46 protein-coding genes, 2 tRNA genes and 1 pseudogene are annotated in these 43,140 nt (G+C 57.8%); 33 read left to right on the forward strand and 16 right to left on the reverse strand.

Translation table 11 applies throughout. The annotated features are described in order from the left end of the window. The first annotated feature begins 15 nt into the window (after window positions 1-15). Together VZP09_RS22935 and VZP09_RS22940 are read left to right on the forward strand one after the other, a co-directional pair. Window positions 16-91: transfer RNA gene (locus VZP09_RS22935), tRNA-Gly, on the forward strand. A 72-nt stretch (window positions 92-163) separates the two neighbouring features. Continuing rightward, window positions 164-239 (forward strand) — tRNA-Gly (locus VZP09_RS22940). A gap of 270 nt (window positions 240-509) precedes the next feature. Here the strand turns inward: VZP09_RS22940 and queG are convergent. Beyond that, window positions 510-1,649, reverse strand: a complete 1,140-nt coding sequence (gene queG, locus VZP09_RS22945) for a tRNA epoxyqueuosine(34) reductase QueG (protein ID WP_019725224.1) — start codon at window positions 1,647-1,649, stop codon at window positions 510-512. Between the two features lie 13 nt (window positions 1,650-1,662). Here queG and nnr point away from each other — a divergent pair, with 13 nt between their 5' ends. The 9 genes from nnr to hflC all read left to right on the forward strand — a co-directional run bounded on the left by nnr (window position 1,663) and on the right by hflC (window position 11,893). Next, complete coding sequence (gene nnr / locus VZP09_RS22950; protein WP_073901689.1) at window positions 1,663-3,174, forward strand: bifunctional ADP-dependent NAD(P)H-hydrate dehydratase/NAD(P)H-hydrate epimerase; 1,512 nt, start codon at window positions 1,663-1,665, stop codon at window positions 3,172-3,174. Next, window positions 3,167-3,628 (forward strand): tRNA (adenosine(37)-N6)-threonylcarbamoyltransferase complex ATPase subunit type 1 TsaE, encoded by a 462-nt coding sequence (gene tsaE / locus VZP09_RS22955; RefSeq protein ID WP_002885589.1) that lies wholly within the window; start codon window positions 3,167-3,169, stop codon window positions 3,626-3,628. The genes nnr and tsaE overlap by 8 nt, the downstream gene beginning before the upstream one ends. 16 nt (window positions 3,629-3,644) lie before the next feature. After that, on the forward strand, window positions 3,645-4,988 hold the full coding sequence (amiB, locus tag VZP09_RS22960) for an N-acetylmuramoyl-L-alanine amidase AmiB (protein ID WP_048988096.1): 1,344 nt from the start codon (window positions 3,645-3,647) through the stop codon (window positions 4,986-4,988). A 10-nt stretch (window positions 4,989-4,998) separates the two neighbouring features. Further along, on the forward strand, window positions 4,999-6,858 hold the full coding sequence (gene mutL / locus VZP09_RS22965; protein ID WP_004152020.1) for a DNA mismatch repair endonuclease MutL: 1,860 nt from the start codon (window positions 4,999-5,001) through the stop codon (window positions 6,856-6,858). Continuing rightward, on the forward strand, window positions 6,851-7,801 hold the full coding sequence (miaA, locus tag VZP09_RS22970) for a tRNA (adenosine(37)-N6)-dimethylallyltransferase MiaA (protein ID WP_002885652.1): 951 nt from the start codon (window positions 6,851-6,853) through the stop codon (window positions 7,799-7,801). The genes mutL and miaA overlap by 8 nt, the downstream gene beginning before the upstream one ends. Window positions 7,802-7,893: 92 nt before the next feature. Beyond that, entirely contained in the window at window positions 7,894-8,202 is a 309-nt protein-coding gene (hfq, locus tag VZP09_RS22975) for an RNA chaperone Hfq (RefSeq protein ID WP_002885659.1), read from the forward strand. A gap of 75 nt (window positions 8,203-8,277) precedes the next feature. After that, the gene (gene hflX, locus VZP09_RS22980) at window positions 8,278-9,558 is read left to right on the forward strand and encodes a ribosome rescue GTPase HflX (RefSeq protein WP_004146725.1); all 1,281 of its coding nucleotides are present in this window, start codon (window positions 8,278-8,280) and stop codon (window positions 9,556-9,558) included. 65 nt (window positions 9,559-9,623) lie between these two features. Further along, window positions 9,624-10,886 carry an FtsH protease activity modulator HflK gene (hflK, locus tag VZP09_RS22985; protein ID WP_004146726.1) on the forward strand — a complete coding sequence of 421 codons (1,263 nt, stop codon included), beginning with the start codon at window positions 9,624-9,626 and terminating at the stop codon, window positions 10,884-10,886. A 2-nt stretch (window positions 10,887-10,888) separates the two neighbouring features. Beyond that, window positions 10,889-11,893, forward strand: a complete 1,005-nt coding sequence (gene hflC, locus VZP09_RS22990; RefSeq protein WP_002885662.1) for a protease modulator HflC — start codon at window positions 10,889-10,891, stop codon at window positions 11,891-11,893. Window positions 11,894-11,975: 82 nt separating this feature from the next. Here hflC and VZP09_RS22995 read toward each other — a convergent pair whose 3' ends face one another. After that, window positions 11,976-12,266 (reverse strand): hypothetical protein, encoded by a 291-nt coding sequence (locus VZP09_RS22995; protein ID WP_002885663.1) that lies wholly within the window; start codon window positions 12,264-12,266, stop codon window positions 11,976-11,978. A gap of 222 nt (window positions 12,267-12,488) precedes the next feature. Here VZP09_RS22995 and VZP09_RS23000 point away from each other — a divergent pair, with 222 nt between their 5' ends. The 6 genes from VZP09_RS23000 (at window position 12,489) to VZP09_RS23025 (ending at window position 19,708) form a co-directional block, all read left to right on the forward strand. After that, window positions 12,489-12,686, forward strand: a complete 198-nt coding sequence (locus VZP09_RS23000; RefSeq protein WP_002885664.1) for a DUF2065 domain-containing protein — start codon at window positions 12,489-12,491, stop codon at window positions 12,684-12,686. A 102-nt stretch (window positions 12,687-12,788) separates the two neighbouring features. Next, window positions 12,789-14,087 (forward strand): adenylosuccinate synthase, encoded by a 1,299-nt coding sequence (locus VZP09_RS23005; protein WP_002885665.1) that lies wholly within the window; start codon window positions 12,789-12,791, stop codon window positions 14,085-14,087. A gap of 150 nt (window positions 14,088-14,237) precedes the next feature. Further along, a complete protein-coding gene (gene nsrR, locus VZP09_RS23010; protein ID WP_002885667.1) occupies window positions 14,238-14,663 on the forward strand; it encodes a nitric oxide-sensing transcriptional repressor NsrR in 426 nt (141 codons plus the stop codon). A 36-nt stretch (window positions 14,664-14,699) separates the two neighbouring features. Then, window positions 14,700-17,132 (forward strand): ribonuclease R, encoded by a 2,433-nt coding sequence (rnr, locus tag VZP09_RS23015; protein ID WP_023283148.1) that lies wholly within the window; start codon window positions 14,700-14,702, stop codon window positions 17,130-17,132. An 81-nt stretch (window positions 17,133-17,213) separates the two neighbouring features. Continuing rightward, a complete protein-coding gene (gene rlmB / locus VZP09_RS23020) occupies window positions 17,214-17,945 on the forward strand; it encodes a 23S rRNA (guanosine(2251)-2'-O)-methyltransferase RlmB (RefSeq protein WP_002885669.1) in 732 nt (243 codons plus the stop codon). A 125-nt stretch (window positions 17,946-18,070) separates the two neighbouring features. After that, window positions 18,071-19,708: an isovaleryl-CoA dehydrogenase gene (locus VZP09_RS23025; RefSeq protein WP_021441063.1), complete on the forward strand. Its 1,638-nt coding sequence runs from the start codon at window positions 18,071-18,073 to the stop codon at window positions 19,706-19,708. Here VZP09_RS23025 and yjfN read toward each other — a convergent pair. After that, the gene (gene yjfN, locus VZP09_RS23030; RefSeq protein WP_002885673.1) at window positions 19,699-19,974 is read right to left on the reverse strand and encodes a DUF1471 family protease activator YjfN; all 276 of its coding nucleotides are present in this window, start codon (window positions 19,972-19,974) and stop codon (window positions 19,699-19,701) included. The two genes, VZP09_RS23025 and yjfN, sit on opposite strands and share 10 nt — an antisense overlap. Window positions 19,975-20,111: 137 nt before the next feature. Beyond that, window positions 20,112-20,420 carry a biofilm peroxide resistance protein BsmA gene (gene bsmA / locus VZP09_RS23035; protein ID WP_002885674.1) on the reverse strand — a complete coding sequence of 103 codons (309 nt, stop codon included), beginning with the start codon at window positions 20,418-20,420 and terminating at the stop codon, window positions 20,112-20,114. A 209-nt stretch (window positions 20,421-20,629) separates the two neighbouring features. Here bsmA and yjfP point away from each other — a divergent pair, with 209 nt between their 5' ends. After that, a complete protein-coding gene (gene yjfP / locus VZP09_RS23040) occupies window positions 20,630-21,346 on the forward strand; it encodes an esterase (protein ID WP_048299754.1) in 717 nt (238 codons plus the stop codon). Here yjfP and ulaR read toward each other — a convergent pair. After that, complete coding sequence (gene ulaR / locus VZP09_RS23045) at window positions 21,343-22,098, reverse strand: HTH-type transcriptional regulator UlaR (protein ID WP_004177697.1); 756 nt, start codon at window positions 22,096-22,098, stop codon at window positions 21,343-21,345. The two genes, yjfP and ulaR, sit on opposite strands and share 4 nt — an antisense overlap. A 107-nt stretch (window positions 22,099-22,205) precedes the next feature. Beyond that, complete coding sequence (gene ulaG, locus VZP09_RS23050; protein WP_004194176.1) at window positions 22,206-23,270, reverse strand: L-ascorbate 6-phosphate lactonase; 1,065 nt, start codon at window positions 23,268-23,270, stop codon at window positions 22,206-22,208. A gap of 362 nt (window positions 23,271-23,632) precedes the next feature. Here ulaG and ulaA point away from each other — a divergent pair, with 362 nt between their 5' ends. The 6 genes from ulaA (at window position 23,633) to VZP09_RS23080 (ending at window position 28,042) form a co-directional block, all read left to right on the forward strand. Then, window positions 23,633-25,033 carry a PTS ascorbate transporter subunit IIC gene (gene ulaA / locus VZP09_RS23055; RefSeq protein ID WP_002885681.1) on the forward strand — a complete coding sequence of 467 codons (1,401 nt, stop codon included), beginning with the start codon at window positions 23,633-23,635 and terminating at the stop codon, window positions 25,031-25,033. A gap of 12 nt (window positions 25,034-25,045) precedes the next feature. Next, window positions 25,046-25,351, forward strand: a complete 306-nt coding sequence (ulaB, locus tag VZP09_RS23060; RefSeq protein ID WP_002885682.1) for a PTS ascorbate transporter subunit IIB — start codon at window positions 25,046-25,048, stop codon at window positions 25,349-25,351. A gap of 9 nt (window positions 25,352-25,360) precedes the next feature. Further along, window positions 25,361-25,828 carry a PTS ascorbate transporter subunit IIA gene (gene ulaC / locus VZP09_RS23065; protein WP_002885683.1) on the forward strand — a complete coding sequence of 156 codons (468 nt, stop codon included), beginning with the start codon at window positions 25,361-25,363 and terminating at the stop codon, window positions 25,826-25,828. Window positions 25,829-25,841: 13 nt separating this feature from the next. Continuing rightward, window positions 25,842-26,492: a 3-keto-L-gulonate-6-phosphate decarboxylase UlaD gene (gene ulaD / locus VZP09_RS23070; protein WP_328795428.1), complete on the forward strand. Its 651-nt coding sequence runs from the start codon at window positions 25,842-25,844 to the stop codon at window positions 26,490-26,492. A gap of 9 nt (window positions 26,493-26,501) precedes the next feature. Next, window positions 26,502-27,356: an L-ribulose-5-phosphate 3-epimerase gene (locus VZP09_RS23075; protein WP_004210671.1), complete on the forward strand. Its 855-nt coding sequence runs from the start codon at window positions 26,502-26,504 to the stop codon at window positions 27,354-27,356. Beyond that, window positions 27,356-28,042, forward strand: a complete 687-nt coding sequence (locus VZP09_RS23080; protein WP_002885687.1) for an L-ribulose-5-phosphate 4-epimerase — start codon at window positions 27,356-27,358, stop codon at window positions 28,040-28,042. The genes VZP09_RS23075 and VZP09_RS23080 overlap by 1 nt, the downstream gene beginning before the upstream one ends. Before the next feature lie 63 nt (window positions 28,043-28,105). Here the strand turns inward: VZP09_RS23080 and VZP09_RS23085 are convergent, their stop codons facing one another. Continuing rightward, window positions 28,106-29,299 (reverse strand): MFS transporter, encoded by a 1,194-nt coding sequence (locus VZP09_RS23085; protein ID WP_328795429.1) that lies wholly within the window; start codon window positions 29,297-29,299, stop codon window positions 28,106-28,108. A 149-nt stretch (window positions 29,300-29,448) separates the two neighbouring features. Beyond that, window positions 29,449-29,724, reverse strand: a complete 276-nt coding sequence (locus tag VZP09_RS23090) for a DUF1471 domain-containing protein (protein WP_002885689.1) — start codon at window positions 29,722-29,724, stop codon at window positions 29,449-29,451. A 340-nt stretch (window positions 29,725-30,064) separates the two neighbouring features. Here VZP09_RS23090 and rpsF point away from each other — a divergent pair, with 340 nt between their 5' ends. The 4 genes from rpsF to rplI are packed head-to-tail and all read left to right on the forward strand — an operon-like array spanning window position 30,065 to window position 31,503. After that, window positions 30,065-30,460: a 30S ribosomal protein S6 gene (rpsF, locus tag VZP09_RS23095; protein ID WP_002885691.1), complete on the forward strand. Its 396-nt coding sequence runs from the start codon at window positions 30,065-30,067 to the stop codon at window positions 30,458-30,460. 5 nt (window positions 30,461-30,465) lie between these two features. Continuing rightward, complete coding sequence (gene priB / locus VZP09_RS23100) at window positions 30,466-30,780, forward strand: primosomal replication protein N (protein WP_002885722.1); 315 nt, start codon at window positions 30,466-30,468, stop codon at window positions 30,778-30,780. 4 nt (window positions 30,781-30,784) lie between these two features. Next, window positions 30,785-31,012 carry a 30S ribosomal protein S18 gene (rpsR, locus tag VZP09_RS23105; protein ID WP_000135199.1) on the forward strand — a complete coding sequence of 76 codons (228 nt, stop codon included), beginning with the start codon at window positions 30,785-30,787 and terminating at the stop codon, window positions 31,010-31,012. Between the two features lie 41 nt (window positions 31,013-31,053). After that, window positions 31,054-31,503 carry a 50S ribosomal protein L9 gene (gene rplI, locus VZP09_RS23110; RefSeq protein ID WP_002886682.1) on the forward strand — a complete coding sequence of 150 codons (450 nt, stop codon included), beginning with the start codon at window positions 31,054-31,056 and terminating at the stop codon, window positions 31,501-31,503. A gap of 108 nt (window positions 31,504-31,611) precedes the next feature. Here the strand turns inward: rplI and VZP09_RS23115 are convergent. Then, window positions 31,612-32,285, reverse strand: a pseudogene (locus VZP09_RS23115) (LysM-like peptidoglycan-binding domain-containing protein). 218 nt (window positions 32,286-32,503) lie between these two features. Here VZP09_RS23115 and fklB point away from each other — a divergent pair. Both fklB and cycA read left to right on the forward strand, forming a co-directional pair. Beyond that, a complete protein-coding gene (gene fklB, locus VZP09_RS23120; protein WP_002886687.1) occupies window positions 32,504-33,124 on the forward strand; it encodes an FKBP-type peptidyl-prolyl cis-trans isomerase in 621 nt (206 codons plus the stop codon). 304 nt (window positions 33,125-33,428) lie between these two features. After that, window positions 33,429-34,832, forward strand: coding sequence for a D-serine/D-alanine/glycine transporter (cycA, locus tag VZP09_RS23125; protein WP_002886688.1), 1,404 nt, complete (start codon window positions 33,429-33,431; stop codon window positions 34,830-34,832). Window positions 34,833-34,936: 104 nt separating this feature from the next. Here the strand turns inward: cycA and ytfE are convergent, their stop codons facing one another. From ytfE to VZP09_RS23145, 4 genes are all read right to left on the reverse strand, one after another. Then, window positions 34,937-35,599 carry an iron-sulfur cluster repair protein YtfE gene (gene ytfE / locus VZP09_RS23130; RefSeq protein WP_004152016.1) on the reverse strand — a complete coding sequence of 221 codons (663 nt, stop codon included), beginning with the start codon at window positions 35,597-35,599 and terminating at the stop codon, window positions 34,937-34,939. A gap of 82 nt (window positions 35,600-35,681) precedes the next feature. Then, window positions 35,682-36,653 (reverse strand): DMT family transporter, encoded by a 972-nt coding sequence (locus VZP09_RS23135; RefSeq protein ID WP_032439129.1) that lies wholly within the window; start codon window positions 36,651-36,653, stop codon window positions 35,682-35,684. A 75-nt stretch (window positions 36,654-36,728) separates the two neighbouring features. After that, entirely contained in the window at window positions 36,729-37,553 is an 825-nt protein-coding gene (locus VZP09_RS23140; protein ID WP_002886699.1) for an AraC family transcriptional regulator, read from the reverse strand. 77 nt (window positions 37,554-37,630) lie between these two features. Beyond that, window positions 37,631-38,479: an SDR family oxidoreductase gene (locus VZP09_RS23145; RefSeq protein WP_032439130.1), complete on the reverse strand. Its 849-nt coding sequence runs from the start codon at window positions 38,477-38,479 to the stop codon at window positions 37,631-37,633. 89 nt (window positions 38,480-38,568) lie between these two features. Between VZP09_RS23145 and VZP09_RS23150 the strand changes: the two genes are divergently transcribed. Continuing rightward, complete coding sequence (locus tag VZP09_RS23150) at window positions 38,569-38,940, forward strand: winged helix-turn-helix transcriptional regulator (protein ID WP_004152015.1); 372 nt, start codon at window positions 38,569-38,571, stop codon at window positions 38,938-38,940. Between the two features lie 54 nt (window positions 38,941-38,994). Here the strand turns inward: VZP09_RS23150 and cpdB are convergent, their stop codons facing one another. Next, on the reverse strand, window positions 38,995-40,938 hold the full coding sequence (cpdB, locus tag VZP09_RS23155; protein WP_004177678.1) for a 2',3'-cyclic-nucleotide 2'-phosphodiesterase: 1,944 nt from the start codon (window positions 40,936-40,938) through the stop codon (window positions 38,995-38,997). A 191-nt stretch (window positions 40,939-41,129) separates the two neighbouring features. Between cpdB and cysQ the strand changes: the two genes are divergently transcribed. Continuing rightward, entirely contained in the window at window positions 41,130-41,873 is a 744-nt protein-coding gene (cysQ, locus tag VZP09_RS23160) for a 3'(2'),5'-bisphosphate nucleotidase CysQ (RefSeq protein ID WP_002886705.1), read from the forward strand. Here cysQ and VZP09_RS23165 read toward each other — a convergent pair. After that, complete coding sequence (locus tag VZP09_RS23165; RefSeq protein ID WP_002886706.1) at window positions 41,863-42,420, reverse strand: YtfJ family protein; 558 nt, start codon at window positions 42,418-42,420, stop codon at window positions 41,863-41,865. The two genes, cysQ and VZP09_RS23165, sit on opposite strands and share 11 nt — an antisense overlap. A gap of 323 nt (window positions 42,421-42,743) precedes the next feature. Between VZP09_RS23165 and VZP09_RS23170 the strand changes: the two genes are divergently transcribed. Beyond that, window positions 42,744-42,950, forward strand: coding sequence for a DUF1107 domain-containing protein (locus VZP09_RS23170; RefSeq protein ID WP_002886707.1), 207 nt, complete (start codon window positions 42,744-42,746; stop codon window positions 42,948-42,950). 61 nt (window positions 42,951-43,011) lie between these two features. Here the strand turns inward: VZP09_RS23170 and VZP09_RS23175 are convergent. Continuing rightward, window positions 43,012-43,140: helix-turn-helix domain-containing protein (locus VZP09_RS23175; RefSeq protein WP_191820549.1), on the reverse strand; the 129-nt coding region annotated here is incomplete at its 5' end.

A 43,140-nucleotide genomic window follows, 5' to 3' on the forward strand; every position in this document is an offset into this window, starting at 1 on the left:
AAAGCCGAAGATTAAGCGGGAATAGCTCAGTTGGTAGAGCACGACCTTGCCAAGGTCGGGGTCGCGAGTTCGAGTCTCGTTTCCCGCTCCAAAATTTGAAAGACACACCACACCAGTCGCAGTTTTCAGGTTGCTAGACGGTAGCTTGAATGACGATGATTAAGCGGGAATAGCTCAGTTGGTAGAGCACGACCTTGCCAAGGTCGGGGTCGCGAGTTCGAGTCTCGTTTCCCGCTCCAAATTTTCTTCCATCTCTTATTTATCCACAGTGCAATCCAGCGCCGGGGATGATTTTCGTTTGGTCCTCAGAAATACTGTGAACAGAGTTATCCACAGGTTATCGTTCCGTCACTGGCGGCGCAAATGCTTCGCTTTGTAAATAGTATCTTTGTATGTGATTGAAATTTAACAAATAAATTTCATTTCAAAATGTTAATCCGATCACTTGACCTTGGTCTGCGCCTTGAAACGCAATGTGTTTTAGATTTTATTCACAGCCTGTGAATGAATCAGGCGTCGCGCGGCAAGCCTTTCTCTACCACTCTGACCAGACGTAATTTTTTCGGCAGCTGTACTTCAACGGCGTCGGCGTTCCGCTTTTTCAGTTGCTGGGCAATCGCCCACTCAATGTGTTCGTCGAGAAGCGGGTGCTCGCCCCGGCGGCTCTCCAGGGCGCGAAGATGGGCTTCATCCCAGGGCGCATTGCCCAACGCGACGGCGATATTGCGCAGCCAGCGCAGGTGGCCAATGCGACGAATCGCCGACCCTTCGGTCACCTTCAGAAACCACGCTTCGCTCCAGGCGAACAGCTCCACCAGCGGCGGGGCATGCAGCGCTTTGCGTGGGCTGAAATCCTCTTCATCGGTGAGCTGTGAGAAACGGTTCCACGGGCAGATCAGCTGACAATCATCACAACCGTAAATACGGTTGCCGATAAGTGGACGGAACTCCTCGGGGATTGCACCTTCCAGTTCAATGGTGAGATAGGAGATGCAGCGCCGGGCGTCGACGGTATAGGGCTCAACGATGGCCCCGGTGGGACAGATGGTCATGCAGGCGACGCAGCGCCCACACTCCTCCGCAACCGGGCTGTCGACCGGCAGGGGCAGATCAATCAGCAGTTCGCCGAGGAAAAAGAACGATCCGGCGTCGCGGCTTAAGATTAGTGAGTGCTTACCTGTCCAGCCAAGGCCCGCTTTTTCTGCGATTGGCCGTTCCAGGATAGGCGCGGAATCGACAAAAGGTCTAAAATTGAGCGAAGCACACTGTTCCTGAATCTTCTCCCCCAGCTTTTTCAGGCGATTACGTAGCAGCTTATGATAATCACGCCCGAGGGCATAACGGCTGACGTAACCCAGCGCGGGATCTTTCAGGGTGCGGGCAAAGGCGGCGTTAGCGGGCAGATAGTTCATCCGCACGCTGATGACGCGTAACGTACCGGGCAGCAGTTCGTGGGGACGGGCGCGCATCATACCGTGACGGGCCATCCATTCCATTTCGCCGTGGTATTGTTTATCCAGCCATGCCTGCAGTTTGGGTTCACTGGCGCTGAGGTCGGTATCGGCGATCCCCACCTGCTGGAACCCAAGCTCTGTGCCCCATTGTTTGATTTGTTGCGCTAACTGAACGAGATCGAGGGGCTGTGACATGATGGACCATACAATGACGAAAAACCCTGACAGTATACCATACAACATTTGGCCTGCGGAGGCGCTGCGCCTGGCCGAACGAGAGGCGGCGGACAGCCTGGGGCTGACGCTGTTCGAACTCATGCAGCGCGCGGGCGAGGCGGCGTTCCAGCTGGCCAGCTGTGCTTATCCTGCCAGCGCGCACTGGCTGATCCTCTGCGGACATGGCAACAACGGCGGCGACGGATATGTCGTTGCGCGTCTGGCACAGGCCGCGGGGCGGCGGGTGACGCTGCTGGCGGTGGAGAGTGACAGCCCGCTGCCGGAAGAGGCGCAGGCGGCGCGGGAGGCATGGCTTAACGCCGGCGGCGTGATCCATGCGGCGACTATCTCATGGCCCGACGATATCTCACTGATTATTGATGGCCTGCTCGGCACCGGTCTGCGCAGTGCGCCGCGCGATCCCGTTGCGGCGCTCATCCACCAGGCGAACCACCACCCGGCGCCGGTGGTGGCGCTGGATATCCCTTCCGGCCTGAATGCGCAGACGGGCGCGACGCCAGGTGCAGTGGTACAGGCCGACCATACGCTGACCTTTATCGCCCTCAAGCCGGGGCTGCTGACCGGCAAGGCGCGGGATGTCGTCGGGCAACTCCACCATCATGCGCTGGGGCTCGAACGCTGGCTCGCCGGACAAAGCTCTCCTCTGACGCGGTTTTGCGCCGCCCACCTCGCCGACTGGCTGCCGCCGCGGCGGGCCACCTCCCATAAAGGCGATCACGGTAAACTGGTGATTGTCGGCGGCGATCGCGGCACGGCAGGCGCTATCCGTATGTGCGGTGAAGCGGCCCTACGCAGCGGCGCGGGACTGGTGCGAGTGCTTACTCACCCGGAGAACGTGGCGCCCATTGTCACCGTGCGGCCGGAATTAATGGTAGATGAGCTGACGCCGCAGACTCTGAAAGCCGCGCTGGAGTGGGCTGATGTGGTGGCGATTGGCCCCGGGCTGGGGCAGCGCGAATGGGGGCGCAGCGCCCTGCGCACGGTGGAAAGTTTTAACAAACCGATGGTCTGGGACGCCGACGCGCTGAACCTGCTGGCATTCAATCCCGATAAACGTCACAATCGCGTGCTAACGCCGCACCCCGGCGAAGCGGCCCGTCTGCTGAACGTCAGCGTGGCAGAAATTGAAAGCGATCGCTTACTTTCTGCGCAGCGTCTGGTAAAACGGTATGGCGGCGTGGTTGTGCTGAAAGGCGCGGGCACGGTGGTGGCCAGTGAAAGCGGGGCGATGGGCATTATCGATGCCGGCAATGCCGGGATGGCCAGCGGCGGGATGGGCGATGTGCTCACCGGCATCATCGCCGCGTTGTTAGGACAGCACCTGACGCCGTATGATGCTGCCTGTGCCGGGTGCGTCGCTCATGGCGATGCCGCCGACCGACTGGCCGCCCGCGAGGGCACCCGCGGCATGCTGGCGACCGATCTCTTTTCCACGCTCAGGCGTGTTGTTAACCCGGATGTGATTGACGTAGACCATGATTAACCGAGTGATTCCTTTACCCGATGAGCAGGCCACGCTGGCCCTTGGCGACCGCATCGCGCAGGCCTGTACCGGCGCCACCGTGATTTATCTGTATGGTGATTTAGGCGCGGGGAAAACGACCTTCAGCCGCGGCTTTTTGCAGGCGCTCGGTCACCGCGGCAATGTCAAAAGCCCAACTTATACCCTGGTGGAGCCCTATACCCTCGAGAACCTGATGGTGTATCACTTCGATCTCTACCGTCTGGCGGATCCTGAGGAACTCGAATTTATGGGGATCCGTGATTATTTTGCCGACGATGCCATCTGCCTGGTGGAATGGCCGCAGCAAGGCGCAGGTGTCCTGCCTGACCCGGATGTTGAAATTCACCTTGATTACCAGGCACAAGGGCGTGAGGCGCGTATTACCGCGATCTCCTCACGGGGTGAATCTTTACTGGCGCGTTTAGCCTTTTAGCCTGAAGGATGACGGGATGAAGTATCGCATAACCACCTGGCTTGCCGCTGCGCTGATGCTGTCGAGTCTTCACGCCACTGCGGCGAGTTTATCCGATATCCAGGTCTCTAACGGAGACCAGCAGGCCCGTATTACCCTAAGCTTTGTCGGTGAGCCGGAGTACTCCTTTACCCCACAGGGTAAACGTCTGGTGGCGCTGGATATCAAGCAGACCGGCGTATTGCAGGGACTACCGCTGCAGTTTAGCGGCAGCAACCTGGTGAAGAGTATTCGCGCCGGCACGCCGCAGGATACGCAGACGCTGCGTCTGCTGGTGGATCTGACGGAAGATGGCAAAACCCGGGCGGTGAAGCAACAGAACGGGGCGAATTACACGGTGGTCTTTACCATCAACGCCGACGCGCCTCCGCCGCCCGTGGTGGTGAAACGGGCCGACCCGCCGCCGGTGATGCCTTCCCGGACGACGACGTCAGGGCGTAACCCGTTCAGCTCGTCGGGTCATGAACGGCAGACGGTGATGACCTCCTCTCAGCCGGCGATGACCAACAATCAGACCGTGACTCGCCCGGCGGCCCGCACGGTGTCGGCGGATGATAAAGTCATTATCGCCATTGATGCCGGGCACGGCGGCCAGGATCCTGGCGCGATTGGCCCGAACGGCACCAAAGAGAAAAACGTGACTATCGCTATCGCGCGCAAGCTGCGGGCGTTACTGAACGCCGATCCGCAGTTTAAGCCGGTGCTGACCCGCGACGGGGATTACTTTATTTCGGTGATGGGCCGCTCTGACGTGGCGCGTAAGCAAAACGCCAATTTCCTCGTCTCTATCCATGCTGACGCCGCGCCAAACCGCGATGCCACTGGCGCCTCGGTGTGGGTGCTCTCGAACCGTCGCGCCAACAGCGAAATGGCCGGTTGGCTCGAGCAGCATGAGAAGCAGTCTGAACTGCTCGGCGGTGCGGGCGATGTGCTGGCAAACAGCCAGGCCGACCCCTACCTGAGCCAGGCGGTGCTGGATCTGCAGTTTGGTCATTCCCAGCGCGTCGGCTACGATGTGGCGACCAACGTGCTGAGCCAGCTGCAGCGTATTGGCAACCTGCACAAACGCCGCCCGGAGCATGCCAGCCTTGGCGTGCTGCGCTCGCCGGACATCCCGTCGATCCTCGTGGAAACGGGCTTTATCAGTAACAACGGCGAAGAGCGGCTGCTGGGTAGCGATGATTACCAGGAGCAGATTGCGGAGGCGATTTATAACGGCTTACGCAACTACTTTATGCAGCATCCGCTGCAGTCGGCGCCTCGCGGCGAGGCGGCGCAGACCGCCAGCGCCGCGGCGCCGGGCGGGATGTTGATTAACTAAGGAGCAGGGGATGCCGATTCAGGTTCTGCCGCCGCAGCTCGCCAACCAGATTGCCGCCGGCGAGGTGGTGGAGCGGCCCGCGTCGGTGGTGAAAGAGCTGGTTGAGAACAGTCTTGATGCGGGCGCTACGCGGATTGACATTGATATCGAACGCGGCGGCGCGAAGCTCATTCGCATCCGCGATAACGGCAGCGGCATCAAAAAAGACGAGCTGGCGCTGGCCCTGGCTCGTCATGCGACCAGCAAGATCGCCTCGCTTGACGATCTGGAGGCCATTATTAGCCTCGGCTTTCGCGGCGAAGCGCTGGCCAGTATCAGTTCGGTAGCGCGCTTAACGCTGACTTCGCGCACGGCGGAGCAGCAGGAAGCCTGGCAGGCGTATGCTGAAGGCCGCGATCAGGCGGTGACGGTGAAGCCGGCGGCGCACCCGGTCGGTACCACTCTGGAAGTCCTCGATCTGTTCTATAACACCCCGGCGCGGCGCAAATTTATGCGCACCGAAAAGACCGAGTTCGGCCACATTGACGAGGTGGTGCGCCGCATTGCGCTGGCGCGCTTCGACGTCACTATCAACCTCAGCCATAACGGCAAGGTGATGCGCCAGTATCGGGCCGTCGCTCAGGATGGCCAGCGCGAGCGCCGGCTGGGGACAATTTGCGGCGCCGCTTTTCTCGAACATGCGCTGGCGATCGAGTGGCAGCATGGCGATCTGACCCTGCGCGGCTGGGTCGCCGATCCGCTGCATACCACCCCGGCGCTGGCGGAAATTCAGTATTGCTACGTTAACGGGCGGATGATGCGCGATCGGCTGATCAACCATGCTATCCGCCAGGCCTGTGAAGACAAGCTAGGGGCCGATCAGCAACCGGCGTTTGTGCTGTATCTGGAGATCGATCCCCATCAGGTGGATGTAAACGTCCACCCGGCCAAGCATGAGGTGCGTTTCCATCAGTCGCGCCTGGTGCACGACTTTATCTACCAGGGCGTACTGAGCGTACTGCAGCAGCAGCTTGACGCGCCGCTGGCGGAAAAAGACGACCCGCCGGCGCCGCGCCCGATGCCGGAGAACCGCATCGCCGCGGGAGGCAACCAGTTTGCGCGGCCAGCGGAAGCGCGGGAGCCTGCGACCCGCTTCAGCATCACGCCATCGCGTGAGCCTGCGGCCTCCAGCGGCAAACCGGGCGGCGCGAGCTGGCCGCATGCGCAGCCGGGTTACCAGAAGCAGCAGGGAGCGCTTTATCGTCAACTGCTCGACACGCCAACGGCGCCAAAGCCAGCGTTGCAGCCTCCGGCGGCGGCAGAGTTGGCCGGTCACAGTCAGAGCTTTGGCAGAGTGTTGACGATTGTTGGCGGCGACTGCGCGCTGCTGGAGCGCGAGGGCGGTCTGGCGCTGCTGTCGTTGACCGTTGCCGAGCGCTGGCTGCGCCAGGCGCAGTTGACCCCGGGAGCGGAGGCGGTATGTGCTCAGCCGCTGCTGATCCCGCTGCGGTTAAAAGTTACGGAAGGGGAAAAACAGGCGCTGGCCGCCGCTCAGCCGGCGCTGGCGCAGCTAGGGATCGATGTGCATACCGATGCCCTGCACGTGACGGTGCGCGCGGTCCCTTTACCCTTAAGACAACAAAATTTACAAATCTTGATTCCTGAACTGATAGGCTACCTGGCGCAGCAAAACGCATTCGACGTCGGCAATATCGCCCAATGGATGGCGCGTAATCTGACGAGCGAACAGACGTCATGGAATATGGCGCAGGCGATTGCGCTGCTGGCGGACGTTGAGCGTCTTTGCCCGCAGCTGGTGAGAACGCCGCCGGGTGGCCTGTTACAACCTGTAGATCTCCATTCGGCGATGAATGCCCTGAAAGATGAATGATGTAACCGAGGCGAGCCTGCCCAAGGCAATTTTTTTAATGGGCCCGACGGCCTCCGGCAAAACCGCGCTGGCGATAGCCTTACGTAAAGTTTTGCCAGTAGAGTTGATTAGCGTTGATTCCGCCCTCATTTATCGGGGAATGGATATTGGCACCGCCAAACCGGATGCTGCGGAGCTTAGCGCTGCGCCGCATCGGCTGCTGGATATTTTGGATCCTGCGGAGGCCTATTCCGCGGCGGATTTTCGCCGCGATGCGCTGGCGGCGATGGCGGATATTGTCGCCGCCGGGCGAATTCCGCTGTTAGTCGGCGGAACGATGTTGTATTTCAAAGCGTTGCTGGAAGGATTGTCGCCCTTACCGTCGGCTGACCCAGAGGTCAGAGCGCGGATTGAGCAGCAGGCCGCAGAGCAGGGGTGGAATGCGTTACATCAGCAATTACAGGAGATCGATCCCGTGGCTGCTGCGCGTATTCATCCAAATGATCCGCAAAGGCTTTCCCGGGCACTGGAAGTTTTTTTCATTTCGGGTAAAACTTTAACGGAACTGACGCAAACGTCAGGAGACGCTCTGCCATATCAGGTGCATCAGTTCGCCATCGCCCCGGCGAGCCGTGAACTGCTCCATCAACGCATAGAACAGCGTTTTCATCAGATGTTAGCTTCAGGTTTTGAAGCAGAAGTACGGGCGCTTTTTGCCCGCGGAGATTTGCATACGGACATGCCTTCCATCCGTTGTGTCGGATACCGCCAGATGTGGTCATATCTCAATGGCGAGATCCCGTATGATGAGATGGTTTATCGAGGTGTTTGCGCCACGAGACAGTTAGCCAAACGTCAGGTCACCTGGCTGCGCGGTTGGGAAGGTGTGCACTGGTTAGACAGTGAACAACCTGAACAAGCGCTCAACAAAGTATTACAGGTTGTTGGTGCGAGCCAGAACTGAACGTGTACAATTAAACGGTATCGTGCGTAATTTTTTTTGAGAATCGTAAGGTTCTGAGTACAAAACAAGCATACATATAAGGAAAAGAGAGAATGGCTAAGGGGCAATCTTTACAAGATCCGTTCCTGAACGCTTTGCGTCGGGAACGCGTTCCGGTTTCTATTTATTTGGTGAATGGTATCAAGCTGCAAGGGCAAATTGAGTCTTTCGATCAGTTCGTGATCCTGTTGAAGAACACGGTCAGCCAGATGGTCTATAAGCACGCAATTTCTACTGTTGTCCCGTCTCGCCCGGTGTCTCACCACAGCAACAATGCTGGCGGCGGTTCCAGTAACTATCACCACGGTGGTAGCGCGCAGGGTTCTTCTGCGCCGCAACAAGACAGCGACGACGCCGAATAAGGCCAGTGCTGTTTTTCCACGCCGGGGAGCCAGGTTTTCTGCGTTCCCCGCTGGTATTTTATAAGGGGTTTACGCTTGTTTGACCGTTATGACGCCGGTGAGCAGGCGGTACTGGTACACATCTATTTTTCGCAAGACAAAGATATGGAAGATCTCCAGGAGTTTGAAACTCTGGCCTCTTCCGCCGGTGTCGAAGCAATGCAGGTGATTACCGGTAGCCGTAAAGCACCGCACCCGAAGTATTTTGTTGGTGAAGGTAAGGCAGTCGAAATTGCGGAAGCCGTTAAAGCGACCGGCGCTTCGGTCGTGCTCTTCGATCATGCCCTGAGTCCGGCGCAAGAACGTAACCTGGAACGCCTGTGCGAATGCCGGGTTATCGATCGCACCGGTCTTATTTTAGATATTTTCGCCCAGCGCGCGCGCACCCATGAAGGGAAATTGCAGGTCGAGCTGGCGCAGCTGCGCCATATGGCGACTCGCCTTGTCCGCGGTTGGACCCACCTTGAAAGACAGAAGGGCGGGATTGGTTTGCGTGGCCCGGGTGAAACCCAGCTCGAAACCGACCGTCGTTTATTGCGTAACCGTATCATGCAGATCCTGTCGCGGCTGGAAAAAGTCGAGAAACAGCGCGAGCAGGGGCGGCGGTCGCGTGCGAAAGCCGATATTCCTACCGTGTCGCTGGTGGGCTATACCAACGCCGGAAAATCAACGCTCTTTAACCAGATCACTGCCGCCGAGGTCTATGCCGCGAACCAGCTGTTCGCCACCCTGGACCCGACGCTGCGCCGCATTGACGTCCCTGACGTCGGCGAAACGGTGCTGGCCGATACCGTCGGCTTTATTCGCCACCTGCCGCACGATCTGGTAGCCGCGTTTAAAGCGACGTTGCAGGAGACGCGTCAGGCGACGCTGCTGCTGCATGTGATTGATGCGGCGGATGTCCGCGTGCAGGAAAACATTGATGCGGTAAATACGGTTCTCGCTGAAATTGAGGCCGATGAGATCCCGGCGCTGCTGGTGATGAACAAAATCGACATGCTTGACGATTTTGAACCGCGCATCGATCGCGACGATGAAAATAAACCGATTCGGGTCTGGCTTTCAGCCCAGACCGGGGTTGGCGTACCACTGCTTTTTCAGGCATTAACGGAGCGTCTTTCCGGTGAAGTGGCCCAGCATACGCTGCGCTTACCGCCGAAAGAAGGGCGACTGAGAAGCCGTTTCTATCAGCTTCAGGCGATAGAAAAAGAGTGGATGGAGGATGACGGCAGCGTGAGTCTGCAGGTGCGCATGCCGATCGTTGACTGGCGGCGCCTCTGTAAGCAAGAGCCAACGCTTGTTGACTATGTGGTTTAACCTTGCAGCTTGCCTGAAGATATTGACCCCTGTGGGGATATCAAAAACAAATATGGAGCATATACATGGCGTGGAATCAGCCCGGTAATAACGGACAGGACCGCGACCCGTGGGGGAGCAGCAAACCTGGCGGCAACTCTGAGGGAAATGGCAATAAAGGCGGTCGCGAGCAGGGGCCGCCGGATCTGGATGATATCTTCCGCAAGTTAAGTAAAAAACTTGGCGGGCTCGGCGGCGGCAAGGGCGGACTGGGCGGCGGCAATAGCGCGCAGGGGCCTCGCGGACCGATGGGCGGGCGTATTGTCGGCATCGTTGCCGCGGCGGCAGTGATTATCTGGGCGGCCAGCGGTTTCTATACCATTAAAGAGGCCGAGCGCGGCGTGGTCACCCGTTTTGGTAAGTTCAGCCATCTGGTTGAGCCTGGCCTGAACTGGAAACCGACCTTTATCGATAACGTTCAGGCGGTGAACGTGGAGTCGGTGCGCGAACTTGCGGCTTCCGGCGTCATGCTGACCTCTGACGAAAACGTGGTGCGCGTTGAGATGAACGTGCAGTACCGCGTCACCGATCCGGAGCGCTATCTGTTTAGCGTGACCAGCGCGGACGACAGTCTGCGTCAGGCCACCGACAGCGCGCTGCGCGGCGTGATCGGCAAATACACCATGGATCGCATTCTGACCGAAGGTCGTACCGTGATCCGTAGCGATACCCAGCGTGAGCTGGAAGAGACGATTCGCCCGTACAACATGGGTATCACTCTGCTGGACGTCAACTTCCAGACGGCGCGTCCGCCGGAAGAGGTGAAGGCCGCGTTTGACGATGCCATTGCCGCGCGTGAGAACGAGCAGCAGTACATTCGTGAAGCGGAAGCGTATACCAACGAAGTCCAGCCGCGGGCGAATGGTCAGGCGCAGCGTATCCTCGAAGAGGCACGCGCCTATAAGACCCAGACCGTTCTGGAAGCCCAGGGTGAAGTGGCTCGCTTTGCGAAGATCCTGCCGGAATACAAAGCCGCGCCGGAAATTACCCGCGAGCGTCTGTATATCGAAACCATGGAAAAAGTGCTGAGCCACACCCGTAAAGTGCTGGTCAATGACAGCAAAAACGGCAATCTGATGGTTCTGCCGCTGGATCAGATGCTGAAAGGCGCCGCTGCGCCGGCAGCAAAGAGCGATAGTAGTGACGCCAGCGATCTGCTGCGCCTGCCGCCAGCATCCAGCTCAAGCAGCGCCAGCACCTCATCAACCTCGAGCTCAACCGGGGGTAGCATTATGGACCAACGCCGCGCTAACGCGCAGCGTAACGACTACCAGCGTCAGGGGGAATAACGATGCGTAAATCTGTTATCGCGATCATTGTCATCGTGCTGGTAGTGCTCTACATGTCTGTCTTTGTCGTAAAGGAAGGCGAGCGCGGTATCACGCTGCGTTTCGGTAAAGTTCTGCGCGACGACGAAAACAAGCCGCTGGTGTATGCGCCAGGCCTGCACTTCAAGATCCCGTTTATCGAATCGGTGAAGATGCTGGATGCGCGTATTCAGACCATGGACAACCAGGCTGACCGTTTCGTTACTAAAGAGAAGAAAGACCTGATCGTCGACTCCTATATCAAGTGGCGCATCAGCGACTTCAGCCGTTACTACCTGGCAACCGGCGGCGGCGACGTCTCCCAGGCCGAGGTGCTGCTGAAGCGTAAATTCTCTGACCGTCTGCGTTCTGAAATTGGTCGTCTGGATGTGAAAGATATCGTCACCGACTCCCGTGGTCGCCTGACCCTGGAAGTGCGTGATGCGCTGAACTCGGGTTCGGCCGGTACGGAAGATGAGGTTAGCACCCCGGCGGCTGACGACGCGATTGCTAAAGCGGCAGAGCGTGTAGAAGCCGAAACCAACGGTAAAGTGCAGGTGATCAACCCGAACAGTATGGCGGCGCTGGGTATCGAAGTTGTCGACGTACGTATCAAACAGATCAACCTGCCGGCAGAAGTGTCGGAAGCGATTTATAACCGTATGCGCGCGGAGCGTGAAGCGGTTGCTCGTCGCCATCGTTCACAGGGTCAGGAAGAGGCGGAAAAACTGCGCGCGACTGCGGACTATGAAGTCACCAAGACGCTGGCGGAAGCCGAGCGCCAGGGCCGTATCCTGCGTGGTGAAGGTGATGCGGAATCAGCGAAACTGTTTGCCGACGCGTTCAGCCAGGATCCAGGCTTCTACTCCTTTATCCGTAGCCTGCGTGCCTATGAGAAGAGCTTCCAGAGCAATCAGGATGTGATGGTCCTGAGTCCGGACAGCGATTTCTTCCGCTATATGCGTTCACCGGATTCGGCGCGTAAATAAGCCGGAGAAGGTGTAAACCTGAAGTAATAATGCGAAAAGGCGCCTGAAACAGGCGCCTTTTTTCATGCTGCGAGGGCGGGAATTAGTTGCCGAGTAGCTTGTTCAGCAGGCCGCCGATCACCGGCAGGCCTGCCAGCGCACTTTCGATGGTGCCGCCGATAGTCGACCCAACGCTTTCGCCCAGGGTTTTGCCCAGGTCCGGCGCCAGGTCGGCCAGATTGAGGGTGCCAAGCAGTGGCAGGTTAATGCTCAGGGCATCAGTGCCCATCGTCCATGCGGCTGCGCCGACCTTGCTGCCTAAGGCCGCCAGACCATCCTGTAACCAGCCTGCGCCGCTCACATTTTCGATTTCAAATGCGGTTAACTCTCTCATCATAATCTTCCTGATTAAGTAGACGTACCGGGTTGTAGTACGCGATGGCATAGTTACAATTTAAAAAATATCCAGCAATACAATTAGTTGTGAATTTTGTTTCACCTTTCTGGTTCATAATGAAGCTGAAATACGGGACAATGTGAAATGAGGGAATGAATTCACCATGCTGGCCGAGACGCCCGCGAGGGCGGCAATGATACTTTTCAATTAGGGTTGACGATGAACTCCACCATTTGGCTGGCGCTGGCGCTGGTTTTAGTACTCGAAGGGCTTGGCCCGCTGCTTTATCCGCGCGCCTGGCGCAAGATGGTCGCCAGCCTGAGCCAGCTACCGGATAATTTATTGCGTCGTTTTGGCGGCGGACTTGTGGTTGCCGGGATTGTGATCTACTACATGTTGAGGAAATCGATTGGCTGATCAAAAAGTGGTCGGATTTGCCTTATTTTGGATGCAAAAAGTGCTGTAACTCTGAAAAAGCGATGGTAGAATCCATTTTTAAGCAAACGGTGATTTTGAAAAATGGGTAACAACGTCGTCGTACTGGGCACCCAATGGGGTGACGAAGGTAAAGGGAAGATCGTCGATCTCCTGACTGAACGGGCTAAATATGTTGTGCGCTACCAGGGTGGTCACAACGCCGGCCATACTCTCGTAATCAACGGTGAAAAAACCGTTCTCCATCTTATTCCATCAGGCATTCTGCGTGAAAACGTCACCAGCATCATCGGTAACGGCGTCGTGCTGTCTCCGGCCGCGCTGATGAAAGAGATGAAGGGCCTGGAAGACCGTGGTATCCCGGTTCGCGAGCGTCTGCTGCTCTCTGAAGCCTGCCCGCTTATCCTTGACTATCACGTGGCGCTTGACGTGGCGCGTGAAAAAGCGCGTGGCGCGAAAGCGATCGGCACTACCGGTCGCGGCATTGGCCCGGCTTACGAAGATAAAGTCGCTCGTCGCGGTCTGCGCGTTGGCGATCTGTTCGATAAAGCAACCTTCGCCGATAAACTGAAAGAAGTGATGGAATATCACAACTTCCAGCTGGTGAACTTCTACAAAGCAGAAGCGGTTGACTACCAGAAAGTGCTGGACGATGTGATGGCGATTGCCGACATCCTGACCAGCATGGTGGTGGACGTATCCGACCTGCTGGATCAGGCGCGTCAGCGCGGCGACTTCGTGATGTTCGAAGGCGCGCAGGGTACGCTGCTGGATATCGACCACGGTACCTACCCGTACGTTACGTCCTCTAACACCACCGCAGGTGGCGTGGCGACCGGCTCCGGCCTGGGCCCGCGTTATGTGGATTACGTACTGGGCATCATTAAAGCTTACTCGACTCGCGTCGGTGCAGGTCCGTTCCCGACCGAGCTGTTTGATGAAACTGGCGAGTTCCTCTGCAAGCAGGGTAACGAATTCGGCGCCACCACCGGTCGTCGTCGTCGTACCGGCTGGCTGGACGCGGTCGCAGTCCGTCGCGCGGTGCAGATTAACTCCCTGTCCGGCTTCTGCCTGACTAAACTGGACGTCCTCGACGGCCTGAAAGAAGTGAAAATCTGCGTTGGCTACCGTATGCCGGATGGCCGCGAAGTGACCACCACTCCGCTGGCTGCCGATAACTGGGAAGGTATCGAGCCTATCTACGAAACCATGCCGGGCTGGTCCGAAACCACCTTCGGCGTGAAAGAGCGCAGCGGCCTGCCGCAGGCAGCCCTGAACTACATCCAGCGTATTGAAGAGCTGACCGGCGTGCCGGTGGATATCATCTCTACCGGTCCAGACCGTACCGAGACTATGATTCTGCGCGATCCGTTCGACGCGTAATCACTCTCAAGGGGCGCCGTTCGGGCGCCCTTGTTTTTGCTGTTCGCCCGCCCCATTTCAAATAAATTAGCGGCCTGAGCGCTGGCTGGTTTATCATCAATAATAATGATGTCGCTCGACATACCCTGTTTTCTTTTCCCTGAGGTTTATGTGCAGTTAACGAGTTTCACCGATTACGGACTACGCGCGCTGATTTATATGGCGTCGCTGCCGGAAGGACGAATGACCAGTATCTCGGAAGTGACCGAGGTCTATGGCGTCTCCCGTAATCATATGGTTAAAATAATCAATCAGTTAAGTCGCATGGGCTACGTGACTGCCGTGCGGGGGAAGAACGGGGGCATTCGCCTCGGCAAACCAGCAGGACAGATCCGCGTCGGTGACGTGGTGCGTGACCTTGAACCCTTATCGCTGGTCAACTGCAGCAGCGAGTTTTGCCACATTACACCAGCCTGTCGTCTGAAACAGGCACTAGCTGAAGCCGCGCAGAGTTTTCTCAAGGAACTGGATAACTATACGCTGGCTGATTTGGTTGAGAAGAATCAACCGCTTTATAAATTATTGCTGGTGGAGTGACGCCACTCTGCCGGAGATGACAACGGAGGAACCGATATGTCACAAGATCCATTCCAGGAACGCGAAGCTGAGAAGTACGCGAACCCTATCCCGAGCCGGGAATTTATCCTCGAACATTTAACTAAACGGGAAAAGCCTGCCAGCCGCGATGAGCTGGCCATCGAGTTAAATATCGAGGGCGAAGAGCAAACCGAAGCGCTGCGCCGCCGCCTGCGCGCGATGGAGCGCGACGGTCAGCTGGTCTTCACCCGCCGCCAGTGCTATGCCCTGCCGGAACGCCTCGATCTCCTCAAAGGAACCGTTATTGGCCACCGCGATGGCTATGGTTTCCTGCGCGTTGAAGGGCGCAAAGACGATCTGTACCTGTCGTCAGAGCAGATGAAAACCTGTATTCACGGCGACCAGGTGCTGGCTCAGCCGCTGGGCGCGGACCGTAAGGGCCGCCGCGAAGCGCGCATCGTCCGCGTCCTCGTGCCGAAAACCAGCCAGATAGTTGGCCGTTACTTCACCGACGCTGGCGTCGGCTTTGTCGTCCCGGACGACAGCCGCCTGAGCTTCGATATCCTGATCCCGCCGGAAGAGATAATGGGCGCGCGGATGGGCTACGTGGTCGTGGTCGAGCTGACCCAGCGACCAACCCGCCGCACCAAAGCGGTGGGTAAAATCGTCGAAGTGCTGGGCGACAACATGGGCACCGGCATGGCCGTCGATATGGCGCTGCGTACCCATGAAATTCCTTATGTCTGGCCGCCGGCGGTGGAAAAACAGGTTTCCGGTCTCAAAGAACAGGTGCCGGAAGAGGCGAAGGCCGGACGCGTCGATTTACGCTCGCTGCCGCTGGTTACCATTGACGGCGAAGATGCCCGCGACTTCGATGACGCGGTGTACTGCGAGAAGAAACGCGGCGGCGGCTGGCGCCTGTGGGTCGCCATTGCCGACGTCAGCTACTACGTGCGCCCGGGGACGCCGCTGGATGCGGAAGCGCGCAGTCGTGGCACCTCGGTCTACTTCCCGTCGCAGGTAGTGCCGATGCTGCCGGAAGTGCTGTCTAACGGTCTATGCTCGCTGAACCCGCAGGTCGATCGCCTGTGTATGGTGTGCGAGATGACGATTTCGTCAAAAGGCCGTCTGACCGGTTATAAATTCTATGAAGCGGTGATGAGTTCACATGCTCGCCTGACCTACACCAAAGTGTGGCATATGCTGCAGGGTGACCAGGAACTGCGCGAACACTACGCGCCGCTGGTGAAGCACATTGAAGAGCTGCATAACCTCTACAAAGTGCTGGAGAGCGCCCGCGAAGAGCGCGGCGGTATCTCATTTGAAAGTGAAGAAGCTAAATTCATCTTCAATGCCGAACGCCGTATTGAGCGTATCGAACAGACTCAGCGTAACGATGCGCATAAGCTGATTGAAGAGTGCATGATCCTGGCGAACATCTCCGCCGCGCGCTTCGTTGAGAAGGCGCAGGAGCCGGCGCTGTTCCGTATCCATGATAAGCCAACCACCGAAGCGATTACCTCCTTCCGTACCGTGCTGGCTGAGCTGGGACTGGAGCTGCCTGGCGGCAACAAGCCGGAGCCGCGTGATTACGCAGAGCTGCTAACCTCCATCGCCGATCGCCCGGATGCCGAAATGCTGCAGACGATGCTCCTGCGCTCCATGAAGCAGGCGGTCTACGATCCGGAAAACCGCGGTCACTTTGGCCTGGCGCTGCAGTCATACGCCCACTTCACCTCGCCGATTCGTCGTTACCCGGACCTGTCGCTGCACCGCGCTATCAAGTATCTGCTGGCCAAAGAGCAGGGACATAAAGGCAACAGCACCGAGACCGGCGGCTGGCACTACAGTATGGAAGAGATGCTCCAGCTGGGTCAGCACTGTTCGATGACCGAGCGCCGCGCCGACGAAGCGACGCGCGAAGTGTCTGACTGGCTGAAGTGCGACTTCATGCAGGATCAGGTGGGCAACATCTTCCCCGGCGTGATCGCCAGCGTGACCGGCTTTGGCTTCTTCGTCCGCCTGAACGATCTGTTTATCGACGGTCTGGTGCATGTTTCCAGCCTGGATAACGACTATTATCGTTTCGACCAGGTGGGGCAGCGTCTCATTGGTGAGTCCGGCGGCCAGACCTATCGCCTGGGCGACCGCGTGGAAGTCCGTGTGGAAGCGGTCAACATGGACGAGCGGAAAATCGACTTTACCCTGATCTCCAGCGAGCGTGCGCCGCGTAATGTCGGCAAGACCGCCCGTGAGAAAGCGAAAAAGAGTACCTCTGGCAAGCCGGGCGGCCGTCGCCGCCAGGTGGGTAAGCAGGTAAACTTCGAGCCGGACAGCGCTTTCCGTAAAGAGAAAGAGACCGCCCGACCGAAGAAAGAGAAAAAAGCGAAAAAACCGTCGGCGAAAACACAGAAAATCGCCGCCGCGACGAAAGCCAAGCGCGCGGCAAAGAAGAAGATCGCCGAGTGATTGACCTCCCTTCACCCTGAAGTCTGCTGACGCAGGATGGGGTGAAGGGGGCAGATAACAGAACCTAAAACGAGTACATCAATGAGTGAAATGATTTACGGCATCCATGCGGTGCAGGCACTGCTGGAGCGCGCACCTGAGCGTTTTCAGGAAGTTTATATTCTGAAAGGCCGTGAGGATAAGCGCTTGCTGCCGCTGATCCATGCCCTGGAAGCGCAGGGCGTGGTGATTCAGCTGGCCAACCGTCAGTTTCTTGATGAGAAGAGCGAAGGCGCTGTGCACCAGGGGATCATTGCCCGCGTGAAGCCGGGGCGTCAGTATCAGGAGAACGATCTGCCGGATCTGCTGGCGCAGCTCGATCAACCGTTCCTGCTGATCCTCGACGGCGTAACCGATCCGCACAACCTCGGCGCCTGCCTGCGTAGCGCCGACGCCGCCGGCGTGCATGCGGTGATCGTGCCAAAAGATCGTTCCGCTCAGTTGAATGCGACGGCGAAGAAAGTGGCCTGCGGCGCGGCGGAGAACGTCCCGCTGATCCGCGTCACCAACCTGGCGCGCACCATGCGTCTGCTGCAGGAAGAAAACGTCTGGATCGTCGGAACCGCAGGGGAAGCCGACCATACGCTGTTCCAGAGCAAAATGACCGGCCCGATGGCGCTGGTGATGGGCGCGGAAGGCGAAGGCATGCGTCGTCTGACCCGCGAACACTGCGATGAGCTGATCAGCATCCCGATGGCGGGCAGCGTCTCCTCGCTGAACGTCTCGGTGGCTACCGGCATCTGTCTGTTTGAAGCAGTACGCCAGCGCAGCTAAGCTGAACCATCGACGAATCAAAAAAAGCCATCCTCCGGGATGGCTTTTTTGTGACCGCTCTCGCGGGCGAGTATCCCTCCGGATAACCATACTTATGGCTATCGCCATTGATGGAGGGAGACACGATGCACTGGCAAACGCACACCGTTTTTAATCAACCCACCCCGCTGAATAACAGCAATCTGTTTCTGTCCGATACCGCTCTGCGTGAAGCCGTGGTCCGCGAAGGCGCCGGCTGGGATGGCGATCTGCTCGCCAGCATTGGCCAGCAGCTGGGGACAGCCGAATCGCTGGAGCTGGGACGCCTGGCCAACAGCAATCCGCCGGAGCTGCTGCGCTATGACGCCACCGGCGCCCGGCTGGACGACGTGCGCTTTCATCCCGCCTGGCACCTGCTGATGCAGGGGCTGTGCGCGAACCGGGTACATAATCTCGCCTGGCAGGAGGATGCCCGCGAAGGCGCGTTTGTCGCCCGCGCCGCCCGCTTTCTGCTCCATGCCCAGGTGGAGGCCGGGACGTTGTGCCCGATTACCATGACCTTCGCCGCAACGCCCCTGCTGCAGCACGCCCTGCCCGCGCCCTTTCGCGACTGGCTGTCGCCACTGCTGAGCGACCGTTACGATCCGCACCTTGCGCCTGGCGGCCAGAAGCGCGGCCTGCTGATCGGCATGGGAATGACCGAGAAGCAAGGGGGGTCTGATGTGCTGAGCAATACCACTCGCGCGGAGAAAACGGCGGAAGGGTTTTACCGACTGGTGGGACACAAGTGGTTCTTCTCGGTGCCGCAGAGCGATGCTCACCTGGTGCTGGCTCAGGCTCCGGCGGGGCTCTCATGCTTCTTTGTGCCGCGTCTGCTGCCCGACGGGCAGCGTAACGGCGTGCGTCTTGAACGCTTAAAAGAGAAGCTCGGCAACCGCTCCAACGCCAGTAGCGAAGTGGAGTTTTATGATGCCTGCGGCTGGCTGGTGGGCGACGAAGGCGACGGCGTGCGGCAGATCCTCAGGATGGGCGGCCTGACCCGCTTTGACTGCGCGCTGGGCAGCCATGCCCTGATGCGTCGCGCCTTCTCGGTGGCGCTGTATCACGCGCTACAGCGTCAGGCGTTTGGCAAAAACCTGGTCGAACAGCCGATGATGCGCCAGCTGCTGGGGCAAATGGCGCTCCGTCTGGAGGGGCAGACCGCGTTTCTGTTTCGCCTGGCGCGGGCCTGGGACCGTCGGGATGATGCCCGGGAAAGCGCCTGGGCGCGCCTGTTTACGCCTGCGGCCAAGTTTGCCATCTGTAAGGCCGGTATCCCGTTTGTCGCCGAGGCGATGGAAGTGCTGGGCGGCATCGGCTATTGCGAGGAGAGCGAACTACCGCGGTTGTATCGCGAGATGCCGGTCAACAGCATCTGGGAAGGCTCCGGCAATATTATGTGCCTCGATGTGATGCGGGTGCTCAGCAAGCAGCCGGCGGCGATGGAGCTGCTGGCCGCGGAGTGTGCGGAGGTGAAAGGACAGAACCGCCATCTCGACCGCGCATGGCGTCAGCTGCAGCAACTGCTGAAACGACCCGCCGAAGAGCAGGGGCGAGAGATTGCCCGGCTGGTCTATCGTCTTGGCGCGGGGGCGCAGATGCTGCGCCATGCTTCGCCGCCGCTGGCCGAAGCCTGGTGCCGGATGATGCTCGACACCCGCGGCGGCATACGTCTTGACGCGCCGACCCTCGACGATCTGCTGCTGCGGGCTATGGGGCGCGGGCGCCAGGCGCCTCAGGCGTAGAGAATGGCCTGCACGCGCCAGCTGTCCGGCTGTTGTTCCTCGTACATCTGAATAATGCGATACCAGGAGGCGCCTTGCTCGTCTGCTTTGCGGGCAATGGCGTGCTCTACATCCTGTTGGCTACCGGAAAGATTAGTGACGGAGATCAGACCGATTTCATTCAGGCCAGTGACGCAATCCGCGCTGGCGAATTCGGCTGACTGCGCGGACGTATTGGCCGTCGCAGCGGTTAACAGCAGGCTGGATAGGGTAAAAGATCGTTTCATCGTCAGCTCCATTTCACGTAGTCCCAAGGGCAGTCCGTTGCTAACGTCCTGCCAGGTGGCTGGCCGAACGTTATTATGCACAGGAGAACGTGAATGGACGCAAAGCTGTGTAAAGCAGATTTAAAGACGCCGCCTCGTTATCGACGATAGAGGATCGCCTGCGAATACCACTGGCCGGGTACCATGGTGTCATCGATCATGATGATGACGTAGTAATCGGCTTTGGCCGCTTCTGCTTTGGCCTTCAGCGCCGCTTCGACATCCATCGGCGAACCGTACATCAGTACGCTCACCGTGGCCATTTTCTGCAGGCCAGCAGTCTGGTAGCGCTGGATCTCCTGCGGATGGTCGGTGGCGGGCGGCGGGGCTTCCGGCGTTCCCTGCAGGGCGCTACACCCGCTGAGGACGATGGCCAGTAACCACGGTGAAAACCTGCGCATAACCATATCTCGTTTCCTGATAGTGATAGTGTAGTGGTAGCCTTAACAGGATTGCCGGGGAATGTTCCCGAACTGTTATCTCTGACGCGATTTTCGAATGAAAATGTTGTGAAAGCGTAACCGGGTTCTCAACATTATGAATCGTAGCAAACTGGGTTGCCTGGTGAATGAATTTTCCCATGACGCCTAACCACGATAGAGAAGGAAGACGATAAATGATTGCACTAGAAATGCGCAACCTCGGCGGTGGTGAAATTTTACATGCCTGTCCGCAGGAGAGTCTGGATAAGCCCTTGCCCTGTATCGTCTTTTATCATGGCTTTACCTCGTCGAAGCTGGTCTACAGCTACTTTGCGGTGGCGCTGGCCGAGGCCGGATTCCGGGTGATCATGCCGGACGCGCCGGAGCATGGGGCGCGCTATCAGGGCGATGAGGCCGGGCGGATGCAGCGCTTCTGGCCGATTCTGCAGCAGAATTTCAGGGAGTTTCCTGCGCTGCGCGAGGCGATAATCGCTGAAGGATGGCTGGAAGGGGAGCGGCTGGCGGTGGCGGGCGCTTCGATGGGTGGAATGACGGCGTTGGGCATCATGACGCATCACCCCGAGCTGAACAGCGTCGCCTGTCTGATGGGGTCGGGCTATTTTCGTTCCCTGTCGCAAACCCTGTTTCCCTCGCCTGGCTTTGATGCTGACAGTCTCCGCGAATGGGATGTCAGCCATCAGCTGGCGTCCCTTGCCCGGCGACCGCTGCTGCTCTGGCATGGCGATGCCGATGACGTGGTGCCGCCGGAAGAAACCTTTCGACTAGAGCAGGCGCTGCGGCAAGGCGATCTTGCCGCCAGGCTGACCTGTGTCTGGCAGAAAGGCGTCCGCCATCGCATTACGCCAGAGGCGCTGGCTACCACGGTCGCCTTTTTTCAGCAGCACCTTTAAACGCGGATTACGCTGACGCCTTGATCCTCAAGCTGTTTGAGGATCGCGGCATCGGCCTGTTTGCCGGTGATCACCACGTCTATTTGTCCGGCCTGGCTGAATAGCATCCCGGCGCGCTCGCCGATCTTGCTGCTGTCGACCAGCACCGCCAGTTTGCCGACCACGTTAAGCATTTTTTGCTCGGCCATGGCGGTCAACATATCCGTTTTGTAGAGGCCTTCGGCGGTGAGCCCTTTGCCGCTGGTAAACATCCAGTGTCCGGCATAGAGGCTGTTCTCGCTACCGTGGGGGCTGAGGGTGATGGCGTGGCTGCGGTTGTACTGGCCGCCCATGATAATCACGCTGTCATGCTCCTGGTCGATCAGGTAGTTAGCCAGCGGCAGATAGTTGGTGATGATCTGCACCGGTTTGCCGCACAGTTCCCGACCCAACAGAAAGGCGGTGGAGCCGCAGTTAATGACGATGCTCTCACCCGGCGCGATCAGTTGCGAAGCGGCGCGTGCAATACGCACTTTTTCATCCAGATTTTGCGCCTGGTGGATGTTCATCGGCGTCCAGCGGGGGCGCTGTTCGCTAATGGCTTCCGCGCCATTACGAACCTTTTTCAGTTTGCCGCTTTCATCCAGCTTGTTGATATCACGTCGGGCGGTAGCGGGTGAGATCCCGAGCCGCGACATCACCTGCTCCACGGTAACAAACCCCGTTTGGGCGAGCAGATCCAGCAGAATTTGGTGCCTTTGCGCTTCCGTCATGAGCGAATCCGATTAAAAGTGAACGGCAAAGATGATATTTGAAATCATGTGAAAATACTAACCCTGCGGCGGGGTATTTCCGGCAGGCAGGGCCTGCCGGCGGCGACTTACAGGAAGGATTTGAAAGGCAGATCCGGCTCAATGGTGAAGCAATCGTCGAAACCGCGCGGGTAGTGATATTCGAAATTGTCTTTATCCAGCGGCCAGGTAAATTTGCCGCCGACCTGCCAGATAAACGGCTTGAAGCCGTACTTCAGACGATCCTTTTTCATCTCCCACAGAACGCGGATCTCCTGCGGATCGGCCTGAAAGTTTGACCAGATATCATGGTGGAACGGGATCACAACTTTGGCGTTGAGCGACTCTGCCATGCGCAGGATATCGGCGCTGGTCATTTTGTCGGTGATCCCGCGCGGGTTCTCGCCATACGAGCCGAGGGCGACGTCAATCCGATGCTCGTTGCCATGCTTCGCGTAGTAGTTGGAGTAGTGGGAATCGCCGCTGTGGTACAGGTTGCCGCCCGGTGTTTTAAACAGGTAGTTGACCGCGCGCTGGTCCATGCCGTCCGGCAGTACGCCAGCGGCTTTTTGGTCCGCCGGGAGGGTGATCAGCGCGGTGCGATCGAACGCATCGAGCGCATGGATCTCAATGTCTTTGATCTTCACGACATCGCCAGGTTTCATGACGATACAGCGCGCTTTCGGCACGCCCCAACCGATCCACAGGTCGACGCAGGTTTTCGGGCCGATAAACGGCACATCGGCCGGGCAGTTCTGCATGACGGCGGCGGCGACGTTGACGTCAATATGATCGTTGTGATCGTGGGTCGCGAGGACCGCGTCAATCTGGCGAATGGCGAACGGATCCAGCACGAACGGCGTGGTGCGCAGGTTAGGCTGTAATTTTTTCACGCCTGCCATCCGCTGCATCTGGTGGCCGGTTTTCATCAGCGGATTGCCGTGGCTCTGTTTGCCAGTGCCGCACCAGAAATCGACGCAGACGTTAGCCCCGCCTTCGGATTTTAACCAGATACCGGTACAGCCGAGCCACCACATGGCGAAGGTGCCGGGCGCAACCTGCTCCTGCTCAATCTCTTCATTCAGCCAGCTGCCCCATTCCGGAAAGGTGTTCAGGATCCATGATTCACGGGTGATGGTCTGTACTTTACTCATCGTGCTCTTCCTCGTATTTTCAATAGTAATCAAATTTTGATTGGTTTTGATTTATGTTGTCACTGGATTTTCAAGATTGCAATCTTGTTTTCCATCAATTTTACGAAGAGATGCGCATCACCTCTCAGGGGGNCCAGCATCCATAAAGGTTGTGATTTGTTTTATCTATATGATTTTAAAATATTTAATTATGTTTCGGCGCTACTGCTCGGCAATAGTCACAATGAAATAGAGGATTATTGCGGCGCGCGTCACATTTAATCAAATTCAATCTTGTTGTGATTATTTTTGATTATTAGAGTGGGCAGCGAGAAATGCTGAGCGTAAGGCGCGTTCAGCGCCTTCACCATCGGGAGTGTGTTATGGCAATCCTCTACAACATCTTTACCGTTTTCTTTAATCAGGTGATGACCAATGCCCCGCTGCTGCTGGGTATCGTCACCTGTCTGGGCTATATCCTGCTGCGCAAAAGCGTCAGCGTGATTATTAAAGGCACGATCAAAACCATTATCGGCTTCATGCTGTTACAGGCCGGCTCCGGCATCCTCACCAGCACTTTTAAACCGGTGGTGGCGAAAATGTCAGAGGTGTACGGCATCAACGGCGCGATCTCTGACACCTATGCCTCGATGATGGCGACCATCGACCGGATGGGCGAGGCCTATAGCTGGGTGGGCTACGCGGTGCTGCTGGCGCTGGCGCTCAACATCTGTTACGTCCTGCTGCGCCGGATAACCGGCATCCGCACCATCATGCTGACTGGCCATATCATGTTTCAGCAGGCGGGGCTGATCGCCGTCTCGTTCTTTATCTTTGGTTACGGAATGTGGACGACCATCATCTGTACCGCCGTGCTGGTCTCCCTGTACTGGGGTATCACCTCCAACATGATGTTCAAGCCGACTCAGCTGGTCACCGACGGCTGCGGCTTCTCCATCGGTCACCAGCAGCAGTTTGCCTCGTGGATTGCCTACAAAGTGGCGCCGTATCTGGGGAAAAAAGAGGAGAGTGTGGAAGACCTCAAGCTGCCAGGCTGGCTCAATATCTTCCACGACAACATCGTTTCCACCGCGATTGTCATGACCATTTTCTTTGGCGCGATCCTGCTTTCCTTTGGTATTGACGTCGTGCAGGCGATGGCGGGGAAAACCCACTGGACGGTCTATATCCTGCAGACCGGTTTCTCCTTCGCGGTGGCCATTTTCATCATTACCCAGGGCGTGCGGATGTTCGTCGCCGAACTGTCCGAAGCCTTCAACGGTATCTCGCAACGCCTGATCCCCGGCGCGGTGCTGGCGATTGACTGCGCCGCGATCTATAGCTTTGCGCCGAATGCGGTGGTGTGGGGCTTTATGTGGGGCACCATCGGCCAGCTGATTGCCGTCGGCATTCTGGTTGGCATCGGCTCTTCAATTCTGATTATTCCGGGCTTTATCCCGATGTTCTTCTCCAACGCGACGATTGGCGTCTTTGCCAACCACTTCGGCGGCTGGCGCGCGGCGCTCAAAATCTGCCTGGTGATGGGCATGGTTGAAATTTTCGGTTGCGTGTGGGCGGTGAAGCTCACCGGTATGAGCGCCTGGATGGGAATGGCGGACTGGTCGATTCTGGCGCCGCCGATGATGCAGGGCTTCGCCTCCATCGGGCTGGCGTTTATGGCCGTCATCATCCTGATTGCTCTCGCTTATATGTTCTTCGCTGGCCGCGCGCTGCGCGCCGAAGAAGACGCGGAAAAACAACTGGCAGAGGCCTCTGCCCAATAAGGAGTTCTGATTATGACCGTACGTATTCTGGCTGTGTGTGGTAACGGGCAAGGCAGTTCTATGATCATGAAAATGAAAGTGGATCAGTTCCTGACGCAATCCAATATCGACCACACGGTGAACAGCTGCGCGGTGGGTGAATACAAAAGCGAACTAAACGGCGCGGATATCATCATCGCTTCAACCCATATCGCGGGGGAGATTACCGTCTCCGGCAATAAACACGTGGTGGGGGTGCGTAATATGCTTTCCCCCGCGGATTTCGGGCCAAAGCTGCTGGAGGTGATTAAAGCTCATTTCCCGCAGGACGTGAAATAAGGAGCGGCTATGAAACTCCATGAATCACTGGCGCAGAATCACTCCATTCGCCTGCAGGCGGAAGCGGAAACCTGGCAGGAGGCGGTGAAAATCGGCGTCGATCTGCTGGTGGCCGCCGACGTGGTGGAACCGCGCTACTACCAGGCAATCCTCGACGGCGTCGCGCAGCACGGCCCCTATTTTGTGATCGCTCCGGGATTAGCCATGCCGCACGGGCGGCCGGAAGAGGGCGTCAAAAAAACCGGCTTTGCGCTGGTCACGCTAAAGAAACCGCTGATTTTCAACCACGAAGATAACGACCCGGTCGACATCCTGATCACCATGGCGGCGGTTGACGCCACCACCCACCAGGAAGTGGGCATCATGCAGATCGTTAACCTGTTTGATGACGAAGCCAATTTCGACCGTTTACGCGCCTGCCGCAGTGAGCAGGAAGTGCTGGATTTAATCAAAAACGCCACCGCGGCGGCTGTTTAAAAGGAACACTATCATGTCATTACCTATGTTACAGGTCGCCCTGGACAACCAAACGCTGGCCAGCGCTTATGAAACAACCCGTCTGATCGCCGAAGAGGTAGATATCATTGAAGTCGGCACTATCCTCTGCGTCGGTGAAGGTGTACGCGCGGTGCGCGATCTGAAAGCGCTGTATCCGCATAAAATCGTGCTGGCGGACGCCAAAATTGCCGATGCCGGCAAGATCCTGTCGCGGATGTGCTTCGAAGCCAACGCCGACTGGGTCACAGTGATCTGCTGCGCCGATATCAACACCGCCAAAGGGGCGCTGGACGTCGCCAAAGAGTTCAACGGCGATGTGCAAATTGAGCTGACCGGCTTCTGGACCTGGGAGCAGGCGCAGGCGTGGCGCGAGGCGGGTATTCAGCAGGTGGTCTATCACCGCAGCCGCGACGCGCAGGCGGCAGGCGTGGCGTGGAGTGAGGCGGATATCAGCGCGATTAAGCGTCTGTCTGATATGGGCTTCAAAGTGACCGTCACCGGCGGGCTGGCGCTGGAAGACCTGCCGCTGTTTGCCGGGATCCCTGTTCACGTCTTTATTGCCGGACGCAGCATCCGCGATGCCGCCTCGCCGGTGGAAGCGGCGCGCCAGTTNAAACGCTCTATCGCCCAGCTGTGGGGTTAAGGAGCGACTATGTTGGCGAAATCCATTCCGCTCGGCATCTATGAAAAAGCGCTCCCCGCCGGGGAGTGCTGGCTGGAGCGGCTAAAGCTTGCAAAAGCGCTGGGCTTTGATTTCGTTGAGATGTCTCTCGATGAAACTGACGCCCGCCTTGCGCGGCTGGACTGGAGCCCGGAGCAGCGTCTGGCGCTGGTCAAGGCGGTGGCTGAAACCGGCGTCCGGGTGCCGTCGATGTGCCTTAGCGCCCATCGCCGTTTTCCGCTGGGTAGTGAAGACGACGCGGTGCGGCATCAGGGGCTGGAAATTATGCGTAAAGCTATTCAGCTGGCGCAGGATGTGGGGATTCGGGTGATCCAGCTGGCAGGCTACGACGTCTATTACCAGCAGGCGAACGATGAGACGCGCCGCCGCTTTCGCGACGGCCTGAAACAGAGCGTCGAGATGGCCAGCCGAGCCCAGGTAACCCTGGCGATGGAGATCATGGACTACCCGCTGATGAACTCGATCAGTAAAGCGCTGGGCTATGCCCATTACCTGAATAATCCGTGGTTCCAGCTTTACCCGGATATCGGCAATCTGTCGGCGTGGGATAACGACGTCCAGATGGAGCTGAAGGCGGGGAGCGGGCATATCGTGGCGGTACACGTCAAAGACACGAAGCCCGGCGTCTTTAAAAACGTGCCGTTCGGCGAAGGGGTGGTCGATTTTGAACGCTGCTTCGAAACGCTCAAGCAGACCGGCTACTGCGGCCCGTACCTGATTGAGATGTGGAGCGAAACCAGCGCTGACCCGCTGGCGGAGGTGGCGAAGGCGCGTGACTGGGTGAAGGCGCGGATGGCCCGCGCGGGCCTGATGGAGGCGGCATAATGCAACAGCTGAAACAGCAGGTGTTCGAGGCCAATATGGATCTGCCGCGCTACGGCCTGGTGACCTTTACCTGGGGTAACGTTAGCGCCATTGATCGGCAGCGTGGGCTGGTGGTGATTAAGCCCAGCGGCATCGCCTACGAGTCAATGACCGTCGATGACATGTCGGTGGTTGATCTGCAGGGGCACGTGGTGGAAGGGCGCTGGCGTCCCTCCTCTGATACCGCCACCCATCTGGCGCTCTATCGCCGTTATCCCGACCTTGGCGGGGTGGTGCATACCCATTCGACGCACGCCACCGCCTGGGCGCAGGCGGGGCTGGCGATCCCGGCGCTCGGCACCACCCATGCGGACTACTTCTTCGGCGATATTCCCTGCACCCGGGCGCTTAGCGCACAGGAGGTGGACGAGGCCTACGAGCTGAACACCGGGCAGGTGATTATCGAAACGCTGGGTGAGGCCAATCCGCTGCATACCCCGGGGATCGTCGTCTATCAGCACGGGCCATTTGCCTGGGGCAAAGACGCCCACGAGGCGGTACACAACGCGGTGGTGATGGAAGAGGTGGCGCGCATGGCGTGGATTGCCCGCGGCATTAATCCGCAGTTGCAGCCCATCGATAGCTGGCTGATGAATAAGCATTTTCAGCGTAAGCATGGGCCAAACGCCTACTATGGGCAAAAGTAGATAGCGCGCTCCGGGGCTTTCACCCCTCACGGTGAAGCAACTGGTCTGGCCCCGGAGCCGTTTTTAATCCTGACGATAGGCCGACGGCATCACGCGCATGCCGATGAGCTTGACCACGCAAATTATCGCCCCGGCGTAAAACGTCGAGGCGGCGCCGAAGGTTTCCCACAGTACCCCCGCGCCGGTGCTGGCCAGCAGCAGAGCCAGGCCACTCATCAGATTAAACATACCGAACGCCGTGCCGCGTAGCTCCGGTGGCGCCGTATGGGCGACCATCGCCGCCAGCAGGCCCTGGGTCATTCCCATATGAATCCCCCACAGCGCGACGCCGATCAGCAGCGTGCTCCAGTGGCCGCTGAGCGCCAGCACGATATCGGCGAGGATCAGCACCAGCAGCCCCCACTGCAGCAGTTTGCTGTGGCTCATGCTGTCTGAGAGTTTACCGAACGGGTAAGCCGTGAGGCTGTAGACCAGGTTCATCGCCACCATCACCAGCGGGATGGTATAGAGCGGGATCTCCATCTGCTGGGCGCGCAGCACCAGAAAGGCTTCGCTGAAGCGGGCGAGGGTGAAAATGCTGCCGATCGCGACCACCCACCAGTAGGCGGCGGAGAGCTTTTTCAGGTTTTCGCGCTTCAGCGGATTNCTGCGTTTGTGCGCGATGGCGGATTTTGGCTCCTGTAGGCCGAATCCGAGCAGGAGAATGGAGAGCACGGCGGGAATGACCGCCACCCAGAAAATAGCGTGAAAATCGTTGGCCCAGATAAACATCAGCAGCACCGCCAGCAGCGGGCCGAGAAAGGCGCCGACGGTATCCAGCGCCTGGCGTAGTCCGTAGGCGGCGCCGCGGATCTCCGGCGGGGTGACATCGGCGACCAGCGCATCGCGCGGCGCGCCGCGAATACCTTTGCCTACGCGGTCAATCATGCGGGCGCTAAACACCACCCCGGCGGTAGGGGCGATGGCAAACAGCGGCTTACTGAGCGCGCCCAGGCCGTAGCCCAGCAGCGCCAGTCCTTTACGCTTGCCGACATAGTCGCTGATTGCGCCGGAGAAGACCTTCAGGATCAGGGCGGTGGCTTCCGCCAGTCCCTCGATAAGACCGATAATTATCACGCTGGCGCCGAGGGTAGTGGCCATAAACAGCGGTAAGAGGCTGTGGATCATCTCGGAGGAGACATCCATCAGCAGGCTGACGCCGCCGAGTACCCAAACGCCTTTGGGGATACGGCCTAAGATGGCGAAACGCGGAACCATCAATCACTCCTGATTATCAAATGGCGAGTGGCTGATTAAATCAGGTTGCGATGACGCTGGTAAGTCGGTTTGTAAAATAATTCTCAATTGCGTTTAGGCGCAGACCTCGCTTCGCCCCTCGCGAGGAGAGGCGAAGAATCGGGCAGGCGTTAGCGGTATATCACCGCGCTGGCGCGAAGCGGGCCGTTGGTTTCGGGTTCGTGCATCAGGATAGGCTGAAAGTATTTCGCCCCCTGCGCATCGCTCATCTGGCTAAGGGCCTGTTCGGCCTCGTGCTCAGTGGCCATATTGTGATTGATATAGATAACGCCGAGGCTCTGCACGTCGTCCATGTTGCGGGCCTGACGTTCGGTGATTTGGATAGCTGCCAGCGCGTTGGCGCTGAAGAAAAGCGCAGCCATCATGGCGATGATTTTCAGTTTCATATACTACGCTCCTGACTGACAGTCCTGACGCTGACTCGGGGCTCTCCTGTGATCGTTGGGCTTTGATAGAAGTGTAATCGCTGCGCGTTCATCGCATGGCGACCTTTTCTGATGCAGTTGTTCAAAAAAATGCCGCTTCCTTTATTGGTTAATTTTAAATCACCCACTTAGCCCAGCTTGGCGCTTAGTGCGAATTATTTGTGCAAATGCGCTTGTGTTCCTGAGGGGCCGCCATTAGAATGACGCGTCAATTTTTCAGCCGCCCTTTAACACGTTCCTTGCCTCCATGGGCCGCGGCTGACCCAGACAGGAGGCTGAATAATCCGTAAGGAGCAATTCGATGCGTCATTACGAAATCGTTTTTATGGTCCATCCTGACCAGAGCGAACAGGTTCCGGGCATGATCGAACGTTACACTGGTGCAATTACTGCAGCAGCAGGTACGATCCACCGTCTGGAAGACTGGGGCCGCCGTCAGCTGGCTTATCCGATCAACAAACTGCACAAAGCTCACTACGTTCTGATGAACGTTGAAGCGCCGCAGGAAGCGATCGATGAGCTGGAAACTAACTTCCGCTTCAACGACGCCGTTATCCGCAGCATGGTAATGCGTACTAAGCACGCTGTTACCGAAGCATCTCCGATGGTTAAAGCGAAAGACGAGCGCCGTGAGCGTCGCGAAGATTTCGCCAACGAAACCGCAGATGATTCTGAAGCTGGGGATTCTGAAGAGTAATCCTGATGACCAACCGTCTGGAGCTGTCCGGCATTATTTGCAGGACTCCACTTCGTAAGGTCAGCCCGTCAGGAATTCCTCACTGCCAGTTCGTGCTTGAGCATCGTTCAGTGCAGGAGGAAGCCGGTTTTCACCGGCAGGCATGGTGTCAAATGCCCGTTATTATTAGCGGTCACGAAAACCAGGCCATTACTCACAGTATAACGGTCGGTAGCGCAGTAACCGTTCGAGGGTTCATCTCTTGCCATAAGGCAAAGAACGGCTTGAGCAAAATGGTTCTGCATGCCGAGCAGATTGAATTGATAGATTCTGGAGACTAGCCATATGGCACGTTATTTCCGTCGTCGCAAGTTCTGCCGTTTCACCGCGGAAGGCGTTCAAGAGATCGACTATAAAGATATCGCTACGCTGAAAAACTACATCACCGAAAGCGGTAAGATTGTCCCGAGCCGTATCACCGGTACCCGTGCAAAATACCAGCGTCAGCTGGCTCGCGCTATCAAACGCGCTCGCTACCTGTCCCTGCTGCCGTACACTGATCGTCATCAGTAATCGGTCACGGTCCATTAATACGACTTTGAGAGGATAAGGTAATGCAAGTTATTCTGCTTGATAAAGTAGCAAACCTGGGTAGCCTGGGTGATCAGGTTAACGTTAAAGCGGGCTACGCTCGTAACTTCCTGGTCCCGCAGGGTAAAGCTGTTCCTGCTACCAAGAAAAACGTTGAATTCTTCGAAGCACGTCGTGCTGAACTGGAAGCCAAACTGGCTGACGTTCTGGCAGCAGCTGAAGCTCGTGCTGAGCAGATCAACGCCCTGGAATCCGTAACCATCGCGTCTAAAGCTGGCGACGAAGGTAAACTGTTCGGTTCCATCGGTACTCGCGACATCGCTGACGCTGTTACTGCAGCAGGCGTTAAAGTTGCTAAGAGCGAAGTTCGCCTGCCGAACGGCGTTCTGCGTAACGTTGGCGAGCACGAAGTGAACTTCCAGGTTCACAGCGAAGTATTCGCTAAAGTTATCATCAACGTGGTTGCTGAGTAATCGGCCTCTGACGTTCTGGTAACAACAAACCGCCGGCCTTGTGCCGGCGTTTTGCTTTTTAGCGCCTTTCATTTTGCGGCGGCGTAACGCTTGCTGTCGTCTTCTCTGCTATCGCGCACGCACAAAGCTGCCGTTCGACTGGCGGGTAAACAGCACCTGCTGGCCGTTGCCGGTATCGATAGTGAGCCCGGTGACCACGCCGTTGGCGTTCTGCCGAATCTGCACCGTCTGTCCGCTCTGCAAAGTACTTAGCGGCTTGCCAGCGCCTTCAACCTGCGCCATGGCGTAGACGTCAGTGGCCGGCAGCCCATGATCGCGGAACAGCTGCGCCAGGGTTTTGCCTGACTCGATGCGATAGGTCCGCCATTGCTGCTCAATACCCGGCGCGGACTGCTGTGATGAGGATTGATAAGGCTGGGTGGCGGCGGGCTGCTGCGTCTGCGCTTGATCCGGCTGCTCATCCTGAATCGGCTCCNNNCGACCGGCGCCATCTGATCGGCGTCGCTCACGGTAGGCGTATTAGTGATCGGCGGCAGCGGAACGGCCTGATTGCCGCCAGCTTGCGGCTGGGACTGCGACTGTAGATTCAGGTTCGCTTCACGGCTGGTGGACGCCGGGCTTTGGCTATCATCGGAGGGAAGCAGAATACCGATAATAACCAACAGGAAGCCAGCGATAATTCCCCGGCGGTGCATCGGAGGCAGCGGGTCCAGGAGGCGAAAATGATCCGGGGCGTGCCAGATTTTCGCCAGGGTAGATGTCAGTTCAAAGCGCCCGGGCATGGCTTTCCTCCTGCTCCGCATATTTATATCCTGCTCATGAGTATAGATGGCTAACGTCCTGATGACCGGAACAAAGTGAAGTTAACCTGCTGCCGCCTATTGTTTCTTTTTCGCTGAGATTTGTCATCATCCGCCGACAAAGTTTTACCCATTTCGCTATGGCTGTTATGCTTTCGCACGCTTTTATCTTGATGTTTATCACCCAAAAAGGAACAACGATGGCAACCCCAACTTTTGACACTATCGAAGCGCAGGCAAGTTACGGTATCGGCTTGCAGGTTGGACAACAGCTGAGCGAATCCGGCCTGCAGGGGCTGCTGCCGGAAGCGCTGGTGGCGGGTATCGCCGATGCGCTGGAAGGTAACCAGCCGCAGGTGCCGGTGGAAGCCGTTCACCGCGCGCTGCGTGAAATCCACGAGCGTGCTGACGCTGTGCGTCGCGAGCGTTTTCAGGCCATGGCCGCTGACGGCCAAAAATACCTTGATGAAAACCGCGAGAAAGAGGGTGTGAACAGCACCGAGTCTGGTCTGCAGTTCCGCGTACTGACCCAGGGCGAAGGCCCGATCCCGGCGCGTACTGACCGCGTTCGCGTGCACTACACTGGCAAACTGATCGACGGCACCGTCTTCGACAGCTCCGTTGCTCGCGGTGAACCGGCTGAATTCCCGGTGACCGGCGTGATCGGCGGCTGGATTGAAGCGCTGACTCTGATGCCGGTAGGTTCCAAATGGGAACTGACGATCCCGCACAACCTCGCCTACGGTGAGCGCGGCGCTGGCGCATCGATTCCTCCGTTCAGCACCCTGATCTTCGAAGTTGAACTGCTGGACATTATCTAAACAGCAGCGGCTTCCTCTTCCCCGCGGCAGGGGAAGCCATAAAAATAGCGTAAAATCCTTAAGTTAAAAATTAATTGGAATTATGTTTTGCATTCATCACGTATGGGTGTATTTTTGTGAGCTATTTCGCGTTAGATGAGTGATATAACACTCACTTTAAACATAAAATTAACATTATATCTAAATCATAGTATTCATCCCTCCGATTCTTACCTAATATCGACTAGCCCTTGCTGGGGTTAATGACAGACGACGGGCCATCAGAGCCTGAACAACACAGACAGGTACAACAGGAAGAAATCACATGGTAGATCAGGTTAAAGTCGCTGCTGTCGAGCAGGAGCCGACTGAACAATCGCTACGGCGAAATCTCACAAACCGACATATTCAGCTGATCGCGATTGGCGGAGCGATCGGCACCGGGTTATTTATGGGTTCTGGCAAAACCATCAGCCTTGCCGGACCATCCATTATCTTTGTTTATATGATTATCGGTTTTATGCTGTTTTTCGTGATGCGTGCCATGGGCGAATTACTGCTGTCGAACCTCGAATATAAATCCTTTAGCGACTTCGCGGCCGATCTGCTGGGGCCGTGGGCGGGCTACTTTACCGGCTGGACCTACTGGTTCTGCTGGGTAGTGACCGGGATGGCGGACGTTGTCGCCATCACCGCCTACGCGCAATTCTGGTTTCCCGGACTCTCCGACTGGGTCGCCTCGCTGGCGGTGATCCTGCTGCTGCTGGGCCTGAACCTGGCCACCGTCAAGATGTTTGGCGAAATGGAGTTCTGGTTCGCGATGATCAAAATTGTCGCCATCGTGGCGCTGATCGTCGTCGGCCTGGTAATGGTGATGATGCATTTCAAATCGCCGACCGGGGTCGAAGCCTCTTTCGCCCACCTGTGGAATGACGGCGGCTGGTTCCCGAAAGGGCTGAGCGGCTTCTTCGCCGGCTTCCAGATTGCGGTGTTTGCCTTCGTGGGGATTGAGCTGGTGGGTACCACCGCCGCCGAAACCAAAGACCCGGAAAAGTCCCTGCCGCGAGCGATTAACTCCATCCCGCTGCGTATCATTATGTTCTACGTCTTCGCGCTGATTGTGATTATGTCGGTGACGCCGTGGAGCTCCGTGGTGCCGAGCAAGAGCCCGTTCGTTGAGCTGTTCGTGCTGGTTGGTCTGCCGGCGGCGGCGAGCCTGATCAACTTCGTGGTGCTGACCTCCGCGGCCTCCTCGGCCAACAGCGGCGTGTTCTCTACCAGCCGTATGCTGTTCGGTCTGGCGCAGGATGGTCAGGCGCCGAAGATGTTCGCCAAGCTGTCGAAGCGTGCGGTGCCGGCGAAGGGCTTAACCTTCTCCTGCATGTGTCTGCTGGGCGGGGTGGTGATGCTGATGGTCAACCCGAGCGTGATTGCCGCCTTCACCATGATCACCACGGTGTCGGCGATCCTGTTTATGTTCGTCTGGACCATCATCCTTTGCTCTTACCTGGCGTATCGTAAAAACCGCCCTCAGCTGCATGAGAAGTCAAGCTACAAGATGCCGCTGGGTAAAGTCATGTGCTGGGTGTGCATGGCCTTCTTCGTCTTTGTACTGGTGCTGTTGACCCTGGAAGACGATACCCGTGAAGCGCTGATGGTCACCCCGCTGTGGTTTGTGCTGCTGGGCGCGGGCTGGCTGTTTGCCGGCAAAAAACGGCTGGCGAAATAAACGAAAATTTTAACGTTGCTTGCAACGGCCCGTCATAAAAAAGGCCACCCGGAGTGGCCAAATAAGACGGACAATGTCGAGGGCGCCCGCGGGCGCCTTTTTCTTTACTTTCCGCCGAGGGCGCGCGGGAACAGCACATTATTTTCCAGGCTGATGTGTTCCATCAGATCGTCGATCATCTCGTTGATACCGTTATACATCGCCTTCCAGGTGGTACAGGCTTCCGGCGGCGGCGTCACGTTGTGGGTGATGTGCTTAATGACTTCCAGCAGTTCACCCGCTTCATCATGCTCGCTTTCCATCACGCTGATCGGCCCCCCGGCCTGGGCGCCCATTCCCTGTTTGATCATCGGGAACAGGATCTGCTCCTCTTTCATCATGTGGCTGGAAAGCTCCTGATGCAGCATGGTCAGGTACTTAGTCAGTCCTTTCGGTACGTTCGGTTTATCGGCATGGACGCGTTCAACCTTGGTGGCCTGCAGGATCAGCTCCGGCAGCTGTTCACGGTGCCGGTCGTGATAGCGAACGATGATATGGTCGATAATCTCCGCGAGGGGCGCCGCGCGCCAGTCGCGGGAGAGAGGCTGTTCGGCCAGTTTCGCCAGCTCGGCTTCAATCACCGCGACATCCAGCGCTTTGCGCGACGCGGCGCGCGCCAGGGTCTGTTTGCCGCCGCAGCAGTAATCCATATCGTATTGACGGAACAGGGCGGAGGCGCGCGGGATGGTCAGCGCCAGCTCGCCTAAAGGTTGGTCACGGAAAGCCATAGCAGTTACCTCGTCATCAGGAATATAAGATGTATTTTAAATGCATCTTTTTGGCGAGGGAATACCCCTTAAGGAGGCGAGGCTACTTTTTTTCGTCCGCCAGCGGCTGCAGCATCGGTTTTTCCGGTCTGGCGCGTACGGCGGAGACCACGCCGAGCACCAGCAGCAGGATCCCGCTCAGGGTCAGCAGCGGCGGTAAACTTTGCCGCAGCAGGAAGGTATACAGCAGTCCGGCCAGGGTTTCGAAGACGATAAGCGGGCCGAGGATCACCGTCGGCAGCCGCTGGCTGGCAATATTCCAGCATAGCGCGCCGACCCATGAGCAGAGCACCGCGATGGCCAGCATCAGCATAATAAACACCGCCGGACGCGGGCCGAAGGGCAGGGGAAACCCGGCCTGCTGACCGTGCAGCCAGGCGCAGGCGGCGAGATAGCCGGCCAGCGAAACCGGAAGCGTCACCAGCGCCTGAGCGGTAGCCCATATCATTGGCGGTTGATGCGGGTTCTCCCGCAGCCAGCGGGCGTTGCGCAGGGCATACCAGGCCCAGCAGACCACCGATCCCAGCGCCAGCGCAATGCCGGAGCCGTAGCGCCACGGGCTAAAATTCGGCAGCCCCTGACGCAGCTCCGCGACGTTAACGCAGATCAGGCCCACAGCGATGCAGATCAGCGCCGGAAACAGGCGCCGCCACGGCAGCTTCCCGTCGCGCTGGCTGTAGAGCAGATTGGCGAACACCGGCAGTACCACCGGCAGCGTGCCGATAATCATGGTGGAAACCGGCGCCCCGGTGCGCTGAATGGCGCTGGCCAGGCAGACGTAATAGATAAGGTTCCCCATCATTGTCAGGCCCAGCGCGGTCCACCAGTCGTGCCGGCTCAACTGGCGCAGTCGCGCGCGCCCGAGCCACGCCAGCGGCAGGGCGATCAGGCCCAGCGCCAGATAGCGTCCCATCGACTGCAGCATCGCCGGATACTCTGGCACCAGCAAAGGCCCGACGAAAATTAAACCCCACATCAGCCCCGCCAGCAGGGCGTATAACACACCACTAATCATCATTGCATCCGTTGTCATTATCGTTGTCTGCAGTGTAGAAGGGGGTCGGGCAGGAATATTGTATGAGATTGCGCATTAGCGCCTGGCGACCTGCTTCTGATAGCGCACCGGCGTAATGCCGTAACGCTGGGTGAAGGCGCGGGTCAGGTGGGACTGGTCGGTGAGGCCGACGGCTATCGCCACTTCGGCGGCGGGCATGCCGTGGGTGAGGAACGCTTTGGCGCGCCACAGACGGATGGCCATCAGCATCTGATGGGGCGTTACGTGATAGTGGGCTTTAAACTGGCGCTGAAAGTGGTACGGGCTCAGCGCCGCCACCTGCGCCAGCTCGTCGAGGGTGATGGGACGCATATAGTTATCGTGCAGGTAGTCGCGCACGCGGTCAAAGCGATGCCCGGCCTCACCTTGCGCAGAGGCATGGTGGGCCAGAGGGCGGAAGGCGTCGATGAGGTCGAGCAGCAGTCCCTGCTGGGCCAGCGGATCGTCGCTATGCCACAGGCCATAAATCAGCTGGCCAATTTGTCGGGAACGCAGGGGATCCTCGCGGACCACCTCGCTGAACCACCAGTCTCGCACCCCGGTGATGGCTTCAAGACGGTCCGGCTCCAGATAAATCATCCGGTAGCGCCAGCCGTCGGCGGTTTCCGCTTCGCCGGTGTGCAGCTCGTCGGGATTCATGGTGACAATGGAGTTTGCGGCGGCAATATGCTGACTGCCGCGGTAGCGAAAGCGCTCCGCGCCTTGCTCAATCACGCCGATGCCGAAGGCTTCGTGGGTATGGGGTTCAAAGGCGTAGCGGGATATATGGGCGTGGTAAAGCTCCACCCCGGGCAGCTGTTCGAGATGGCGAAAGCGCGCGCGGTCTTTTTCATCACTAAATTGGAGTGGTACGCCCTGCATGCCTGCCTCCCGACGGTTATCCCTTCAATATGGGAGAGGAACCGCCGGGACGCAACCGCAAAAGCTGAGAGGGGCGGTTACAGAATGCCTTTCACGCTTTCAGCAAGGGAGGTGGTCGGGCGGCCGATCAGCGTACTCAGGGTGCGGCTGTCGTCAAACAGTCCGCCTTTCGACGCGCCGACATCGGAATCCGCCAGCATATCGGCAAGCCCGGCCGGCAGGCCGACGCTTTTCAGCGCGGCGGCGAAATCGGCTTCGCTGAGGTTCTGGTAGACCACGTTTTTCCCGCTTTGCTTGCTCAGCTCGGCAGCCAGGTCGCTCAGCGTCCAGGCGTTATCACCCGCCAGTTCGTAAATTTTGCCTTCATGACCCTCACTGGCGATAACGCGGGCGGCAGCGGCGGCATAATCCGCGCGGGTGGCGGAGGCGATTTTACCCTCGCCGGCGGCGCCGATAAACACGCCATGCTCCAGCGCCGGCGGCGCGCTGGCCAGATAGTTTTCGGTATACCAGCCGTTACGCAGCAGGGCGTAAGCGATACCAGAGTCGGCCAGCATCTGCTCGGTTTCGATATGCTCTGCGGCCAGACCCAGCGGCGAAGTGTCGGCATGCAGCAGGCTGGTATAGGCGATGAATTTTACCCCGGCGGCTTTGGCGGCGTTAATGACGTTGCGGTGCTGTACAGCACGCTGGCCGACTTCGCTGGAGGAGATTAACAGCAGTTTATCCACGCCCTGCAGCGCGGCGGTCAGCGCCGCTTCGTCGCTGTAGTCGGCCTGGCGGACAACCACGCCCTGCTGGCTGAGCGCCTGGGCTTTGGCCGGGTTGCGGGCAATCGCCACAATCTGGCTGGCAGGGACGGTGTTAAGCAGGTCTTGCAGAACGTAGTGGCCAAGCTGGCCGGTGGCACCGGTAAGAGCGATCATGGGTCTTCTCCTTCGTATTTATTGGCAGTTGTGGTAAGCTACCACCTTAACTAACTTTTAGTAAGTACGTACAAAAAGGTAAGTGTGAAATGGCCGAACCGACGCTGAGCGAGAAATTGCGCACCGGCAATTTGTTTGCGGAACAGTGCCCGTCGCGCGATGTGCTTAAACATGTCACCAGCCGCTGGGGCGTGTTGATTCTGGTGGCGCTGCGCGAGGGAACCCACCGTTTCAGCGATCTGCGCCGTAAGATGGGCGGGGTCAGCGAAAAGATGCTGGCGCAGTCGCTGCAGGCGCTGGAGCAGGATGGTTTTATCGACCGCGTCTCTTATCCGGTGGTGCCCCCGCACGTTGAATATAGCCTGACGCCGCTCGGCCTGCAGGTGAGCGAGAAGGTGGCCGCCCTGGCGGACTGGATCGAGGTTAATCTGCCCTCGGTGCTGGCTAACCACGGGGAGTGAAAATGTATCACTCCCTGTAGCCCCGGTAAGCGCAGCGCCGCCGGGGAACAGGCATTACTTGCTCAAATCCAGCTGATAAATGGCGAAGCCGATATCATCGGTGGCCACCTGGCGCATTGGATACTGCGCTTTCTCTTTGATAAACGCCGCGGCTTTGTCGCCAGGCGAGGTCTCAAAACGAATATCCAACGGCGTGTTGCTGTGGATCGGCGCCAGACGCCAGTTGTTATCCGCCGCCGGATGGATCGCGCCTTCCTTCTTCGATTGCGCGCCAATCCATGCCGCCAGCACCGAACGGTTTTCATCCGGTGAGGCGAAGGCGATATGGCTCTCACCGGTGCCGGCGAATTTGCCGCCGTAAGCGCGATAGTTATTGGTCGCGACCAGGAAAGTAGCCTGCGGATCAACCGGTTTTCCATTGAAGGTCAGGTGCTTAATACGCTCTGCCTGCGGATGGATCATCTGACATTCGCCGTCGTAGCGGGCCGGCTGAGTGACGTCGATCTGGTAGTTCACCCCGTCAATGACGTCGAAGTTGTAGGTGCGGAAGCCGTCCCAGTTGATCAGCGACTGCGGCTTGCTGCTGGCGGGATCGATCTGGTTAAACTGTCCGGCAGAGCATTCCAGCCACTCCTTAACCTCTTTCCCGCTGACCTTCATCACCACCAGGGTGTTGGGGTAGAGATAGAGGTCGGCGGCATTGCGGAAGGTGAGCTGGCCTTTCTCCACTTCGACAAAGCTCGCCGGATCGTTTTTACGCCCGCCGACTTTAAACGGCGCGGCGGCGGAGAGCACCGGCAGCTTCGCCAGATCCGGGTCGCCCTGAATATAGTGTTCGACGTAGGCTTTCTGCGCCATGTTGACCACCTGCACCGTCGGGTCGTCCTGCACCAGCGCCAGATAGCTGTACATGTTGTCGGCGGACTTGCCGATCGGCTTGCTGACGAATTCGCGAGTGGCGTCATGATCGGCTTTCAGCACCGCCACCAGCTTGCCATCTTCGGCCGCCAGTGATTTCTTCGCCACCGCGTCATAGATTGGCCGCGCTTCCGCTTTACTCTGAGTTACCTGCCATTTACCGCTGTCGTTATTTAGCACCAGATCGACCACCCCGAGATGATCGCCCCACATTCCCGGCATCACCGCCGGTACGCCGTTCAGCGTCCCTTTGGCGATATCCGCGCCTTTGATGTTGGCGAAGTCTTTACCCGGGAACACCGCGTGGGCATGGCCGAACATAATGGCGTCCACGCCGGGCACCTGGCTTAAGTAGTAAACCGAATTCTCGGCCATCGCCTGATACGGGTCGGCGGAGAGGCCGGAGTGAGCGACCACTACCACCACATCAGCCCCTTTCGCCCGCATCTCCGGGATATATTTGCGCGCGGTTTCGGTAATGTCATTGACCGTCACCTTGCCGTTAAGATTGGCTTTATCCCAGGTCATGATCTGCGGCGGCACAAAGCCGATATAGCCGATGCGCAGGGTGTGGATTTGACCGTCGCTGTCCACGACCCGGGTATCCTGGATCAGGTACGGCGTAAACATCGGTTTGCCGGTTTTGGCATCGATGATATTGGCGTTCACGTAGGGGAACTTCGCCCCGGCCAGCGCCTTGTGCAGGAAGTCGAGACCGTAATTGAACTCATGGTTGCCCAGGTTGCCGACGGCGTAATTCAGGGTGTTCATCGCCTTATATACCGGATGTACATCGCCCTCTTTGAGCCCTTTTGCCGCCATATAGTCGCCTAACGGGCTCCCCTGGATCACATCCCCGTTATCCACCAGCACGCTGTTTTTAACTTCTGCTCGCGCCTGTTCGATCAGGGTGGCGGTACGCACCAGGCCGAATTTCTCCGTGGCGGCATCTTTGTAATAGTCGAAGTCCATCATATTGCTGTGCAGATCGGTGGTTTCCATGATCCGCAGGTCGACCGTCGCGGCGTTGACGCTGGCGGCGATCAGCGTGGCCAGGAGCGTTGCGCTAAACTTAATCATCAGAGGCGTCCTTTTTTATGAGCGATAGCACAGAAGAAAATGTATTTATATTCTGTTGCTTACAGAAATGTGAATCTTGCCAGAAAAGCGGGCAGAGAAACCGCCATCGTTATCACAGATAGCGGAACTCGCGGTGATGCGATATAAATAAAACAACGAGTTAACGCCACTGTAACCAGACGAGGTGGAGAATGTTAGAACAAGTATGTCAGCTTGCACGGAATGCGGGCGATGCCATCATGGAAGTCTACGATGGAAACCAGCCGATCAACGTCGCCAGCAAGAAAGATGATTCTCCGGTCACGGCGGCGGATATCGCAGCGCATAAAGTCATTGTCAGCGGCCTGCAGGCGCTGGATCCGGATACCCCGATCCTCTCCGAAGAGGACCCGCCGTCCTGGGAAGTGCGCCAGCACTGGCAGCGCTACTGGTTGGTCGACCCGCTGGACGGCACCAAAGAGTTTATTAAGCGTAACGGCGAATTCACCGTCAATATCGCGCTGATTGAAAACGGCAAGCCGACGCTGGGCGTTGTCTATGCGCCGGTGATGAAGGTGATGTACAGCGCGCAAAATGGCAAAGCCTGGAAAGAAGAGTGCGGCGTACGCAAGCAGATCCAGGTCCGCGATGCCCGTCCGCCGCTGGTGGTGATTAGCCGCTCCCACAGCAACGATCCGGAGCTGCAGGAGTACCTTGAGCAACTGGGCGAACACCAGACCACCTCAATCGGTTCGTCGCTGAAATTCTGCCTGGTGGCGGAAGGTCAGGCCCAGCTCTATCCGCGCTTCGGGCCGACCAGCACCTGGGACACTGCCGCCGGCCATGCGGTCGCGGTGGCCGCCGGGGCGCATGTTCACGACTGGCAGGGGAAAACCCTCGACTACACGCCGCGTGAATCCTTCCTTAACCCCGGCTTCCGGGTCTCTATTTATTAAGCAATTTATGCAGCAGGTCGATCACCTGCTGCACCTCTTGTTGGGTGAGGGCGCCGTCTTTAGCCCACTGCACACGCCCGTTCTTATCCAGTACCACGATCGCTGAGCTCTTCTCGTCCAGCTGCCAGGCCTTCCGCACCAGGCCGTTGCTGTCGACGATAAATTGCGACCATGGGAAGAGCTTTTTATTACTTTCAATGCTGTTGCGTACAAACATCCCGGTGCCCGGGATGGCGTCGTCAGTGTTTACAATGGTGGTGGTCTGATAGCGATCGTGCGGGAAGCCCGCCGCTTTAATCGCCTCGATCAGGTTGGCATTCTTCTCTTTTGCTGACGAGCGTCCGGCGATGTGCTGGACCACGCGCACTTTTCCCGCCAGCTGGGCGCTATTCCAGTTTTTATAGCTAAACTTATCCTTATCCAGAATAAGCTCTCCCCGATCCGCGACGCCAACGGGCGCCACGCGCTGGCCGTCGACGAAGTTATGCGCTGTGGCCAGCAGCGGGAGAAGCAGTAACGAGGCGGCCAGTATGCTACGTAGGGTCATGCGCAATCCTTAATCATTTTTATGCAGGTGATCCGACCACTTGGTCTCGTTTAATCATAAGTGCGATTGACGGTGATTACCCGCAATGAGGATGCCAGTTTGCGTGTTGACGCACAAATTAGTCGTAAAACGGCGACTTATACTTACTTCATCGTATGTCTGAAACGAAAATTCTGAATTATTGTCATCAAAGGGTAAATAAACTTATACATACTGGGTCCCTCTGAGATTCTGGACTATAGTTTTAGGGCATTAAAATTTGCGCTCCCAAGACGTGGGCTAACTGTGGCACCACAAGAGCGTAACCCTGGCAGGAGAGAAGAATGAAAATTTTCCAACGCTACAATCCGCTGCAAGTGGCGAAGTACGTGAAGATCCTGTTTCGTGGACGGTTGTACATCAAGGACGTTGGCGCATTTGAATTTGATAAGGGCAAAATCCTTATCCCGAAGGTCAAGGACAAGCTGCATCTGTCAGTGATGTCCGAAGTCAATCGTCAGGTGTTGCGTCTGCAAACTGAGATGGCATAACCTGGCACGTAGCAGTACGTAGTAGGTAAAAGACGGCTCCCGATGGGAGCCGTTGATGTTTTTAGCCCTTCATTTCCGCATAGCGTTTGCGATATTCGCCCGGTGGGATGCCGTTATGTTTACGAAACAAGCGGGTGAAATAGACCGGATCGCTGTAGCCCACCGATAAAGCAATTTTGTTAAGTGGGAG

It is taken from the genome of Klebsiella sp. EMBS2024 (assembly GCF_036233805.1).
In the GTDB taxonomy this organism is placed as follows: Bacteria; Pseudomonadota; Gammaproteobacteria; order Enterobacterales; family Enterobacteriaceae; genus Klebsiella; species Klebsiella pneumoniae.

Bases quoted from the DNA above. Each gene is read 5' to 3' on its own strand.
- amiB (WP_048988096.1), top strand. From the start codon at position 3,645: ATGAAGTATCGCATAACCACCTGGCTTGCCGCTGCGCTGATGCTGTCG.
- rlmB (WP_002885669.1), top strand. From the start codon at position 17,214: ATGAGTGAAATGATTTACGGCATCCATGCGGTGCAGGCACTGCTGGAG.
- rpsR (WP_000135199.1), top strand. From the start codon at position 30,785: ATGGCACGTTATTTCCGTCGTCGCAAGTTCTGCCGTTTCACCGCGGAA.
- hfq (WP_002885659.1), top strand. From the start codon at position 7,894: ATGGCTAAGGGGCAATCTTTACAAGATCCGTTCCTGAACGCTTTGCGT.
- miaA (WP_002885652.1), top strand. From the start codon at position 6,851: ATGAATGATGTAACCGAGGCGAGCCTGCCCAAGGCAATTTTTTTAATG.
- ulaB (WP_002885682.1), top strand. From the start codon at position 25,046: ATGACCGTACGTATTCTGGCTGTGTGTGGTAACGGGCAAGGCAGTTCT.
- mutL (WP_004152020.1), top strand. From the start codon at position 4,999: ATGCCGATTCAGGTTCTGCCGCCGCAGCTCGCCAACCAGATTGCCGCC.
- VZP09_RS23145 (WP_032439130.1), bottom strand. From the start codon at position 38,479: ATGATCGCTCTTACCGGTGCCACCGGCCAGCTTGGCCACTACGTTCTG.
- VZP09_RS23025 (WP_021441063.1), top strand. From the start codon at position 18,071: ATGCACTGGCAAACGCACACCGTTTTTAATCAACCCACCCCGCTGAAT.
- queG (WP_019725224.1), bottom strand. From the start codon at position 1,649: ATGTCACAGCCCCTCGATCTCGTTCAGTTAGCGCAACAAATCAAACAA.
- VZP09_RS23140 (WP_002886699.1), bottom strand. From the start codon at position 37,553: ATGCAGGGCGTACCACTCCAATTTAGTGATGAAAAAGACCGCGCGCGC.
- rnr (WP_023283148.1), top strand. From the start codon at position 14,700: ATGTCACAAGATCCATTCCAGGAACGCGAAGCTGAGAAGTACGCGAAC.
- VZP09_RS22995 (WP_002885663.1), bottom strand. From the start codon at position 12,266: ATGAGAGAGTTAACCGCATTTGAAATCGAAAATGTGAGCGGCGCAGGC.
- nnr (WP_073901689.1), top strand. From the start codon at position 1,663: ATGACGAAAAACCCTGACAGTATACCATACAACATTTGGCCTGCGGAG.
- fklB (WP_002886687.1), top strand. From the start codon at position 32,504: ATGGCAACCCCAACTTTTGACACTATCGAAGCGCAGGCAAGTTACGGT.
- VZP09_RS23005 (WP_002885665.1), top strand. From the start codon at position 12,789: ATGGGTAACAACGTCGTCGTACTGGGCACCCAATGGGGTGACGAAGGT.
- hflK (WP_004146726.1), top strand. From the start codon at position 9,624: ATGGCGTGGAATCAGCCCGGTAATAACGGACAGGACCGCGACCCGTGG.
- VZP09_RS23165 (WP_002886706.1), bottom strand. From the start codon at position 42,420: ATGACCCTACGTAGCATACTGGCCGCCTCGTTACTGCTTCTCCCGCTG.
- VZP09_RS23170 (WP_002886707.1), top strand. From the start codon at position 42,744: ATGAAAATTTTCCAACGCTACAATCCGCTGCAAGTGGCGAAGTACGTG.
- hflC (WP_002885662.1), top strand. From the start codon at position 10,889: ATGCGTAAATCTGTTATCGCGATCATTGTCATCGTGCTGGTAGTGCTC.
- cpdB (WP_004177678.1), bottom strand. From the start codon at position 40,938: ATGATTAAGTTTAGCGCAACGCTCCTGGCCACGCTGATCGCCGCCAGC.
- tsaE (WP_002885589.1), top strand. From the start codon at position 3,167: ATGATTAACCGAGTGATTCCTTTACCCGATGAGCAGGCCACGCTGGCC.
- priB (WP_002885722.1), top strand. From the start codon at position 30,466: ATGACCAACCGTCTGGAGCTGTCCGGCATTATTTGCAGGACTCCACTT.
- VZP09_RS23080 (WP_002885687.1), top strand. From the start codon at position 27,356: ATGCAACAGCTGAAACAGCAGGTGTTCGAGGCCAATATGGATCTGCCG.
- yjfN (WP_002885673.1), bottom strand. From the start codon at position 19,974: ATGAAACGATCTTTTACCCTATCCAGCCTGCTGTTAACCGCTGCGACG.
- bsmA (WP_002885674.1), bottom strand. From the start codon at position 20,420: ATGGTTATGCGCAGGTTTTCACCGTGGTTACTGGCCATCGTCCTCAGC.
- cycA (WP_002886688.1), top strand. From the start codon at position 33,429: ATGGTAGATCAGGTTAAAGTCGCTGCTGTCGAGCAGGAGCCGACTGAA.
- VZP09_RS23150 (WP_004152015.1), top strand. From the start codon at position 38,569: ATGGCCGAACCGACGCTGAGCGAGAAATTGCGCACCGGCAATTTGTTT.
- cysQ (WP_002886705.1), top strand. From the start codon at position 41,130: ATGTTAGAACAAGTATGTCAGCTTGCACGGAATGCGGGCGATGCCATC.
- ulaA (WP_002885681.1), top strand. From the start codon at position 23,633: ATGGCAATCCTCTACAACATCTTTACCGTTTTCTTTAATCAGGTGATG.
- ulaR (WP_004177697.1), bottom strand. From the start codon at position 22,098: ATGACGGAAGCGCAAAGGCACCAAATTCTGCTGGATCTGCTCGCCCAA.
- rplI (WP_002886682.1), top strand. From the start codon at position 31,054: ATGCAAGTTATTCTGCTTGATAAAGTAGCAAACCTGGGTAGCCTGGGT.
- VZP09_RS23090 (WP_002885689.1), bottom strand. From the start codon at position 29,724: ATGAAACTGAAAATCATCGCCATGATGGCTGCGCTTTTCTTCAGCGCC.
- ytfE (WP_004152016.1), bottom strand. From the start codon at position 35,599: ATGGCTTTCCGTGACCAACCTTTAGGCGAGCTGGCGCTGACCATCCCG.
- ulaC (WP_002885683.1), top strand. From the start codon at position 25,361: ATGAAACTCCATGAATCACTGGCGCAGAATCACTCCATTCGCCTGCAG.
- VZP09_RS23135 (WP_032439129.1), bottom strand. From the start codon at position 36,653: ATGATTAGTGGTGTGTTATACGCCCTGCTGGCGGGGCTGATGTGGGGT.
- ulaG (WP_004194176.1), bottom strand. From the start codon at position 23,270: ATGAGTAAAGTACAGACCATCACCCGTGAATCATGGATCCTGAACACC.
- yjfP (WP_048299754.1), top strand. From the start codon at position 20,630: ATGATTGCACTAGAAATGCGCAACCTCGGCGGTGGTGAAATTTTACAT.
- VZP09_RS23000 (WP_002885664.1), top strand. From the start codon at position 12,489: ATGAACTCCACCATTTGGCTGGCGCTGGCGCTGGTTTTAGTACTCGAA.
- rpsF (WP_002885691.1), top strand. From the start codon at position 30,065: ATGCGTCATTACGAAATCGTTTTTATGGTCCATCCTGACCAGAGCGAA.
- VZP09_RS23075 (WP_004210671.1), top strand. From the start codon at position 26,502: ATGTTGGCGAAATCCATTCCGCTCGGCATCTATGAAAAAGCGCTCCCC.